53 protein-coding genes (2 of these 53 cut by a window edge) are annotated in these 55277 nt (G+C 68.6%); 34 read left to right on the top strand and 19 right to left on the bottom strand.

What is annotated here, in order from left to right:
* Together AC3A6M_RS12485 and AC3A6M_RS12480 are read left to right on the top strand one after the other, a co-directional pair.
* A protein-coding gene (locus tag AC3A6M_RS12485; protein WP_487853051.1) for an acetyl-CoA C-acyltransferase crosses the window boundary here: on the top strand, window positions 1-484 show its 3' portion. The gene continues 713 nt to the left of window position 1, outside the view; 484 of the gene's 1197 nt are visible here — the last part of the coding sequence; its start codon lies beyond the left edge, outside the window; it ends in the stop codon at window positions 482-484.
* Window positions 485-578: 94 nt separating this feature from the next.
* A complete protein-coding gene (locus tag AC3A6M_RS12480; protein ID WP_487853050.1) occupies window positions 579-1352 on the top strand; it encodes an enoyl-CoA hydratase in 774 nt (257 codons plus the stop codon).
* A 5-nt stretch (window positions 1353-1357) separates the two neighbouring features.
* Here AC3A6M_RS12480 and AC3A6M_RS12475 read toward each other — a convergent pair whose 3' ends face one another.
* Complete coding sequence (locus tag AC3A6M_RS12475; protein ID WP_487853049.1) at window positions 1358-1777, bottom strand: DnaJ-like protein C-terminal domain-containing protein; 420 nt, start codon at window positions 1775-1777, stop codon at window positions 1358-1360.
* Between the two features lie 96 nt (window positions 1778-1873).
* Window positions 1874-2275, bottom strand: coding sequence for a DnaJ-like protein C-terminal domain-containing protein (locus AC3A6M_RS12470; RefSeq protein ID WP_487853048.1), 402 nt, complete (start codon window positions 2273-2275; stop codon window positions 1874-1876).
* 201 nt (window positions 2276-2476) lie between these two features.
* Between AC3A6M_RS12470 and AC3A6M_RS12465 the strand changes: the two genes are divergently transcribed.
* From AC3A6M_RS12465 to AC3A6M_RS12450, 4 genes are all read left to right on the top strand, one after another.
* Window positions 2477-3397 carry a LysR family transcriptional regulator gene (locus AC3A6M_RS12465; protein WP_487853047.1) on the top strand — a complete coding sequence of 307 codons (921 nt, stop codon included), beginning with the start codon at window positions 2477-2479 and terminating at the stop codon, window positions 3395-3397.
* 119 nt (window positions 3398-3516) lie between these two features.
* Entirely contained in the window at window positions 3517-4848 is a 1332-nt protein-coding gene (locus tag AC3A6M_RS12460) for an MFS transporter (RefSeq protein ID WP_487853046.1), read from the top strand.
* A gap of 10 nt (window positions 4849-4858) precedes the next feature.
* Complete coding sequence (locus AC3A6M_RS12455) at window positions 4859-6082, top strand: CaiB/BaiF CoA transferase family protein (protein ID WP_487853045.1); 1224 nt, start codon at window positions 4859-4861, stop codon at window positions 6080-6082.
* On the top strand, window positions 6079-7044 hold the full coding sequence (locus AC3A6M_RS12450) for a hydroxymethylglutaryl-CoA lyase (protein WP_487853044.1): 966 nt from the start codon (window positions 6079-6081) through the stop codon (window positions 7042-7044). Before AC3A6M_RS12455 ends, AC3A6M_RS12450 begins: the two co-directional genes overlap by 4 nt.
* Window positions 7045-7057: 13 nt before the next feature.
* Here the strand turns inward: AC3A6M_RS12450 and AC3A6M_RS12445 are convergent, their stop codons facing one another.
* Window positions 7058-8023 (bottom strand): hypothetical protein, encoded by a 966-nt coding sequence (locus tag AC3A6M_RS12445; protein ID WP_487853043.1) that lies wholly within the window; start codon window positions 8021-8023, stop codon window positions 7058-7060.
* 3 nt (window positions 8024-8026) lie between these two features.
* A complete protein-coding gene (locus AC3A6M_RS12440; RefSeq protein ID WP_487853042.1) occupies window positions 8027-8776 on the bottom strand; it encodes a DUF6345 domain-containing protein in 750 nt (249 codons plus the stop codon).
* A 140-nt stretch (window positions 8777-8916) separates the two neighbouring features.
* Here AC3A6M_RS12440 and modA point away from each other — a divergent pair, with 140 nt between their 5' ends.
* From modA to AC3A6M_RS12400, 8 genes are all read left to right on the top strand, one after another.
* Complete coding sequence (gene modA, locus AC3A6M_RS12435; protein WP_487853041.1) at window positions 8917-9681, top strand: molybdate ABC transporter substrate-binding protein; 765 nt, start codon at window positions 8917-8919, stop codon at window positions 9679-9681.
* A gap of 7 nt (window positions 9682-9688) precedes the next feature.
* Window positions 9689-10363: a molybdate ABC transporter permease subunit gene (modB, locus tag AC3A6M_RS12430; protein WP_487853040.1), complete on the top strand. Its 675-nt coding sequence runs from the start codon at window positions 9689-9691 to the stop codon at window positions 10361-10363.
* Between the two features lie 9 nt (window positions 10364-10372).
* Window positions 10373-11023, top strand: a complete 651-nt coding sequence (locus AC3A6M_RS12425) for an ABC transporter ATP-binding protein (protein WP_487853039.1) — start codon at window positions 10373-10375, stop codon at window positions 11021-11023.
* Window positions 11024-11037: 14 nt separating this feature from the next.
* The gene (locus AC3A6M_RS12420; protein WP_487853038.1) at window positions 11038-11832 is read left to right on the top strand and encodes a TOBE domain-containing protein; all 795 of its coding nucleotides are present in this window, start codon (window positions 11038-11040) and stop codon (window positions 11830-11832) included.
* 57 nt (window positions 11833-11889) lie between these two features.
* Window positions 11890-13425 carry a CYTH and CHAD domain-containing protein gene (locus AC3A6M_RS12415; protein WP_487853037.1) on the top strand — a complete coding sequence of 512 codons (1536 nt, stop codon included), beginning with the start codon at window positions 11890-11892 and terminating at the stop codon, window positions 13423-13425.
* A 182-nt stretch (window positions 13426-13607) separates the two neighbouring features.
* Window positions 13608-14444: an alpha/beta fold hydrolase gene (locus AC3A6M_RS12410; RefSeq protein WP_487853036.1), complete on the top strand. Its 837-nt coding sequence runs from the start codon at window positions 13608-13610 to the stop codon at window positions 14442-14444.
* Between the two features lie 109 nt (window positions 14445-14553).
* Window positions 14554-16227 (top strand): acid phosphatase, encoded by a 1674-nt coding sequence (locus AC3A6M_RS12405; RefSeq protein ID WP_487853035.1) that lies wholly within the window; start codon window positions 14554-14556, stop codon window positions 16225-16227.
* A 169-nt stretch (window positions 16228-16396) separates the two neighbouring features.
* Window positions 16397-17269, top strand: a complete 873-nt coding sequence (locus AC3A6M_RS12400) for a DUF4142 domain-containing protein (protein WP_487853034.1) — start codon at window positions 16397-16399, stop codon at window positions 17267-17269.
* Between the two features lie 175 nt (window positions 17270-17444).
* Here AC3A6M_RS12400 and AC3A6M_RS12395 read toward each other — a convergent pair whose 3' ends face one another.
* The 4 genes from AC3A6M_RS12395 to AC3A6M_RS12380 form a co-directional block, all read right to left on the bottom strand.
* Window positions 17445-19034 (bottom strand): hybrid sensor histidine kinase/response regulator, encoded by a 1590-nt coding sequence (locus tag AC3A6M_RS12395; RefSeq protein WP_487853033.1) that lies wholly within the window; start codon window positions 19032-19034, stop codon window positions 17445-17447.
* 5 nt (window positions 19035-19039) lie between these two features.
* Window positions 19040-19849, bottom strand: a complete 810-nt coding sequence (locus AC3A6M_RS12390) for an alpha/beta fold hydrolase (protein WP_487853032.1) — start codon at window positions 19847-19849, stop codon at window positions 19040-19042.
* Window positions 19850-19974: 125 nt separating this feature from the next.
* On the bottom strand, window positions 19975-20586 hold the full coding sequence (locus AC3A6M_RS12385) for an FMN-binding negative transcriptional regulator (protein ID WP_487853031.1): 612 nt from the start codon (window positions 20584-20586) through the stop codon (window positions 19975-19977).
* Entirely contained in the window at window positions 20586-21047 is a 462-nt protein-coding gene (locus tag AC3A6M_RS12380) for an OsmC family protein (RefSeq protein WP_487853030.1), read from the bottom strand. Before AC3A6M_RS12380 ends, AC3A6M_RS12385 begins: the two co-directional genes overlap by 1 nt.
* A gap of 81 nt (window positions 21048-21128) precedes the next feature.
* On the opposite strand from AC3A6M_RS12380, the gene pdxR reads away from it, so the two are divergent.
* A complete protein-coding gene (pdxR, locus tag AC3A6M_RS12375) occupies window positions 21129-22604 on the top strand; it encodes a MocR-like pyridoxine biosynthesis transcription factor PdxR (RefSeq protein ID WP_487853029.1) in 1476 nt (491 codons plus the stop codon).
* Here pdxR and AC3A6M_RS12370 read toward each other — a convergent pair whose 3' ends face one another.
* Window positions 22605-23456, bottom strand: a complete 852-nt coding sequence (locus AC3A6M_RS12370; protein WP_487853028.1) for a c-type cytochrome — start codon at window positions 23454-23456, stop codon at window positions 22605-22607.
* A gap of 113 nt (window positions 23457-23569) precedes the next feature.
* On the opposite strand from AC3A6M_RS12370, the gene AC3A6M_RS12365 reads away from it, so the two are divergent.
* The 4 genes from AC3A6M_RS12365 to AC3A6M_RS12350 are packed head-to-tail and all read left to right on the top strand — an operon-like array spanning window position 23570 to window position 27748.
* On the top strand, window positions 23570-23968 hold the full coding sequence (locus AC3A6M_RS12365; protein WP_487853027.1) for a c-type cytochrome: 399 nt from the start codon (window positions 23570-23572) through the stop codon (window positions 23966-23968).
* 8 nt (window positions 23969-23976) lie between these two features.
* Window positions 23977-24906, top strand: coding sequence for a cytochrome c oxidase subunit II (locus tag AC3A6M_RS12360; protein ID WP_487853026.1), 930 nt, complete (start codon window positions 23977-23979; stop codon window positions 24904-24906).
* Window positions 24903-27398, top strand: a complete 2496-nt coding sequence (gene ctaD, locus AC3A6M_RS12355; RefSeq protein WP_487853025.1) for a cytochrome c oxidase subunit I — start codon at window positions 24903-24905, stop codon at window positions 27396-27398. The genes AC3A6M_RS12360 and ctaD overlap by 4 nt, the downstream gene beginning before the upstream one ends.
* A gap of 2 nt (window positions 27399-27400) precedes the next feature.
* The gene (locus AC3A6M_RS12350; protein WP_487853024.1) at window positions 27401-27748 is read left to right on the top strand and encodes a hypothetical protein; all 348 of its coding nucleotides are present in this window, start codon (window positions 27401-27403) and stop codon (window positions 27746-27748) included.
* Window positions 27749-27756: 8 nt separating this feature from the next.
* On the opposite strand, the gene AC3A6M_RS12345 is transcribed toward AC3A6M_RS12350, so the two are convergent.
* Window positions 27757-28827 carry a hypothetical protein gene (locus AC3A6M_RS12345; RefSeq protein ID WP_487853023.1) on the bottom strand — a complete coding sequence of 357 codons (1071 nt, stop codon included), beginning with the start codon at window positions 28825-28827 and terminating at the stop codon, window positions 27757-27759.
* 168 nt (window positions 28828-28995) lie between these two features.
* Between AC3A6M_RS12345 and AC3A6M_RS12340 the strand changes: the two genes are divergently transcribed.
* From AC3A6M_RS12340 to AC3A6M_RS12325, 4 genes are all read left to right on the top strand, one after another.
* Complete coding sequence (locus AC3A6M_RS12340) at window positions 28996-29583, top strand: DNA-3-methyladenine glycosylase I (RefSeq protein ID WP_487853022.1); 588 nt, start codon at window positions 28996-28998, stop codon at window positions 29581-29583.
* 2 nt (window positions 29584-29585) lie between these two features.
* On the top strand, window positions 29586-31280 hold the full coding sequence (gene mnmC1 / locus AC3A6M_RS12335) for an FAD-dependent 5-carboxymethylaminomethyl-2-thiouridine(34) oxidoreductase MnmC1 (RefSeq protein ID WP_487853021.1): 1695 nt from the start codon (window positions 29586-29588) through the stop codon (window positions 31278-31280).
* A 72-nt stretch (window positions 31281-31352) separates the two neighbouring features.
* On the top strand, window positions 31353-32081 hold the full coding sequence (locus AC3A6M_RS12330) for a sensor histidine kinase (RefSeq protein WP_487853020.1): 729 nt from the start codon (window positions 31353-31355) through the stop codon (window positions 32079-32081).
* On the top strand, window positions 32078-33742 hold the full coding sequence (locus AC3A6M_RS12325; RefSeq protein ID WP_487853019.1) for a tetratricopeptide repeat protein: 1665 nt from the start codon (window positions 32078-32080) through the stop codon (window positions 33740-33742). Before AC3A6M_RS12330 ends, AC3A6M_RS12325 begins: the two co-directional genes overlap by 4 nt.
* Before the next feature lie 111 nt (window positions 33743-33853).
* Here AC3A6M_RS12325 and AC3A6M_RS12320 read toward each other — a convergent pair whose 3' ends face one another.
* Window positions 33854-34516: a PhaM family polyhydroxyalkanoate granule multifunctional regulatory protein gene (locus AC3A6M_RS12320; RefSeq protein WP_487853018.1), complete on the bottom strand. Its 663-nt coding sequence runs from the start codon at window positions 34514-34516 to the stop codon at window positions 33854-33856.
* 76 nt (window positions 34517-34592) lie between these two features.
* Between AC3A6M_RS12320 and AC3A6M_RS12315 the strand changes: the two genes are divergently transcribed.
* Together AC3A6M_RS12315 and AC3A6M_RS12310 are read left to right on the top strand one after the other, a co-directional pair.
* A complete protein-coding gene (locus AC3A6M_RS12315; protein ID WP_487853017.1) occupies window positions 34593-35738 on the top strand; it encodes a DUF3108 domain-containing protein in 1146 nt (381 codons plus the stop codon).
* Between the two features lies 1 nt (window position 35739).
* Window positions 35740-36510 carry a DUF3108 domain-containing protein gene (locus AC3A6M_RS12310; protein ID WP_487853016.1) on the top strand — a complete coding sequence of 257 codons (771 nt, stop codon included), beginning with the start codon at window positions 35740-35742 and terminating at the stop codon, window positions 36508-36510.
* A 181-nt stretch (window positions 36511-36691) separates the two neighbouring features.
* Here AC3A6M_RS12310 and AC3A6M_RS12305 read toward each other — a convergent pair whose 3' ends face one another.
* Window positions 36692-37132, bottom strand: a complete 441-nt coding sequence (locus AC3A6M_RS12305) for a hypothetical protein (protein ID WP_487853015.1) — start codon at window positions 37130-37132, stop codon at window positions 36692-36694.
* Between the two features lie 252 nt (window positions 37133-37384).
* Between AC3A6M_RS12305 and AC3A6M_RS12300 the strand changes: the two genes are divergently transcribed.
* The 3 genes from AC3A6M_RS12300 to AC3A6M_RS12290 are packed head-to-tail and all read left to right on the top strand — an operon-like array spanning window position 37385 to window position 42340.
* Complete coding sequence (locus AC3A6M_RS12300) at window positions 37385-38770, top strand: hypothetical protein (protein WP_487853014.1); 1386 nt, start codon at window positions 37385-37387, stop codon at window positions 38768-38770.
* On the top strand, window positions 38763-39509 hold the full coding sequence (locus tag AC3A6M_RS12295; RefSeq protein WP_487853013.1) for a hypothetical protein: 747 nt from the start codon (window positions 38763-38765) through the stop codon (window positions 39507-39509). Before AC3A6M_RS12300 ends, AC3A6M_RS12295 begins: the two co-directional genes overlap by 8 nt.
* A gap of 5 nt (window positions 39510-39514) precedes the next feature.
* Entirely contained in the window at window positions 39515-42340 is a 2826-nt protein-coding gene (locus AC3A6M_RS12290) for an ATP-binding protein (protein ID WP_487853012.1), read from the top strand.
* A gap of 72 nt (window positions 42341-42412) precedes the next feature.
* Here the strand turns inward: AC3A6M_RS12290 and AC3A6M_RS12285 are convergent, their stop codons facing one another.
* The 3 genes from AC3A6M_RS12285 to AC3A6M_RS12275 are packed head-to-tail and all read right to left on the bottom strand — an operon-like array spanning window position 42413 to window position 44617.
* The gene (locus tag AC3A6M_RS12285) at window positions 42413-43573 is read right to left on the bottom strand and encodes a threonine aldolase family protein (protein WP_487853011.1); all 1161 of its coding nucleotides are present in this window, start codon (window positions 43571-43573) and stop codon (window positions 42413-42415) included.
* A 22-nt stretch (window positions 43574-43595) separates the two neighbouring features.
* Window positions 43596-44108, bottom strand: coding sequence for a CcdC protein domain-containing protein (locus tag AC3A6M_RS12280; protein ID WP_487853010.1), 513 nt, complete (start codon window positions 44106-44108; stop codon window positions 43596-43598).
* Window positions 44105-44617: a CcdC protein domain-containing protein gene (locus tag AC3A6M_RS12275; protein ID WP_487853009.1), complete on the bottom strand. Its 513-nt coding sequence runs from the start codon at window positions 44615-44617 to the stop codon at window positions 44105-44107. Before AC3A6M_RS12275 ends, AC3A6M_RS12280 begins: the two co-directional genes overlap by 4 nt.
* Before the next feature lie 102 nt (window positions 44618-44719).
* Here AC3A6M_RS12275 and AC3A6M_RS12270 point away from each other — a divergent pair, with 102 nt between their 5' ends.
* Window positions 44720-44890, top strand: coding sequence for a hypothetical protein (locus AC3A6M_RS12270; RefSeq protein ID WP_487853008.1), 171 nt, complete (start codon window positions 44720-44722; stop codon window positions 44888-44890).
* 91 nt (window positions 44891-44981) lie between these two features.
* On the opposite strand, the gene AC3A6M_RS12265 is transcribed toward AC3A6M_RS12270, so the two are convergent.
* Window positions 44982-49442 carry a translocation/assembly module TamB domain-containing protein gene (locus AC3A6M_RS12265; protein ID WP_487853007.1) on the bottom strand — a complete coding sequence of 1487 codons (4461 nt, stop codon included), beginning with the start codon at window positions 49440-49442 and terminating at the stop codon, window positions 44982-44984.
* On the bottom strand, window positions 49442-51343 hold the full coding sequence (locus AC3A6M_RS12260; RefSeq protein WP_487853006.1) for an autotransporter assembly complex protein TamA: 1902 nt from the start codon (window positions 51341-51343) through the stop codon (window positions 49442-49444). Before AC3A6M_RS12260 ends, AC3A6M_RS12265 begins: the two co-directional genes overlap by 1 nt.
* A gap of 151 nt (window positions 51344-51494) precedes the next feature.
* Here AC3A6M_RS12260 and queC point away from each other — a divergent pair, with 151 nt between their 5' ends.
* Both queC and AC3A6M_RS12250 read left to right on the top strand, forming a co-directional pair.
* Window positions 51495-52208, top strand: a complete 714-nt coding sequence (gene queC, locus AC3A6M_RS12255; protein ID WP_487853005.1) for a 7-cyano-7-deazaguanine synthase QueC — start codon at window positions 51495-51497, stop codon at window positions 52206-52208.
* A gap of 18 nt (window positions 52209-52226) precedes the next feature.
* Window positions 52227-52985 carry a metallophosphoesterase family protein gene (locus AC3A6M_RS12250; RefSeq protein ID WP_487853004.1) on the top strand — a complete coding sequence of 253 codons (759 nt, stop codon included), beginning with the start codon at window positions 52227-52229 and terminating at the stop codon, window positions 52983-52985.
* A 100-nt stretch (window positions 52986-53085) separates the two neighbouring features.
* Here the strand turns inward: AC3A6M_RS12250 and AC3A6M_RS12245 are convergent, their stop codons facing one another.
* On the bottom strand, window positions 53086-53655 hold the full coding sequence (locus tag AC3A6M_RS12245; protein ID WP_487853003.1) for an REP-associated tyrosine transposase: 570 nt from the start codon (window positions 53653-53655) through the stop codon (window positions 53086-53088).
* Window positions 53656-53699: 44 nt separating this feature from the next.
* Window positions 53700-54068 carry a hypothetical protein gene (locus AC3A6M_RS12240; protein ID WP_487853002.1) on the bottom strand — a complete coding sequence of 123 codons (369 nt, stop codon included), beginning with the start codon at window positions 54066-54068 and terminating at the stop codon, window positions 53700-53702.
* A 230-nt stretch (window positions 54069-54298) separates the two neighbouring features.
* Here AC3A6M_RS12240 and AC3A6M_RS12235 point away from each other — a divergent pair, with 230 nt between their 5' ends.
* From AC3A6M_RS12235 to AC3A6M_RS12225, 3 genes are all read left to right on the top strand, one after another.
* Complete coding sequence (locus AC3A6M_RS12235) at window positions 54299-54508, top strand: hypothetical protein (RefSeq protein ID WP_487853001.1); 210 nt, start codon at window positions 54299-54301, stop codon at window positions 54506-54508.
* A gap of 95 nt (window positions 54509-54603) precedes the next feature.
* Window positions 54604-55104 (top strand): hypothetical protein, encoded by a 501-nt coding sequence (locus AC3A6M_RS12230; RefSeq protein ID WP_487853000.1) that lies wholly within the window; start codon window positions 54604-54606, stop codon window positions 55102-55104.
* Between the two features lie 99 nt (window positions 55105-55203).
* Window positions 55204-55277, top strand: the 5' portion of a protein-coding gene (locus tag AC3A6M_RS12225; RefSeq protein ID WP_487852999.1) for a GAF domain-containing sensor histidine kinase. It continues 1885 nt past the right edge of the window; the window shows 74 of its 1959 coding nt (coding positions 1-74); it begins with the start codon at window positions 55204-55206; its stop codon lies beyond the right edge, outside the window.

Below are 55277 nucleotides of genomic sequence, written 5' to 3'. Positions count from 1 at the left end.
GCCGGTGTTCGCCGCCAAGGGCAGCGTGACCGCCGCGACCTCGTCGCAGATGTCGGACGGCGCCGGCGCGCTGATCGTCGTCAGCGAGAAGATCCTGAAGGAGCACAACCTGACCCCGCTGGCCAAGTTCTCCTCGTTCGCCGTGCGCGGCGTGCCGCCGGAAATCATGGGCATCGGCCCGAAGGTCGCGATTCCCGCCGCCCTGGCCGCCGCCGGCATCACCCAGGACCAGCTGGACTGGATTGAGCTGAACGAAGCCTTCGCCGCCCAGGCGCTGGCCGTGATCCGCGACCTCGGCCTGGATACGTCGAAGGTCAACCCGATGGGCGGCGCGATCGCCCTCGGCCACCCGCTGGGCGCAACCGGCGCGATCCGCGCCGCCACCGTGGTGCACGCCCTGCGCCGCAACAACCTGAAGTACGGCATGGTGACCATGTGCGTCGGCGCCGGCATGGGCGCCGCGGGTATCATCGAGCGCGTTTAATTTTCAGGTAGCACGCTGACAGAAGGGCGCTGCGGGCAACACCCCAGCGCCCTTTTTATTGCAAACGCTAGGGAACAACAAAGGAGACCCCCGAATGGACATCCAGACCACCACCGCCAACGGCGTACTGACCATCGAATTCAACCGCCCCGAGCGCAAGAACGCCATCACCGGCGCCATGTACACCACCATGGCCGAGGCCTTGCGCAAGGCCGACGCCGACCCGCAGGTGCGCGCCATCCTCATCACCGGCAAGCCGGAGATCTTCACCGCCGGTAACGACCTCGACGACTTCCTCAACAACGTCGGCGAAGGCGCGATGACGGAAACCCGCCCGGTGTTCCAGTTCATGCAGGCGTTGGAAGGCTGCACCAAGCCCGTGATCGCCGCCGTCGCCGGCGCGGCGGTCGGCATCGGCACCACGATGCTGATGCACTGCGACCTGGTCTACGCGGCCGACACCGCGAAATTCTCGATGCCCTTCAGCCAGCTGGGCCTGTGCCCGGAATTCGCCTCGTCGCTGCTGGTCGCGCAGGCCGCCGGCTACACCCGCGCGGCCGAGAAGCTGATGCTGGGCGAAGCCTTCCCGGCCCAGGAAGCCTTCGAGATGGGCATCGTCGCGAAAGTGCTGCCGGCCGCCGAACTGCTGGCCTTCGCCCAGGGCCAGGCCGCCAAGCTGGTGAAGCTGCCGGCCGCCTCGATCCGCACCACCAAGATGCTGATGAAGCGTTCGCGCGCGGCGCTGGTGAAGGACACCATCGCGGCCGAGAACGAGCGCTTCAGCGCGATGCTGGTCGGCGCCGAAGCCAAGGAGGCCTTTACCGCCTTCTTCGAGAAGCGCAAGCCGGACTTCAGCAAGTTCGACTGACAGCTTCAGCGGCGGCAGCTCAGGCGCAGCCTTTCGCCCTGGCGTGCGAAGGCGCGTGCCGGTTCGCTGTCGCCGCAACGGTAGACCACGCGCAGGCGCTTCTTCTGGTTCGGCGCCGGATCACCGCACAACTGGTCGTTGGCGGTGACGAAGCCGCGGTTGCGCTCGAGCTGGTCGCGCACGCTGCGGCGCGCGTTGCAGCTTGCATCGCGCACGCCATACTCGGCTTCCTCGATGTGCAGGCGGCCCCAGGACATCGAACCGTCCGCGACGTCCGGACCGTTGCGGGCGTCGCGCTGGCCTGCTGCGTAACCCTCGTCGTAGCCGCGGCGGTACTCGGCGCTCTGGGCGAATGCGCCGGTGGACGCGGCGGTCAAGGCCAGCACGGCGGCAATGCGGATGATGTGTCGGTGTGCGATGTTCATATTTTCCTCCGTTCTATCGATGACGAATGCTAGCGCGCCGAGCTGGACAGTTCTGTGCGCATTCGTACATACAATATGCCGGCCGGCGCCTTCATCTCAGCGGCGGCAGCGCAGGCGCAGCGTTTCGCCTTCGCGCGCGAACGCCCGCACCGGTTCACTGTCGCCGCAACGGTAGACGATGCGCAGGCGCTTCTGTTCGCCGGGCGCCGGATCGCCGCACAGTTCGTTGTGGGCGACAACGACGCCGGTGCGCTCGATTTCGTCGCGCACGCCCCGGCGTGCATTGCACACCGACCCGCGCACGCCATACTCGGCTTCCTCGATGTGCAGGCGGCCCCAGCGTGACTGGCCGCCGTCGCCGGCGGCGCGCTGGCCCGCTTCGTAACCCGCTTCGTAACCACGGCGATACTCGGCGCTCTGGGCAAATACCGAAGTGGATGCGGCGCCCAGGGCCAGTACGGCGGCGATACGGATGATGGTCCGGTGTGCGATCTTCATTTTTTCCTCCCGATTCAGTCGACAACAAATGCTAGCGCGTTGCCCAGGCCGGCTCCGTGCGCATTCGTACATACAGTATTTCACCTGGGACCGGCAAAAGCTGTCGGCCGGACTGTAAGAGACGTATCAATCGGTAAGCCGAGCCGGGCAGCAAGAAGCCGGCAATTGCCAGCTTCCCTCATCCGGCTGCACAATGGGGCCATGAACCTGCACCGCCTCGACCTCGTCTCCCTTTCCCTGTTCATGCACGTCGTGCGCTCCGGCAGCATCAGCAAGGGCGCGCTGGCGCTCAACCTGGCGGTCGGGGCGGCCAGCAAGCGCATTTCCGACCTCGAGGCGGCGGTCGGCGCCGAGCTGCTGGAGCGGCATTCGCGCGGCATCACGCCCACCGCCGCCGGCGATGCGCTGGCGCGCCATGCCCAGCGCATCCTCGGCGACGTCAACCTGCTGGCGGCCGAGCTGCGCGACCATGCGAAGGGCATCGTCGGCGTGGCGCGGCTGTGGGCGAACACCTCGGCCATCACCCAGTTCCTTCCCGGCGACATCGCCGCCTTTTCGCGCGCCACGCCGGCGATCCGCATCGAGCTGGCGGAGCTGAACAGCGGCGAGATCGTGATGGGCGTGCTGGAGGGCAGGGCGGATATCGGCATCTTCGCGGACCGTACCCCGGCGCTGGGGCTGCAGCTGATGCCCTACCGCGAAGACCGGCTGGTGCTGGTGGTGCCGGCGGGTCACATGCTGGCGCGGCGCCGTAGCCTGCGCTTCGAGGAGGCCGTCGAGTTCGACTTCGTCAGCCTGTCGCACGGCACCTCGCTGGCGCAGCGGCTGCAGATCGAGACCGAGGCCATGGGCCAGCGCCTCAAGCTGCGGATCCAGGTGCGCAGCTTCGACGCGATGTGCCAGATGGTGGCGGCCGGGCTGGGCGTGGCGGTGCTGCCGGCCGATGCCGTGCGGGCGCTGGTGCGTTCGCTGAACCTGCGCCAGATCCCGCTGCAGGACGCATGGGCGCGCCGCCAGCTCCTGATCGGCGTGCGCGACCTGGAAGCCCTGCCGCGCCACGCGCGCATGCTGGTCGAGCACCTGGCCGCATCCCCCCAGCATCCGCCTCAAGCCCGGCGCTGAGCGCTCCAGCTTTCGCGAAACGCGAAAGCCGGGTTCCCGTCTTGGTCATTCCGCACGTCCGGCATGGCGTGCAGAATCGTCCCACAACACCAAAAGACGACACCCATTCCGGAGACACCATGAGTAAAACCCTGTCCGCCACCGCCGGTGCGGCATCCACCGCCGTTCCCGGCGAAGCGCAGATCGTGGCAAAAGTGGCGTGGCGCATCATGCCGCTGATCATGATCTGCTACCTGTTCGCCTTCTTCGACCGCATCAACATCAGCTTCGCCAAGTTCGCGCTGCAGAACAGCCTGTCCCTCTCCGACACCGCCTACGGCCTCGGCGCCGGCCTGTTCTCGGTCGGCTACGTGCTGTTCGAAGTGCCCAGCAACATGATGCTGTACAAGGTCGGCGCGCGCCGCTGGATCGCCCGCATCATGGTCTCGTGGGGCATCGCCACCGCCCTGATGGCGCTGGTGCAGAACGAATGGCAGTTCTACGTGCTGCGCTTCATCATCGGCGCGATGGAAGCCGGCTTCGCGCCCGGCGTCCTGTATTTCCTGACGCTGTGGTTCCCGGGCGCCTACCGTGGCCGCATCACCTCGATGCTGTTCCTGGCGTCGGCCTTCTCCGGCCTGGTCGGGGCGCCGGCCGCCGGCCTGGTGCTGGGCCACCTGGACGGCGCGCTGGGCATGCCCGGCTGGCACTGGCTGTTCCTGGTGGGCGGCCTGCCCTGCATCGCGCTGGGCGCCGTCGTGTTCCTGTCGCTGAAGGACCGGATCGAGGACGCCACCTGGCTGGCGCCGCAGGAGCGCAGCCTGCTGGCCTCGCGCATCGCCGAGCAGCAGCGCCAGATCGGCAGCCACTCGCTGCTGGGCGCGCTCAAGACGCCCGGCTTCCTGACCCTGGGCCTGGTCTACTTCCTGATCCAGGTGAGCTCCTACGGCCTGAACTTCTGGGCGCCGCACATGATCCGCAGCGCCGGCACCACCAATCCGACCACCATCGGCCTGCTGACCGCGGTACCCTATCTGTGCGGCGCGATCGCGATGGTGGCGGTGGGCCGCCTGTCGGACGCCAGCGGCGAGCGCCGCAAGTTCGTGATCGGCCTGGTGGTGCTGGGCGCCGTCGGCTTCTGCTGCGCCGGCCTGTTCGACCACCAGCCGGCCATGCTGCTGGCGGCGCTGGCCGTGATGGGCGCCGGCGTGGTGGCATCGATTCCGGCCTTCTGGGCGCTGCCGCCCAAGCTGGTGAGCGGCGCCGGCGCGGCCGGCGGCATCGCGCTGATCAATACGCTGGGCCAGCTGGGCGGCATCGTCAGTCCGGTGATGGTCGGACGCATCAAGGACGTCACCGGCAGCACCACGCCGGCGCTGTATGCGATCGCGCTGCTCAGCCTGGCGTGCGCGGCGATCCTGGCGTTCGGCATGCCGCAGCAGCTGCGCCAGCGCGAACACACTGACAAATAATGAGGACACCATGAGCGCTTCAAACATGATTCCCGCGATGTTGCCCGACCAGGCCCTGAAGGGCGTGCGCGTGATCGAGATGGGACAACTGATCGCCGGCCCCTTCGCCGGCAAGACGCTGGGCGAATTCGGCGCCGACGTGATCAAGATCGAGGCCCCGGGCGCGGGCGACCCGCTGCGCAACTGGCGCATGATGAAGGACGGCACCTCGGTCTGGTGGCAGGTCCAGTCGCGCAACAAGCGCTCGATCGCGCTCGACCTGCGCAGCAGCGAAGGCCAGGAAATCGCGCGCAAGCTGATCGCGGAAGCCGACGTGCTGGTCGAGAACTTCAGGCCCGGGACCCTGGAAAGCTGGGGCATGGGATGGGAAGCGCTGTCGGCGCTGAATCCGGGCCTGGTCATGCTGCGCATTTCCGGCTACGGCCAGACCGGTCCCTACCGCGACCTGCCGGGCTTTGGCGCGATCGGCGAGGCGATGGGCGGCCTGCGCCACCTGACCGGCGAGCCGGGACGGGTGCCGGTGCGCTGCGGGATCTCGATCGGCGACACTTTGGCCGCCCTGCACGGCACCATCGGCGTCCTGACCGCGCTCTACCACCGCAAGGTCAACGGCGGCCGCGGCCAGGTGATCGACGTGGCCCTGCACGAAGCCGTGTTCAACGTGATGGAAAGTTTGATACCCGAGTACAGCGCGTTCGGCGCGGTGCGCGAGGCCGCGGGCAGCGCGCTGCCGGGCATCGCCCCGTCCAACGCCTACCGCTGCAACGACGGCTATGTGCTGGTAGCCGGCAATGGCGACAGCATCTTCAGGCGCCTGATGGCGGCGATCGGCCGCCCCGACCTGGGCGAAGCGCCGGACCTGGCGAACAACGCCGGCCGCGTCGCGCGGGTGGCCGAGATCGATGCCGCGATCGGCGTCTGGACCGCGACCCGCAGCGTGGCCGAAACCCTCGAGGTACTGAACGAAGCGCGGGTCCCGGCCGGCAAGGTCTACACGGCGAAGGACATCGCCGAGGACCCGCACTACCGGGCGCGCGACATGATCCTGACCCAGCAGACCCGCGACGGCTACGAGGTCGAGGTGCCGGGCATCGTGCCCAAGCTGATGGGCACCCCGGGCGCGGTGCGCTCGCCGGCGCCGGGCCTGGGCGAGGACACCGATGCGGTGCTGCGCGAGATCGGCCTGAGCGAAGAGCAGATCGCGGCGCTGCGCGCGCGCAAGGTGGTCGCATGAGCACGAACTCGAACATGAGCGCATGGAAGGGCGCCGGGCGCCGCATCCACATCCAGGAAGTGGGCCTGCGCGACGGCCTGCAGGCCGAATGCCGCTTCGTGCCGACCGAAGACAAGATCGCGCTGGCCGACCTGCTGTCCGGCGCCGGCCTGGCCAAGATCGAAGCCAGCTCCTTCGTTTCGCCCAAGGCGGTGCCGGTGCTGGCCGATGCGTTCGAGGTCTTCCAGGGCATCGCGCGCCGGCCTGGCGTCGTCTACAGCGCGCTGGTGCCCAACCTGCGCGGTGCCGATCGCGCGGTGGCCGCCGGCGTCGGCGAGATGAACCTGGTGATGTCGGCCAGCGAAAGCCATAACCTGAGTAACCTGCGCATGACGCGCGAGCAATCCTTCGCCGGCCTGAAGGAAGTGGCCGCGCTGGCGCGCCGGCACGGCACGGCGGTGAACGTGTCGCTGTCCTGCAGCTTCGGCTGCCCGATGGAAGGGGAGGTGGCGCAGCAGGTGGTGCTGGACTGGTGCGCGCGCTACGTCGACGAACTGGAAGTGCGGGGCATCACGCTGTGCGACACCACCGGCATGGCGTATCCGACCCAGGTGCGCGAGCTCACCCAAAAGATGCGCGAACGCTGGCCCGGGCTGGAGCTGACCCTGCACTTCCATAACACGCGCGGCATGGGCCTGGCCAATGTGCTGGCCGCGATCGATGCCGGCGCCGACCGCTTCGACGCCTCGCTGGGCGGGATCGGCGGCTGTCCGTATGCGCCCGGGGCCACCGGCAACGTCTGCACCGAGGAAGTCGTGCATGCCCTCGAACTGATGGGCTACGACACGGGCGTCGACCTGGAGCTGCTGCTGCAGGCCGCGCGCCGCCTGCAGGAACTGGTGGGCCACGAGGTGCCCAGCCAGATCGTCAAGGCCGGCCGCCGGCTGGACCTGCATCCGCTGCCGGCCGGCCAGGCGCGCTGACGATCGCCACGCCTCAGCGGTCCGGTTCGAAGCACCTCCCGACATCGGTCCTGCCCCGGGTTACCGGCGCCTCGCTGCCGAACAGGGGAATGTCCAGGTAAGTCCGTTCGGTCGCCGCCACCGCCAGCACATAGGCCTGGCGCACGCGCCGCTGGCGCAGCACGATCTTCGCCACATAGGCCGGGGCCAGCACGCGCTGCGGCTTGCGCTTGCCGAGGTCCAGGTAGCCGAACTGCATGCCGGCCGATTCGACCGCATCGGCCGGGACCTCGCGCTGGCCGAGCAGGGCCGCCAGCTGCGCCAGGAGCCGGCGCGCGCCTGCCTGCGGCTCGATGATGGCTGCGCGCTCCAGCACTTCGCCATTGCCGGGGCGCGTCAGGATCGCCAGCGTGTCGAGCTGGCCGTCGCCGGCCACCTGCACGGCGGCGGAGGCGGCGCCCAGCACCGGGATGCCTTTGATGAACTGGCGGTAGGCCCCGATCGCGCGGAACAGGGTCGCCTCCGACTGCTTGCCGGCGCGGTCGGTGCCGCGTCCCAGGGTGCGGAACAGGTGCTCGAAGCGCAGCTCGGCGCCCATGGCCGTCCCCTGGCCGGCCCATTCGGCCAGGCGCAGCTTGAGGGCGCGTTCCGCTACCTGCCGCAGCAGCGTGTCCTGTCCGGCGCCGCGCGCGAACGGCTTCGATGCCGGCGCCAGCCCGGACACGTAGCGCAGTGCGCCCGAGGCGTGATACAGCACCGCGCGGGCGCCGCCGCTCAGGTGGATGACGGTGTGGTCGTCGCTCTGCTTCCAGCTGCCGCCGTCGTCATTCGGGCAGCCGTCCTGCTCGCGCAGCAGGCCGACGAAGCGGCGGCTGCGCGCCTGCAGCTGGTCGCGCGACAGCTGCGGCAGCAGCAGCACGTCGGCCTGCGCCGGCGGCTGGCCCGCGCCCGGCTCCGTTCCCGTGCCAAGCAGGGCGGCGGTCAAGGTTTGCTCGTTCATGGTTCAGCCCTCCGTCCAGTACCACAGCAGGCAGGCCTGCAGGGCAGGCGCCAGGTCGGGATCCACGATGCCGTGGCCCCACAGGTGATCGCGGTTGATCGTGCTGCGGTCCCAGCGGATGTTGCCGTTGTTCCAGGTGGCCGCATCGCCGACGCAGACCGTGACCGGATGGTTGTCGACCCACCAGTCCGAAACCCCGTCGTGCCAGGCGCGCGAGACCGTGTCGCCGCTGATCAGGTTGTCGCCCACGTCCTCGCCGCATTCGTCGGTGGTGATGCCGTCCCACATCACGTCCCATGCGCCGCAGTAGATGTGCATGCGCGCGAAGATATTCCACAGGCCCGCGATGGTCGGCAGGGCGGCGGTGTCGCAGGAATAGGCCATCACCCATTCGTTGTTCCAGTCCTCGCCCAGCTGCCAGCGCGAGGAGTTGGCGTACCACTCGGTGGCCGGGGTGTCGTACAGCAGCACCGCGTGGCCGGCGTCGTCGTGGTTGCCGTGGGTCTCGATCCAGAACAGGTCGACGTCGTCGGCCCAGTGGCGGTCGTCGCCGCCCTGGTCGCTGTCGCGCAGGTCGGTCTCGAACACGTTCGTATTCGCCCAGTAGAACGCGCGGGTGTGGCCGGCCGAACGCAGCTTGGCGTCGAGGCCGTTACTTCGGTTGAAGGTGTAGGTGAGATCGCCCGCCGTGTCCACGTTCGCGGCGCGCGCGTGGTTGAAGTAGCGGATCGCCTCGACACCGAAACGTGCCATGGTGGTCTCCTTGTATGAGTGGTCATGCGCCTTGCGTACAGTAGCCCCATGCCTGATGGATGAGTCTGCTCTGTGTCAGGGGTGTTCCACGCACCGCTATATATTCGTGTATATTGCGTTCTCGTTCGCAAGACCTGGAGATGCCCGTGCGGATTTCTGTAACGCAAAAACTCGCCGCCGCCACGGCTCTCATGCTGGCGGCCGGCCTGGCCCGGGCCGGGGACCTGCACGTGTCCGCCGCGTCCAGCCTGAGCAATGCCTTCAAGGAAGTGGCCGAGCGTTACGAAGCCCGGCATGCGGGCGCCAGGGTCCTGCTGAACTTCGGCGCTTCCGGCGCCCTGCTGCAGCAGATGGCCAAGGGCGCGCCGGTCGACGTGTTCGCGTCCGCCGATACGGAGACGATGGACCTGGCCGCGAAGCAGGGCCTGGTCGCCGGCGGCGAGCGCCGCGACTTCGCGCGCAACAGCCTGGTCGTGGTCGTGCCGCGCGACAGCAGGATTACCCTGAAGCGCCTGCAGGACCTCGGCCAGCCGGGCGTGCAGAAGGTCGCGATCGGCAACCCGGCCAGCGTTCCCGCCGGGCGCTATACCAAACATGCGCTGGAAAGCGCGAAGCTGTGGCCCGGCATCTCGGCCAAGGCCATCCATACCCAGAACGTGCGCCAGTCGCTCGACTACGTGGCGCGCGGCGAGGTCGATGCGGGTTTCGTCTACGCCAGCGACGCCGCCGTCATGCAGGACCGGGTGAGGGTGGCGTTCGAGGTGCCGCTCGATATCCCGATCCGCTATCCGATCGCGCGCACCGCCGCCGCTCTCGACGCGCAAGAAGCGCAGCGCTTCGTCGATTTCGTGCTGTCCCCGGCGGGGCAGGCGGTGCTGGCCAGATACGGCTTCGGTAAGCCATGAAGCGGCCATGAACACGGACGCGTGGACCGCGCTGGCGCTGTCGCTGAAGGTGGCGGGTTGCGCCACGCTGATCGATCTCGTGCTCGGCGTCGCGGTCGGCTTCGTGCTGGCGCGCCGGCGCTTTCCGGGCCGTGAACTGCTGGACACCCTGCTGACCCTGCCGATGGTGATGCCGCCGACCGTGCTGGGCTACTACCTGCTGGTGCTGATCGGCCGCCATGGCTGGCTCGGCGCCTGGCTGCACGAGCGCTTCGGCATCAACCTGATCTTCACCTGGCAGGGCGCGGTGATCGCCGCCGCCATCGTCATCTTCCCGCTGGTGTTCAAGCCGGCGCGCGCCGCCTTCGAAGCGGTCGACGGCCAGCTGGAGCAGGCCGCGCGGGTGCTGGGCGTGTCCGAGGCCGCGCTGTTCTTCCGCATCACGCTGCCGCTGGCCTGGCGCGGCATCCTGGCCGGCGTCCTGCTCGGCTTCGCCCGCGCGCTGGGCGAGTTCGGCGCGACCCTGATGGTGGCCGGCAGCATTCCGGGCCGCACCCAGACCCTGTCGATCGCCGTCTACGAAGCGGTCCAGGCCGGGCAGGACGACACCGCCAACCTGCTGGTGCTGCTGACCTCCGTGGTCTGCATCACCGTGCTGCTGGGCGCGGGCCGCCTGGCGCCGGGCCGCCTGGCCGGCCGCTGAGGGGAGGCCATGCTGCTCGATCTCGACATCCGCAAGCTGCTGCGTTCCGGCAAACAGGCCTTCCAGCTCGACGTGCGCCTGAGCACGGACAGCCAGCGCATCGTCATCCTCGGGCCGTCCGGTTCCGGCAAGAGCCTGACCCTGAAGGCGATCGCCGGCCTGCTGCGCCCCGACGCCGGCCACATCCGGCTCGACGATCGCATCCTGTTCGATGCGGCCCGCGGCATCGACCTGCCGCCGCAACAAAGGCAGCTGGCCTATGTGTTCCAGGACTATGCGCTGTTCCCGCACCTGACCGTGCGCCAGAACATCGCCTTCCCGCTGGTGGGCGGCTGGCTCAACCCGCGCCGCCGCGACCGGCACGCGCAGGCCGATTACTGGTGCGACGCCTTCCAGCTCGGCCACGTGGCGGACCAGTATCCGGACGAACTGTCGGGCGGGCAGAAGCAGCGCACGGCGCTGGCGCGCGCCCTGGTGACCGAGCCGCGCGCGCTGCTGCTGGACGAGCCGTTCGCCGCGCTCGACCGCGACCTGCGCGCCCTGATGCGCAAGGAACTCAAGGAATTGCAGCAGCGCCTGCAGGTGCCGATGGTGCTGATCACCCACGACCCGGAAGACGCCGAGGTGTTCGGCGACCACGTGCTGGACTTGCGCGCATGAACAAGGAAACGACGATGATCGGACTCGATGGCGAAATCTGGATGACGGTCGGCGGCGAGCATCTCGGCGGCCCCGGGCGGATCGCGCTGCTGGCGAAGATCGCCGAATGCGGCTCGATCACGCAGGCGGCGAAGGCCATCAGGATGAGCTACAAGGCCGCCTGGGACGCCATCGACGCGATGAACAACCTGGCCGGCGAGCCGCTGGTGGAGCGCCTGGCGGGCGGGAAGGGCGGCGGCGGCACCCGCCTGACCGCGCGCGGCGCGCAGCTGGTGGCGAATTTCCGGCTGATCGAACGCGAGCACCGCAACTTCGTCCAGCGGCTGGGAGAGCAGGCGGCCGGCATCGCCGACGATTATTCCCTGGTGAGGAAGATGAGCATGAGAACCAGTGCACGCAATCAGTTTTCCGGAACAGTCACGCGCCTCGTGCGCGGCGCCGTGAACGACGAGATCGCGCTGGCGGTCGCGGGCGGCCACGCCATCGTCGCCATCGTCACGCACGAGAGCGTCGACAACCTCGGCCTGCAGGTCGGGGCGGAAGCCTTCGCCCTGGTCAAATCCTCGTCCATCATCCTGGCAAGCGGTGACGACGGCGCGCGCTATTCCGCGCGCAACCGCCTGGCCGGCACCATCGCCCGCATCGAGCCCGGCGCCGTCAACACCGAAGTCGTGATCGCGCTGCCGGGCGGCGCCTCGGTCGCCGCCATCGTCACCAGGGAAAGCGCCGATGCCATGGGCCTGGCGGTGGGCGGCCAGGTCACGGCGATGTTCAAGGCCTCGAGCGTGATCGTCGGCGTGCCGGCCTGACCGGTGTGCCTGCCGAGCGCCGAACGCGCTACAGTATCGCGGTGCGAAGGAGAGATGATGGAATGCGAAATCAAGCTGGCCCTCGACAGCGCCAGCGTCAGCCAAATCAAGAAGATCCCGTTCCTGCGCCCGCCCGGCGGCGCCAGGCCGGAGGAGCGCGAACACGTCGACCGCTACTTCGACACCGCCGACTTCACGCTGTGGCAGCACGGCTATGCGCTGCGCGTGCGCAGCGAAGGCACGCGCCACGTGCAGACCCTGAAGGGCGGCGGCACCGTCGTCGCCGGCCTGCACCGGCGCCTCGAGCTGGAAGCCGAGGTGGCATCCAGTGAGCCGGACCGCGAACTGTTCGCGCGCCAGCTGGGCGAGGCCCTGCCGGCGCTGGCCAGGCAGCTCGGCAAGCACGAGGCGCCGCTGGAGTCGGTGTTCGTCAACAAGGTCAAGCGCGCCGCCTGGCTGCTGGAGCTGGACGATGGCGTGCAGGTCGAATGCGCCCTCGATACCGGGGAGCTGCAGCGCGGCGACCGCGCGCTCCCGGTACGCGAACTGGAACTCGAAATGAAACAGGGCGAGCCGGCGCGCCTGTACGAGCTGGCGCGCCGGGTGCACGAAGCGGTGCCGGTGCGGATCGAGAACGTCAGCAAGGCCGAACGCGGCTATGCGCTGGCCGGCGCCGTCGCGCCGCGCGCCGCGAAGGCGTCCGCGGTGGCGATCAGGCGCAAGGCCAGCATGGGCCAGGCCCTGGCGGGAATCCTGCATAACTGCCTGGAGCAGATGCAGGCCAACGAACAGGGCGTGCTGTCGGGCGAGGTCGAGAGCCTGCACCAGATGCGCGTCGGGCTGCGCCGCCTGCGCGCGGCGATGGACATGGTGAAGACGCTGACCCAACTGCCGGCGCCGCTGGCGGACGACGTCGAATGGCTGGCCGGAGAGCTGGGCGACGCCCGCAACTGGGATGTCTTCATCGAATCCCTGCTGCCCGGCCTGCCGCTGCCGGAAGAACACCAGCCGGCGCTGGCGCGGGTCGCGGTGGCGGCGCGCGAAGAGGCGGAGCGGCATCGCGCGCGCGTGCGCGCGGCGGTCGCCGGGCCGCGCTACACGGGCCTGATGCTGGGCCTGGGCGCCTGGATTGCGGGAGAGGGCTGGAAGCAGGCCGATTCCCGGCCCAATGGCGCACCGGCGGATGCGCTGGAGCGGAAGGTGGCCAAGGCCGCGCCGCGCCTGGTGCAGCACGCCGCCGCGCGCGTGCGCAAGCGCGCCCGCGGCTTCGACCTGAAACGTCCCGAATGCCTGCACAAGGTGCGCATCGCCGCCAAGAAGGAGCGCTATGCGCGCGAGTTCTTCGAGGCCCTGAGTCACGGCAAGAAGGAAGCGCGCCGCCACGACCTGCTGGCCGGCATGCAGGACGAACTGGGCCTGCTGAACGACAGCGTGGTCGCACGCGATCTGGTCGCCCAGCTGCGCGAGCGGGTGCCGCAGGAGCTTGCGCTGCTCGGCTTCATCGAGGGCGTGCTGGCTGCGCGCGCCGTCGATGCCTTGCCGCGTGCGGGCAAGCATGTGCGCCGCAAGCTGCGGACCAAGGCCGCTTTTTAAGCCACCCTGCTGAATTGGTACCGGTATATTTCCCGACCGCCGGTTCCGGTAGGGCGGCCGTGCCGCCGGGCTCTTTCCCTAGGAGCGAATAGATTGTCTCGCGCGAATGTGACAGGCGTTTGACGGGATCGTGGTCCGGTCATTCATGCATTGCGCAGGAGACTCATGCGAAAGGTCGTCCCATGAAACGCTTGCTGGCTGGTCTGCTGTCCCTGTTCTCCCTCCACGCCGCCGCCGACGCGCCTGCCGAGCAATTCGCGAACGTCGGCGCCAACCGCCTGGCCTTCGAATGCCGCGGCGAAGGCGGCAAGACGGTCGTGCTGATCGCCGGCATGGGGCTGGACGCGCATGCCACCTACAAGAACACCTTCCGCCATTTTTCGGTGCCGGGTTACCAGGTCTGCCTGTACGACCGGGCCGGCGTGGGCAAGAGCACGCCGCAAAGCAGGCCGCGGCCCTTGCGCGCGCTGGCCGATGAACTGGATGGCTTGATCCGCGAGCGCGGCTGGCGCGACGTGGTGCTGGTGGCCCATTCCTTCGGCGGCCTGATTGCCCGCGCCCATGCCCAGGCCCATCCGGATACCGTGAAGGGCGTCGTGTTCGTCGACTGCGTGCACGAATCCTGGTATCCCGCCCTGCAGCGGGCGATGTCGCCGGAAGGCTGGCGCACCATGGACATGATCATCAGCTGGGAGCGGGACAAGAATTCCCATGAGGATTTTACGGAAGCGGTGCAGGCCCTGAGCGCCCATCCGGGCAAGCTGAACGTGCCGGTCACGGTGCTCAGCCGCGGGCTTCCCTACACCAATATCCGGCAGGCGAAGATGAGTTACGACGACGTCGACGCCTTCAATACGACCTGGGACGCGGCCCAGTTCGAACTGGCCAAGGTCTCGAACGACATGCGCCACGTGCGCATGCGCAACACGGCCCACATGTTCGACGAGCAGGATCCCTGGCTGGTGCTGGACGAGATCGGCCTGCTGCTCAAGCGCGTGGAGGCGCGGGCGCGCCCATGAGCCTGCCGATAGTGTGACTGTTGCCATTTGAATCTTTTCCACCTGGAAAAAAACGCCGATAATCAGCGTTTTCGCGGTCGAGTCCGCCGCGTCCGTCCAGGAGACATCTGTGCAAGACAAGCATCACGACCACGCGCTGCCGGAAGCCGGCGAGCCCGCCAATCCTTCGCGCCGCAAGATTTTCCAGGCCGCCGCCGCGGTCGGCCTGTCGACGGCGCTGCCGGCCGCCAGTGAAGCGGCCCCGGCCGCACACAAGACCGCCCGGGCCGCCAAGGGCTCGCTCGACGCCAAGCTCAAGGAGCACGTCAGGAACGTGGTCGTGATCTACCTCGAGAACCGCAGCTTCAACAACCTGTTCGCCGACTTCCCGGGGCTGGCCCAGCCGCTGTCAGGCGTGCCCGCGTCCGCCGCCGCGCAGAAGGACCGCGACGGCACGGTGCTGCCGGAACTGCCGAAGGTCTGGGGCGGCATGGTGCCGGCGCGCCAGAACCTGGGCGGCAAGGACTACCTGATCAAGGAAGACGACATCCAGCACCTGCCGAATGCGCCGTTCAAGCTGAGCGATGCGGAAGGCAAGCCGCTGCCGGAGGGACTCGTCACGCGCGACCTGGTGCACAACTTCTACCATAACCAGATGCAGATCAACGGCGGCAAGAACGACGGCTTCGTCGCCTGGGGCGACAGCGGCGGCCTGGTGATGGGGCACTACGGCGAAACGGCGAAGACCCTGGGCCTGTACCAGATCGCACGCGAGTTCACCCTGTGCGACAGCTTCTTCATGGCGGCCTTCGGCGGCTCCTACCTGAACCACCAGTTCCTGATCAGCGGCCGCACGCCGGAATTCTTCAACGCCGCGGAAACACCCGCAAAGAAAAAGATCGCGGTGCTGGAAGACGGCCCGCAAGGTGTGCGGCTGGCCGTGGCGCCGGACTCGCCGAAGTCCGCGCTGGAGGGCAAGCCGAAGTTCGTCAACAACGGCCCCATCACGCCGGACGGCTATGCGGTCAACACCATGGCCCCGCCTTACCAGCCGAGCTGGGTGCGCCCGGCGCCGGGCGGCGACGCCACCATGGCCGACCCGCAGGATCCGTCGGTGCTGCCGCCGCAGGACTACAAGACGATCGGCGACCTGCTGTCCGAGCGGAAGGTGAGCTGGGCCTGGTACGGCGGCGCCTGGCAGGCGGCGCTGGACGGCCGCGGCGAAGGCTCGCGCCCGAATTTCCAGCACCATCACCAGCCGTTCAACTATTTCAGGCAGTTCGCCCCGGGCACGAAGGCGCGTGAAGAGCATATCCGCGACGGCGGCCTTGGCGACAGCCCGATCTCGAACAAGTTCATCGCCGATGTAGTGGCCGGGCGTCTGCCGGCGGTCAGCTTCTACAAGCCGCAGGGCAACCTGAACCTGCACGCCGGCTATTCGGACATCGAGTCGGGCGACGCCCACGTCGCCAACGTGATCGAGCACCTCAAGAAATCGCCGCAGTGGCACAACATGGTGGTCGTCATCACCTTCGACGAGAACGGCGGCTGGTGGGACCACGTGGCGCCGCCCAAGGGCGACCGCTGGGGCCCGGGTTCGCGCATTCCCGCGATCGTGGTCTCGCCGTTCGCGAAGAAGGGCGCGGTCGACCACAACTTCTACGACACGACGTCGATCCTGCGCTTCATCACCCGCCTGCACGGCCTGCCGCTGCTGGAAGGCCTGGCCGGGCGCAACGCCGCCTTCGAAGCGCGCGGCGCGCGTCCGCCGGGCGACCTGACGGCCACGCTCAGTTTCCGCTGAGCGTTCCTGCTCGCCTGGAAGCGGTCCTGCGGGACCGCTTTTTTTATGGAAAATTTCCTCTTGGCTAACGCGCGCTATACGGGAAAACACGGCGATACACTGGTGCGGCCGTTGTCATTTGAACACGGACTTTACCGCCAAATTCCCATCAGAAAATCAGGAGAGTGACATGCAGAAGAATAAAATGTTGAAAGGGCTGCTGGCCGTGTCGGCAGTGGCTGCCATGTTCAGCGCCGTCGGCGTGCAGGCCCAGACCTCGGTCGGTTCGAGCCCGAGCCAGACCGGCACCAGCAGCACCAATCCCAACCAGGCCGGCAAGACGACCAAGGAAGGGACCATGGACAACACCAACAGCACCGGCATGGAAAACCGCGCCAACCAGGCCGGCAGCAAGGGCATGAGCGGATCGACCGGCGCCACTTCCTCGGGCCAGGCAAGCGGCAGCGCGAGCTCGGCCGGCATGACGGGCAAGACCACCCGCGACGGCACCATGGGCAACACCAACAGCCAGGGCATGGAACACCGCTCCACCGGCGGCAGCGCGGCCGGCCAGGCGACCGCGGCGGGCGCCGCCACCGGCGCCAAGCTGAGCAGCGGCGACCAGAAGATCCTGAAGGACATCGCGATGGCCGACATGGCCGAAATCGAAGGCGGCAAGCTGGCCCAGAGCAAGGGCCAGAGCAGCGAAGTGAAAGCCTTCGGCCAGCAGATGATCGACGACCACACCTCGAACCTGAACGACGTGAAAGCCCTGGCCGACGCCCGCGGCGTCACCCTGCCGACCGAACCGGACGCCAAGCACAAGGCGATGGCCGCCAAGCTCGAGAAGATGAGCGGCGCCGATTTCGACAAGGCCTACATGAAGCAGGCCGGCGTGCAGGACCACAAGACCGTCCACGGCAAGCTGATGACCGCTTCCAAGAAAGCCAAGGACCCGGAAGTGAAGGCGCTGGTCGACAAGACCGAGCCGGTGGTGGCGCAGCACCTGAAGTCGGCGCAGCAGATGCCGGCGCCGAAGGCGGGAACGACTGCGGGCAAGTAAGCAGAATCGTTAGCATATAAAACGTCGCCCCCGCGCAGGCGGGGCCCCAAGTTCTGCGTGCGTTACCGAAACGCTTGCAAACTTGGGTCCCCGCCTTCGCGGGGACGACGTTTCAAAGACGCGGGTACAACGTTTCAAAGGCGCGGGCACGCCGTTATTCCGCGTTTTTCATCCCTCAAACACAGCTCTTCTGCATCAACAATCCCCGCAATCTCTCCACATCGACCGGCTTGGTCAAGTGATGATCGCAGCCCGCTTCGAGCGCGCGCTGGCGGTCCTTGTCCTGGCCCCAGCCGGTGGTGGCGATCAGGGTCAGGCCGGCGCCGCCGGGCATTGCGCGCAGGCGACGGGCCAGTTCGTAGCCGTTCAGGTCGGGCAGGCCGATGTCGAGCAGCACCGCATCGGGGCCGAAGGCCGGCGCGATCGCGAGCGCCGACTGGGCCGTGTGGGCCATCCGCGTGTCGCAGCCGTAGAATTCGAGCGCCAGCGCCAGCGCTTCGGCGGCATCGGGGTTGTCGTCGACCACCAGCACCCGCATCCCGTCGGCGGGCTCCTTCAGTCCGGACCGTGAAGCCTGCCCCGCGGGCGCATCGCCCGCATGCGGCGCCTCCGCCAGCAGCGGCAGGCGCACCGTGAATTCGCTGCCCTGGCCCGGCCCTGCACTGGCCGCCTGGATGCTGCCGCCATGCAGTTCGACGATGCCGCGCACCAGCGCCAGGCCGATCCCGAGCCCGCCCCGGGCCCGTTCCAGGGCCGGCTCCAGCTGCGAGAACATGTTGAACACGTGCTCCAGCGCGCAGGCCGGGATGCCGATCCCGGAATCGCGCATCCGCAGCTCGGCAAAGCCGGCGGCGGCGCCCACGCGCAGTTCGATGATGCCCCCTTCCGGCGTGTACTTGATGGCGTTGGTCAGCAGGTTGACGATCACCTGCGCCAGCCGGGTGGCGTCGCCGTCGACCAGCAGCGGCGCCGCGGCGATGTCCATGCGCAGCGTATGGCGGGCGGCGCGGATGGCCGGCGCCAGGTCCTGCGCCGCCGCCTGCGCGAGCGGCCCCAGGGCGAGCGGGGCGCGGCGCAGCTGCATCCGGCCCTGGGTGATGCGCGAGACTTCCATCAGGTCGTCGACCAGGCGGGTCAGGTCGCGCAGCTGGCGGTCGAAGGCCTGCAGCAGGCGTTCGTCGCTGCCCTGGCGGCCGCCGAGGCGCAGGATGTCGAGCGCGTTGCGCATCGGCGCCAGCGGGTTGCGCAGCTCGTGCGACAGGGTCGCCAGGAATTCGTCCTTGCGGCGGTCGGCCGCCGACAGCTGGGCATTCAGGAACTGCAGCCGGGCTTCGGCGCGCTGGTGCGCTTCCAGCGCCGCCTCGGCGGTCCGGCGCGCCGCCAGCAGCTCGCATTCGTAGGCGTGGCGGTCGACCGACTGGAACAGGGCCCAGTGGTCGACCACCTGGCCGTCCAGGCGTGCGCGCACGATGTTGACCAGCACCGGCAGGTGCTCCTCGCGCCGGTTGCACAGGTCGATCCGGACTTCCGCCACCGCGCCCTGGTCCTGCAGCAGCGGCACGCAGTGGGTGTGATGGAACAGGCGCGCGCCCATCGGCAGCAGGTCGGGCATGCGCAGCCTGCCGACCAGCTCGGTCTCCTCGTAGCCGAGCCAGGCGCGCACGGTGGCGTTGGCGCGCAGGACCAGGCCGTCGGCATCGGTCAGCAGCAGGCCGCAGGCGGCCTGTTCGAACAGGGCGTCGGCGCCGTGCAGGATGGTGTCCACGGCGGTCAGCGCAGGATTTGCGCGAGGAAGGCGTCGATCGCGCGCGAGCTCTCGGTGGGCGCGCTCAGGTGGGGACAGTGGCCGACGTTGTGGATCGTGCGCAGCGTGCTTTCCGGCAGGTGGCGCTGCAGCCAGGCGCCGACCTCGCGCGGCGCGATCAGGTCGTCGCTGCATTGCAGGATCAGGGCCGGCACCGTCGAGCGCGGGACGTCGGCGCGGTGGTCCGACAGGAAGGTCACGCGCGCGAAATGGCGGGCGATGCCCGGGTCGTTGCGGCAGAAGCAGACGGTGAGTTCTTCGCTCAATTGCGGCTGGTTCGGCGCGCCCATGATCATCGGCGCCGCCTTGCGCGCCCAGCCGAAGTGATCGGCCTCCATGGAATCGAGCAGGCCGTCGATGTCCTCGCGGTTGAAACCGCCCACGTAGCCGACGTCTTCGTCGTTGATGTAGCAGGGCGAGGGGCCGACCATGACCTGGGCGGCAAAGCGGTGCGGCGCCTCGATCGCGGCCAGCATGCCGATGGTGGCGCCGACCGAGTGCCCGACCACCACCACGGGACCGGGCGAGACGGCGTCGAGGATCTCGAGCAGGTCGGCGGCGTGGCCGTGCAGGCTGCCGTACCTGGTGCGGTCGTAGGCCGCCAGGTCGGATTGTCCGCAGCCGGTCAGGTCGTAGGTGACGATGCGGAAGCGGTCCGCGTAGGCCGGCGCCAGGGCGCGCCACATGGTCTGGTCGCAGCCGAAACCGTGGATGAACACCATGGTGGCGGCGCCCTTGCCGCCGACATGGATGTGATTGCGCGTCTGTAGAGACATGACTTCCTCCACTTGCCGTGGCGGCAGAAAGGAACTCTGTTGAACGGGAATGCCGGTCGTGTAATAAAAAAGCGTCCCCATTGTGCGCCGCAATTTGCGGCCATGTCCACTAAAAGATTGCAATCTCAGGGGCCGGTTCCGGCGTGTACATATGCGTTCATGCCGGTCGCATCGGCGATGCGCGCGCGCTCGGCCTCGCTGCGGTTCTGGCTTGCCTTCCACTTGCCCTGCAGCCGTTCGACGGCGATCTCGATGCCCACCGTGGCCCGCACCAGTTTGTCGATGTAGTCGCGCGGGGCGGCGTCGACGCTCCAGCCGTGGCCGTGCGCTTCTTCCTGCCGCCGCGTCATCCGGCGCATGTGGGCCAGCAGCCATCCGGCGTCGTCGATCGTGCGCAGGCGCCCGTGCGCGTGCACCACCGCGTAGTTCCAGGTCGGCACCGCGCGGCCTTCGACGGCCTGCAGATCGTAGCGTTCGGGCGAGATGTAGGCGGACGGTCCCTGGAAGATCGCCAGCACCGCCGCGCCGTCCTGGCGCCACAGCGGATTGGCGCGCGCCACGTGGGCGCGCAGGATGCCGTACGGCGCATCGTTTGACGCCGGCGCCAGCTCGAAGGGAATGTGGTCGGCCGCCAGGCCATCGCCGTCCAGGCGCACCAGGGCGCCCAGCGGATGGCGTTCGACCAGGCCATGCAGGACGTCGATACGCTCCTCGGCGAAATGGGAAGGCAGGTACATCAGTCCTGCTCCTCGACCGTGACCGCGCCGCGCAGCGAGCTGGCGATGTAGCAGCGCGCGTGGGCGTCATGGTGCAGGGCGGCCAGCACGGCGGGCGCCGGCCGGGCGCCGGCGAAGGCGATGCGCGGGCGCAGCACGATGCGCACGATCGCCAGGCGGCCGCGGTCATCGAGGTCGAGGTAGCCGGTGGCCTGGTCGCGGTAGCTGTCGACCACCAGGCCGCGCGCCGCCGCCAGCGACAGGAAGAACAGCATATGGCAGCTGCTGGCGGCCGCCACCAGCGCTTCTTCCGGGTCGACGGCGGCGGCATCGGACATCGGCAGCGGCACCGACAGCGGCGAAGACGACGCCGGCACCGACAGGCCGCCGTCGAATTGCCAGGTATGCGCGCGGCTGTAGCGTTGGTCGCCGAAGGGCTGGGCGCCGCGTTCCCAGGCCAGGCTGGCGTCGAATGTTTTCATGACTCCATCATAGGCTCGCCAATGGCTTGCCGAAACAGCCAATAAGAACGAAGATAGGCGTACCAATTTTCCGGCCAGCCCATGCACGTCCACGACATCCTCGCCGCCATGCCGCTCGACCGTGGCGCCGCCGCGCCGCTGTTCCGCCAGCTGTACGCGCGCATGAAGGAGGCCATCCTGGCGGGCGATATCGCCGCGTCCGCGCGCCTGCCCGCCACGCGCGAGCTGGGCCGGCTATTGAACGTGTCGCGCCAGACCGTGCTGGCCGCCTACGAGCAGCTGACCGCCGAGGGCTACCTGGAGGGCGCGGTGGGGAAGGGCACCTTCGTCAGCGCGTCTCTGCCGGCCGCGGCCCGCAGCGTGCGCGGGGATGCAGTCCCGCCGCCGGTGCGCCCGCTGTCCGCGCGCGGCGAGGCGATGGCGGCGGCGATGGCGCGCGTGCGCCACCACGACGGCCCGCTGCGCACCTTCCGCGCCAGCATGCCGGGCCTGGACCTGTTTCCGTTCGAGACCTGGCGCAAGCTCGAGGCGCGCCACTGGCGCCGCCGCGACCTCGCGCTGGGCTACGGCGGCGGCGCCGGCCATCCGCCGCTGCGCGAACTGCTGTGCGCCTACCTGAAGGCCTCGCGCGGGGTGCGTTGCGCGCCGGAGCAGATCATCATCACCGCCGGCTCGCAGCAGGCCCTGTACCTGCTGGCCCAGCTGCTGCTGGCGCCGGGCGACGGGGTATGGCTGGAGTCGCCAGGCTACCAGGGCGCGCTGGCGCCGTTCGCGGTGGCGGGCGCGCGCATCTGCCCGGTGCCGGTCGATGCCGAAGGGATGGATGTCGCCTATGCCGCGGCCCGCTATCCGGACGCACGGCTGGCCTTCGCCACGCCCTCGCACCAGCTGCCGCTGGGCGTGACCATGAGCCTGGCGCGCCGCCTGGAACTGCTGCGCTGGGCCGGGGCGAACCGCGCCTGGATCGTCGAGGACGACTACGACAGCGAATACCGCTACACCGGCCCGCCGCTGGCTTCGCTGCAGGGCCTGGACCGTGCAGGCTGCGTGATCTACGTCGGCACCCTGTCGAAGGTACTGTTCCCGGACCTGCGCCTCGGTTATATCGTGGCGCCCCCGGGCCTGGTCGAGCCGCTGGCGCGCGCCCGGGCCGTGGTCGACCGCCACAGCCCGGTCATGCCGCAGGCGGTGCTGGCCGACTTCATCCAGGAAGGGCATTTCGCGCGCCACATCCGCCGCACCCGCGATGCCTATGGCGAACGGCGCATCGCCCTGCTGGACGCGCTGCAGCGCCGCCTGGCGGGCGTGCTGGCCGCCGGTCCTGCCGACGCCGGCCTGGATTTGTGCGTGGGCGTCACAAATGGACTCGGCGAGCCCGATGCGGCCGCGCGCGCCGCCGCGGCCGGGATCGACCTGCGCACGCTGGCCTATTACACGAATCCCGCCGCCGGCGCCGATTGCGCGATGCCGCCCGGCCTGCTGCTGGGCTTCTCGGCCTTCACGCCGGCGCAGATCCGCGCCGGCGTGGAGCGCCTCGCGCAGGCGCTCGACCCCTGATCATCTGCTGAGCAGGTAGGCGCTGATGTCCAGCGCGTCGCGCTCGCTGACGCCCATCGCCGGCATCGCCGTGCGCGGGTCGATGGCTTGCGGATTGCGGATCCAGCGCACCAGGTTGTCCTGGGTGTTGGGCAGCGACCCGGCGATCAGGCTACGCTTGGCCAATCCGTCCAGCGGGCGCCCGACATAGGCTTCGGAACCGGTGATCCCGGGGACCAGGTGGCAGGAATGGCAGGCGTACTGGGGCAGCACGCGCTTGCCGCGGACCGGATCGCCGCGCGTGGCCGCCGCCGGCTGCGCGCGCGCCTGCTCGCGCTCCGGCGCGGCCGCCGTCATCTCATGGAAAGCGCGCGCATCGAGCCCCGGCATGCGCGTGACGAAGGCCACCACCGCCCAGGTGTCGGCCTCGCTCAGGCGCGCTTCCCAGGCCGGCATGCCGCTCATCTTGATGCCGTGGCGCGTGATCCAGTACAGCTCGCGCGGCCGCCAGCGCGCGCTGGCGTCGACCAGCGGTCCCGGCACCGGCTGCATGCTCATGCCGTGCGGCGCCGGCGCGGCGCCCGGACCGCCATGGCACTGGACGCAGTGTTCGCCGTACAGGGCGGCGCCGCGCAGCACCTGGCCCGGTGCGTCCAGGCGCGGCACCGCGACGTCGCTGGCGTAATGGCGCACCGAATGGCGCATGCCCTGTTCCAGGAGGCTGTACACGGGCTGCAGGTGCTGGGAGGTGGAGCCGATGTTGTACCAGCCGGCGCGAAATACGGTGTATCCGGCAGCCGCGGCGAGGCCCGCCGCGACGAGCAGTGTCAATACGGCGGTCTTGACGACCAGGCGGGTGCGGGCGGAAGGCACGGATTTGGCAAATCGTATCGTGTTAAAAAAATGCTATCGATTCCGGTATTATAAAAGCCGTCTCCCAAAGCGGCCCGATGAGTGAATCCAACCGTGCGAGCTCCGACCCAGTGATGCCGATGCCGTACCATCCCTGCCAACCGTGCGCCTGGCTGCGGCGCGTCGCGGCCGTGCTGTGCCTGGCGCTGCTGGCCGCCTGCGGCGAGGATGGCGCGGCAACCCTGGCGACGGGCGGCGACGCCGCAACCGGCAAGCGCCTGGTGACCCAGTACCAGTGCGGCGCCTGCCATGCGATTCCCGAGGTGCCGGGCGCGGGCGGCGATGCCGGGCCGCCGCTGGAACACTTCGGGCGTCTCAGCTATATCGCGAACGGCATTCCCAACCAGCCGGCCCGGCTCACCGCCTGGCTGATCGATCCGCCGGCCATGAAGCCCGGCACCGCGATGCCGAAGCTGGGCCTGACGGAGCAGGAGGCGCGCCACATGGCCGCCTTCCTGTATACGCTCGAATGAGCACGCGCATGAGCGAACCGCTGCAATCGGTGCTGCACCCGGCCGGCGCCGACGCCGAGGTCATCGGGCAGTTCGCCTGGGTGCTGTTCGGCGCCGGCGCCCTGATCTTCCTGGCCGTGATGGCCCTGCTCGTGCTCAGCCTGCGCCGCCATGCGCAGCCGCTGCGTCCCGGCCTGTGGATCGCCGGCGCCGGCGTGGCCCTTCCGGTGGTCCTGCTCACCATCCTGCTCGGCTGGAGCACCTGGCGCAGCGCCCGGCTGGTGCCGCAAGCCTCCGGCAACGCACTGGCGATCTCCGTGACCGCCAGGATGTGGTGGTGGGAGGTCCGTTATCGCGACCCGGCCAGCGGGCGCGAGATCGCCACCGCCAACGAGATCCGCATCCCGGCCGGGCGCACGGTCTACCTGGGCCTGAATGCGGCCGACGTGATCCACAGCCTGTGGGTGCCGGCGCTGGCGGGCAAGCGCGACATGATCCCGGGCCGCGTCACCGGCCTGACCCTGCGCGCCGAGAAGCCGGGCGTCTACCGCGGCCAGTGCGCCGAGTACTGCGGCGCCCAGCATGCGCACATGGCGCTGCACGTGGTGGCGCTGGCGCCGGCCGAATTCGAGGCCTGGCTGGCCCGGCAGGCCAGGCCCGCGCAGGCGCCCACGGCGGCGCTGCCGGAACGCGGGCGCGCCGTCTTCCTCGAGCAGCGCTGCCAGTCCTGCCACACGATCCGCGGCGTCGCCGCCAGCGGCAACCTGGGGCCGGACCTGACCCACGTCGGCAGCCGCCTGCAGATCGGCGCCGGCCTGCTGCGCAACCACCGCGGCGCGCTGGCCGGCTGGATCGCCGACCCGCAGGCGCTCAAGCCCGGCGTGTTCATGCCGGCCGCCTCCGGCATCGACGGCGAATCGCTGAACGCGCTCGCCGCCTACCTGGAGCAGCTGCGATGAAGGTGCCGCCGAATCCCGCGCCGCGCCCGGACGGCGAACTGGAACTGCTGGAAGAGGTCTGGCGCACGCCGCGCGGCTGGCGCTTCTTCTCGGCGGTGAACAACACCAGCATCGGCCTGCTGTACATCGGCACGGCGCTGCTGTTCTTCGTGCTGGCCGGGGTGCTGGCCCTCCTGATGCGCGTGCAGCTGGCGGTGCCGTCCAACACCTTCCTGGGCGCCGACACCTACAACCAGGTCTTCACCATGCACGGCACGGTGATGATGTTCCTGTTCGCGATTCCGGTGGTCGAGGCGATCGGCGTCTACCTGCTGCCGAACATGCTGGGCGCGCGCGACCTGCCGTTCCCGCGCCTGTCCGCCTACGCCTACTGGGCCTATGCCTTCGGCGGCCTGGCCTTCTTCTGCACCCTGTTCGTGGGCCTGGCGCCGGATGGGGGCTGGTTCATGTACCCGCCGCTGACCGGCATGAAGTACTCGCCGGGACTGAACGCCGACTTCTGGCTGCTGGGGATCGGCTTCATCGAGATCTCGGCCATCGCCGGCGCGATCGAACTGATCGTCGGCATCCTGTTTACGCGCGCGCCGGGCATGACGCTGGGGCGCATGCCGGTATATGCCTGGGCGATGCTGGTGGTGGGCCTGATGATCGTGTTCGCCTTCCCGGCCGTGATCGCCGGCACCGCGCTGCTGGAACTGGAACGCGCCTTCGACTGGCCCTTCTTCGTCGCCGAACGCGGCGGCGATCCGCTGCTGTGGCAGCACCTGTTCTGGTTCTTCGGCCACCCCGAGGTCTACATCATCTTCCTGCCCGCGGCCGGCATGGTCTCGACCATGATCCCGACCATCGCCGGCACCCCGCTGGTCGGACGGCGCGCGATCATCGCGGCGCTGCTGGGCGTCGGGGTGTTCAGCTTCGGCCTGTGGGCCCACCACATGTTCACCGCCGGCCTGGGCGTGCTGGAGATGAGCTTCGTCTCCGCCGCCAGCATGGCGGTGGCGGTGCCGACCGCGATCCAGGTGTTCGGCTGGATCGCCACCCTGTGGAAGGGCAAGGTGCGGTACGACGCGCCGACCCTGTTCCTGCTCGGCTTCATGTTCATCTTCGTGCTGGGCGGCCTGACCGGCGTGATGGTCGCGGTGATCCCCTTCGACTGGCAGGTGCACGACACTTACTTCATCGTCGCCCACTTCCACTACGTGCTGATCGGCGGGATGGTGTTCCCGGTGTTCGCCGCGATCTATTACTGGCTGCCGCTGGTGAACGGCAACCGCATGTCGGAAACGCTGGCGCGCTGGGTGTTCGGGCTGATGTTCGTGGGCTTCAACGTTGCCTTCTTCCCGATGCACATCACCGGCCTGCTGGGCATGCCGCGCCGCGTCTACACCTATGCGCCGGAACTGGGCTGGAACGGCTTGAACATGGTGTCGACCGTCGGCGCCTTCCTGTTCGCGCTGGGGGTGGCGCTATTCGCCGTCGACGTGTTCCGCACCCTGCGCCGGCCGGAACGCGCGGTCGGCAACCCGTGGAACGCCGCCACCCTGGAATGGCTGCCGTCCGAGGACTACGGCAACCGCAGCATCGCGCACGTCGATTCGCACCATCCGCTGTGGGACACGCCGGAACTGGCGCGCGAAGTGGAGGAGGGCATGCACTACCTGCCGCACACGGCCACGGGCCGGCGCGAGACCATCGCCACCAGCCCGGTCGCGGGAATACCGCGCTACCTGCTGGTGCTGCCGGGCGACAGCTGGCTGCCGGTGCTGGCCGCCTTCGGCACCTCCGCCTTCTTCCTGCTGCTGACCGTCAAGCTGTACATGCTGGCCTGGATCAGCGGCGCGGTCGCGGTCGGCGCGGTGCTGGGCTGGATGTGGGGATCGGATTCCCCGCCGCCGCACGAGGCGGTGCAGGTCGGCGCCGAACTGCACCTGCCGGTGGGCGCGACCGGGCTCGCCTCGCACTCCTGGTGGGCCACCATCATCATGCTGGTGGTCGATGCCAGCATCTTCGCCTCCTTCGCCTTCGCCTACATCCACGTCTCGATGCGGCTGCAGGTGTGCCCGCCGCCGGGCGCCAGCCTGCCGCCGCTCGCACCGGCGCTGGCGTCCTGCGGCCTGCTGGCGCTCGGCTCGGTGCTGGTGTGGCTGGCGCGACGGGGGCTCGGCAAGCGGCGCCTGCCCTGGCTGGTGCTGGCGGCGCTCGGCTGCGCGCTGGCGTCGCTGGCGCTCGATCTTGACGGCTGGCGCGCCGGCCTCGACCCGGCCGCCAGCGCCTGGGGCGCGGCGGTCGCGGCGCTGGCCAGCTACCAGGGCCTGCACATCCTCCTGCTGCTGGTGCTGGCGCCCTATCTCGCGCTGCGCGCCTGGCGCGGCCGCCTGGGTCCGCGCAGCCGCGCGACGCTCGACAACATCGCCCTGGTCTGGCACTACACGACGCTGCAGGGGATCGTGGCGGTGGCGGTGGTGCGCTTGATGCCGCTGCTGATGGAGTGAGCATGGACACCCGCTCCCGATCGCACAAGGAAGGGTTCTGGCGCCGCGTGCTGCAGGCCACGCTGCCGCTGCTGGTCTGGATCGCGCACTTCGCCTTCAGCTACGGGCTGGCGGCGGCCCAGTGCACGCCGGGCGGGCTGCGTCCCGGCGGGCCGGACCGCGTGCTGCTGGGCGCGGTGACGGCGGTGGCGCTGGCGGCATGCGCGCTGATGGCCTGGCGCCGGCGCGGCGCGCTGCTGGACCGCGAGGCCGGGCTGGCGGAGCGGGTGGGGGCGGTGCTGGCCGTGCTGGCCCTGGTGGCGATCGGCTGGGCCGGACTGGCCTTGTCGCTCGTCGGCGGCTGCGCCTGACGCGCCGTTCAGCGCGGCCGGCGCGAGCGCAGGCGGCGCTGCAGCAGCAGGGCGGCGGCGGCCACGCCGGTCAGCCACAAGGCGCCCGGTTCGGGCAGCTCGTGGCCCTTGGCCGGGCTGGTGCCGGCGGGGAGGGGATTGGCGCCCGGGCCCGGCGTCGTTGGCGTTGACGGCGGCTTGCCGGAGTCGCCGCCGGTGGGCTTGCCGCCGGAGCCGTCGCCGGTGCCGCCGCCGGGGCCGCCCGCCGCCGTGTCGCTGGTGCTGCCGCTGCTGCTGCCATTGCCGGTCGCCGGTTCGCCGGTCGTCGTCCGCTGGCCCACGTCGCCGGCCGGGCTCCACAGGACGGGGAGCGAGGCCATGTTGCGGTCGCTGGCGAGCAGGCTGTCGAGGCTGACCTGGCCGAAGCCGGCCCGGGCCTGGGTAGCGGCCAGCAGGCCCGCGCCGTTCGGGATGGGCGACAGCACGAAGGGCTGGCCGCCGCCATCCTGTGCGTCGATGCCGAAGGCGACCGTGCGCACTGCGCCGTCGCCGCCATCCTCGACCTGCCCGACCGGGATGTCGAGCTCGCGCTCGTCAAGACCGTTGGCCTCGACCGGCAGCTGGGGCGTGTCGGAAATGCGGTTGCCGCAGCGCGCGCGGATCTCGTTCCGGCCGTCGGACAGCACGCCTTCTCCCTCGGCCAGCATCACCTTCCGCGCGGTCCAGTACACCTGGTCTCCCTTGCGGTACGAGACGTACACGGCGCGTGCCCTGGTGACCGTGCGCAGGCTCGCCTTGTCCAGCGCGAACCCGGCGTAATGCGCGGCCACCACTTCGTCGCTCATGACGGCGCGGGCCAGTTCGATGCGGTCGGTGACGCCGCCGGGCACGATCGAATACGGATAGACGCGGCGCACCGCCGCAGGGGCAGCCTCGGCGGCAACGGGCAGCAGCGCCGGCGCCGGCGCGGCAGCCGCGGTGGCCGCCATGGCAGGCGAGCCCGGGCGATGCGCCTGCTGTTGCATCATGAACGCCGCGCAGCCCGCGACGGCGAGCATGGTCGCCACGGCCATGCGCTTTTGCAGCCGTGCCCGTTTCATGCTTCGCCGAAGATAGGTTCTGCGGATTTCCACGCCGAGAAAAAGCCGAAAGTAGGAGATATCCTACAGGCTATAGCGTTGCACTTGGTAAATCTACATTTTTCCAAGAAATTTTTGTTTCAATGTAGACATTATGAGACACGCAGGATCGAGGTTTATACTGTGAGCATGAACGCCACCCGCTGCACCTGGGCCAATATGGCCAATCCGCGCTACATCGCCTATCACGACCATGAGTGGGGCGTGCCCTGCCATGACGAGACCACGCTGTTCGAGATGCTGAACCTCGAAGGGGCGCAGGCCGGGCTGTCGTGGGAGACGATCCTGAACAAGCGCGACTCCTACCGCGCCGCCTTCGACGGCTGGGATGCGGAAAAGATCGCGCGCTACGACGACGCCAAGGTGGCCGAGCTGCTGGCCAATCCCGGCATCGTGCGCAACCGCCTGAAGGTTGCGGCGGCCATCAACAATGCCCGGGCTTACCTGCGCCTGCGCGAGGAGGGGCTGACGCTGGACCGCTACCTGTGGTCCTTCGTCGGCCACCAGCCGATCGTCAACGACTGGCCGGATGGCGCCCGCCCGGCGCGTACCGAGCTGTCCGACCGGATCTCGAAGGACCTCGGCAAGCGCGGCTTCAAGTTCGTCGGCTCGACCATCGTGTACGCCTACATGCAGGGGATCGGCATGGTGGACGACCACGACCGCGGCTGCCTGTGCCGCCAGCGCACGCAACCGCGGGACGCATACGGGACCTGATCATGGACTACCACGGCGCATGGTGTACCCAGGCGCGCTATACCGTCTTCGACACCGACTATGGCGACGGCGCGGCGTTCAAGGTGCTGGCCGACGTCTGGCGCACCGATCCGCACCGCTCGCCGCACCTGCACGTGATCGCCCTGTGCGCGCACGGACAGCCGGACTGTCCTTTGCCGGGTTTCCATCGCATTCCGCAGGCCGAGCCCGGCCTGACCCTGGACCTGATCAACGCGCCGCTCGAAGATGCCCTCGGCCAGCTGAGCGCGCGCGTCGACATGTTCCGCCTGCACGGACTGGACGATGCCGGCGCCGGCTTCGCGCGTGCGCTGGCGCGCGTGGCCGCGCCCCAGGCCCGGCTGACCGGCCAGGGCCTGACGCCGGACCAGGTGGCGGCGCTGGAGTCCTTCGGCTTCGTCTTCGAACCCTGCCCGGAACCCGATAAACAAAAGGCGCGCTTCGCCAGCCGCAAGCCGCAAAAGCCCGTGCCGCCGGCGCCGGAGCGGCGCGCCATCGTGCTCGGCGCCGGCATCGCCGGTTCCGCGGCCTGCGAGCGCCTGTGTGCACGCGGCTGGGACGTGACCCTGGTCGAACGCCACGAGCGGCCGGCCATGGAGGCGTCCGGCAACCGCGCCGGCATCTTCATGCCGCTGGTCTCGCGCGACGACAACATCCCGACCCGCCTGACCCGCGCCGCCTACCTGTACGCGCTGCGCCACTGGGAGCGCCTGGGCGGCATCGGCCCCGGCCGCGCCATCGAAGGCGAAGCCTGCGGCGTCCTGCAACTGGCGCGCGACCCCGGCCACGCCGAGGTGCAGCGCGCGATCGCGGCGAGCGGCGCGCTGCCCCCCGACTTTGCCGAATGGCTCGAACGGCCGCAGGCCGAAGCCCTGCTGGGCCTGCCCGCGCCGGATGGCGGCTGGCTGTTCCGCCAGGGTGGCTGGGCCCGTCCCGGCAGCGTGTGCGAGGCCATGCTGGCGGCCTGCGGCGGGCGCCTGCAGCAGCGCTTCGGCGTCGGCAGCGTGCGCATCGGCTACCGGGACGAGCACTGGGAGCTCAGCGACGAACAGGGCGTGCTGGTGGCGCGCGCGCCCATCCTGATCCTGGCCAACGGCGCCGGCGCCATGCACGTCCCGCACGCCGCGCCGCTGCCGCTCACGGCGATGCGCGGCCAGGTCAGCCACCTGCCGGCGGAGATGCTGCCGCAGCTGCCGGTGGTGCTGTGCCGCGAAGCCTACCTGACCCCGCCCTCGCACGGCGTGGCCAGCGCCGGCGCCACCTACGACCTCGACGATAATCCCGAGCTGTCGCCCGCCAGCCATGAGGAAAACCTGCAGCGCCTGCGCGGCCTGCTGTCCGACCCGAACGCCGCGCAGGGCGCGCCGCTGCAGGGCAGGGTCGGCTTCCGCTGCATCGCCCCGGACCGCCTGCCGCTGGTGGGCCGCCTGCCGGATTTCGAGGCCGCCGGCGACACCGAGCGCCTGCGCGACGTGCCGCGCCATCCCGGCCTGTACGCGCTGCTGGGCTATGCCTCGCGCGGCCTGATCTGGGCCGGCTGGGCCGCCGAGCTGCTCGCCGCCCAGCTCGAGGGCGAGCCGCTGCCGCTGGAATCCTCGCTGGTCGACGCCCTCGATCCGGCCCGCTTCGTGTTGCGCGCGCGCCGCACCAGCCGCACTCCGCAGGCCGGGGATATTTGATTTCCTGTAAGAAATTTTACCGACTAAAGGTATAATTGGCGTCCGGCAACATTTCACTATTGAAAGGTTGAGATGGACGACCCCCTGGCAGACCTGCAGAACCCCGCGCATACCCACGACCTGTTCCTGTTTCTCGCATCGACCGCGCACGACATGAAGAACTCGATCAGCGTCCTGTCCGGCACGCTGGAGCGCCTGCTGGTCGACGCTTCTCCAAAAACGGAGTCGGCCTATCCGCAGATGGCGCACATGCTGTACCAGACCAAGCGCCTGAACGACAACCTGATGCAGTTGCTGGCCCTGTACAAGCAGGTCGGCAAGCCCGAGTATCCCTTCGACGTCCAGCCGCTCGAGCTGGGCCAGCTGGTCGACCAGGTGGTGGCGATCGGGCGCGTGCTGCTCAAGTCGCGCGGCATCCGGCTCGAACTGGACTATGACCCGCACCTGATCTGGCACTTCGACGAAGACCTGGTCGTCGGCGTACTGTCGCATGCGATCAACAACGCCATCCATTACACCTGCGACACCGTGCGCCTGGCGATCCGCGAGGCCGGCGGCTGGCTCGAGCTGCGCGTCGAGGACAACGGCCCCGGCTACCCGCCGGCCCTGCTGAAGGCAGGCGCGATCGCCACGCGCGAAGTGGCGGGCGGGGTCAACTTCCTGACCAACAGCGCCGGCCTGGGCCTGTATTTTTCCAGCGAAGTCGCGAAGATGCACCGCCACCGCGGCCGCAGCGGCAGCCTGCGCCTGGAGAACGGCGGCGCGTACGGCGGCGGCTGCTTCATCCTGCGCCTGCCATGAGCGTCGCCAGCCCGGCCAGTCCGGCCGCCAGCGCCGCTGCCGGCCCCGTCGCGGCCGACCAGGACGACTGGGCCGGCAAGAACTACCTGATCGTCGACGATTTCGTCGGCGTGCGCCAGCTGCTGCGCGAAAGCCTGAGGAGCCTGGGCGCCAGGAACATCGACCAGGCGTCGAGCGGCGGCGAGGCGATGGGACTGCTCGGGCGCATCCGCTACGACGTGGTGCTGTGCGATTACAACCTCGGCGAGGGCAAGAACGGCCAGCAGGTGCTGGAGGAGGCGCGCGTACGCAACCTGATCAACCCCAGCACCGTGTGGCTGATGGTGTCGGCCGAGAAGAGCGTGGAATCGGTGATGGGCGCCGCCGAGCACCAGCCGGACGCCTACCTGATCAAGCCGATTACCGAAGGCGTGCTGCTGACGCGCCTGAACCGCGTGTGGCACAGGAAGCAGGTATTCCGTACGATCGACCAGGCCTGTGCCGAAAAGGATTACCTGCGCGCGGCCAGGCTGTGCGACGAACAGATCGAGGCCAACCGTGTCCATGAGCTCGACCTGCTGCGCATGAAGGCGCGGCTGATGGAGAAGAGCGGCCAGCCGTCGCGCGCGCGCGAGGTCTACGAGCAGGTGCTGGAACAGCGCGAATACCAGTGGGCGCGCACCGGCCTGGCGAAGATCCGCATGGCCAACGGCGAGTTCGAACAGGCGCGCCAGATCTTCCAGGGCGTGATCGCGGAAAACCGCTACTACATCGACGCCTACGACCAGCTCGCTAGCGCCTACCAGAACATGGGCAGGTTCGAGGAAGCCTGCGCGATCCTGGAGCGCGCCGCGAAGCTGTCGCCGAACTCCGTGCCGCGCCAGCGCAGCCTGGGGCATATCGCGCTGAAGCTGGGGAACGTGCAGATGGCCGAGAAAGCCTTCCGCAAATGCATCGCGATCGGCGAGTACTCGATCATGAAGACGGCCGACGCGTATCTCGGGCTGGCGCGCGTGTGCGGCCAGAAGAACGACCCGAAAGAGGCGCTGCAGCTGCTGGCGGCGGCCCAGCGCGAGTTCGGCGGCGAGCACCCGGACATGGCGCTGCGCGCCAAGATCACCGAGGGCCTGGTCTACCACGAGAGCGGCGACTACCGCCGCGCGCGCAAGGCCGGCGACGAGCTCGAAGACATGCTGAAGCTGAGCGTGGCGCGGCCGGACACCGCCACCTGCCTGGAACTGGCGACCCTGCTGTTCGCGGTGGGCGTGAAGGAGGCGCCGGTCGAGCTGCTGTGCTACGTGATCCGCAACAACCACGACAATCCGCTGCTGCTGGACGAGGTGCAGGCGATCTTCGACAAGGCGCGTTTGACAGAGGAGGGCCAGGACCTGATCCGGGCCTCGAAGAAGCAAGCGTCGGACCTGATGAACCAGGGCGTGCTGCTGTGGAAGACCGGCAAGCTGGCCGAGGCGGTGGAGTGGATGCGCAATGCGCGCCAGGCGCTGCCGAACAACCAGCGCATCCTGTTCAACGCGGCCCAGATCATGGTGTCGCACATGCAGCAGCACGGCCACGATGAGCGCTTGCATGCCGAGGCCCGTGAAGTGCTGCACCACGTCGACCGCCTGCTGCCAGGACAGCAGCGGTTTGCGCAGCTGATCGAGCAGCTGGCGCAGCTGTAGGGTGTGATTGATGCCGGGGGCATCAATCACGGTGCCCACGCGTGACGTTCGCATTACGTTGGCGCCCTGCGTGGGCACGCAAATCAGTCCCCCGGACTGATTTGCCCCACCCTACGTTTTATCGGCTTTCGGTTTTCCGCCACGCGCCCGGCCATTGCCGTTCGGCGCAGCGTCCGGTGCCGGCTCCGCCGCACCGGCTTTCGGCGCCGCGGCTTGCCCGTCGCCCTGCGGATCGGCCTTGGCCGCCCCATCGGCCGGCGTCAAGGCCGTCGCGACTGCTTGCGTGAACTGTTCCTGAAGCATATTCCACCAGGCCAGCGCGGCCGGCATGCCCGCCGCCGCGCCTGCCTGGTCCTGTGCCGGCGTCGCCGTGCCAGGCTGGGCCGTAGCGCCGCCACCGCCGCCGGGCTCCGCTCCCGCCGCCGGCTGGCCGAAGAAGGAGGCGAAGGGCATCCCCGCCATCTTGTCGGCGCTCACGCCCGACTGGCGCATCGCCTCGGCCATCGAGGCGCCCATCGACTTCAGGTTGGCGAGGGTGGCGCGCTGCACTTCCATGGTCTGGATGGTCCCGCGCAGCATGGTGATGTTCATGTTGAGCCAGGACTCGACCGCTTTGAGGTCGGCGATGCGCTTGTCGAGGTCCTCGGCCGAGAGCGGCGGCGCGCTCATGCCCGACATGTTCGTGCCGGGAAGGTTCATCGAACCCCACAGGTTCTTGACGAAGTCCAGCGTATCCGTCATCCCGGGCATGTTCGCTGCAGATGGTTTCATCATGGTGGTGTTCTCCCGTTACAGGTCCCGCTTAGCGTAGCAGATAACCGGGGGCGCTCATAGAAGTTACACTACGCGGATGAGCCTTGCTATCGCTTCGCACCGCCGCCGCCGGAAAATCGTGCTGGGAACGGCCACGGTCCTGCTGCACCTGCTGGTCCTGGACTGGTTCAGCGGCCAGGTCGGGCGGCCGCGCGAGGATGCGCTGCGGCGCCAGGCGCCGCCGGTGACGGCGGAGCTGGTCGAGGTGCGGCCCGACCCGCCGCCGCAAGTACAGGCAGCGCCGCCGCAGCCCGCGCTCGAGGTCCCGCCGCTGCCGCGGTTGCCGCCCGAACCGGTGGAGGTGGCGCAGGACGACAGCGGGGCGCCGCCCGCCGGGGCCGCCGACGGCGCGCCCGCTGAAGCGCCGGCTGCGGCGCAGGTTCCCGATGCTGCCGGGCAGGGGCGCGCCGCCGTCGTCGCCGCCGACGTACAATCGCCCCAGGCCGGGGCACCGGCGCAGCAGGCCGCCGAGCCGGCGCCGGCCAGGCCAGCGCCCGAGGCGCGCCACTACAAGACCGACCTGCCGCCGCCGGCCGAGATGACGCTCGACGTCGCGCGTACCGACGCCAACGGTACGCGCTGGAGCGGCAATACCTCGTTTTCGTGGACGATCACGCCGACGTCGTACCAGATCCGCATCGAAACCGGCATCACGATCGTGTTCGCGAAGGTGAACCTGCTGACCCTGACCAGCGAGGGCGCGGTCGGCGAGGAAGGCTTCATGCCGACCCTGATGACGGAAAAGCGGCGCGGCCGGTCGATGACGGCCACCCACTTCAACCGCAAGGACGGCAGGCTCAGTTTTTCGGCGTCGGCGGCGACCTATCCGCTGGTGTGGGGCGCCCAGGACAAGGCCAGCGTGCCGCTGCAGTTGACGGCGATTGCGCGCGGCGATCCGCAGCAATTGTCGGGAAATATCGACATCCTTGTCGGCGAAGACCGCGATGCCAGCGTTTTCAGCTTTGTGGTGCTGGGCCAGGAAGAACTGGACACGGGCATGGGCAGGATGGCCACTTGGCACCTGGCGCGTCCGCCCAAGCCGGGCTCGTACAACTCGCGCCTGGACGTGTGGCTGGCGCCCAACTACGGCTGGGTTCCGGTACAGATCCGTAACCTGGAAGCGAGCGGGGCGGTGACGACCCAGACCGTGAACAATATCGTGATGAAGAATTCAGGAAGCTGACATGAACAAGATGTGGAAACTGGCCGGTCTTGCCGGTACGGGCATACTGCTGGCGGCGACGATGACGGTGAATGACGCTGGCGCGGCGGACGAGCACCCGGTGCACCAGCGCCCCTTCAACCTGCCGCCCTCGGTCGACCTGCTGTACTCGATCAGCGCGCGCCAGCGCGGCTTCACCCTGAGCGGCGACGCCACCCTGAGCTGGCGCCAGGGCGAGGGCAAGTACACGATCAATACCGATTCGCGCGTGGCCCTGCTGGGCAAGCTGACCGAAAACCGCAGCCAGGGCACGATCGACAGCTACGGCCTGGCCCCGAGCGAGTACTACGACAAGCGCTTCCGCAAGGATCCGGTCACGGCCAGCTTCGACCGCGAGGCCAGGACCATCAGCTTCAGCGACGGCAACAAGAGCTACCCGATCAAGGGCGGCGAGCAGGACCGGGTGTCGATCTCGTGGCAGCTGGTCGGGGTGGCGCGCGCGGCCAGGGACAAGTTCAAGCCGGGCTCGGAATGGGATTTCTTCGTGGTCGGCCCGCGCGACGCCGACCCCTGGACCTTCCACGTGATCGGCCGCGAAAAAGTGCAGGCCGGCGCCGCCATCGGCACGGTCGACACCGTCCACGTGCTGCGCGAACCGCCGCCCGGCTCGAAGGACCAGACCCTCGACATCTGGCTGGCGCCATCGCTGGAGTGGTATCCGGTCAAGCTGCGGTTCGTCGACAATGACCGGGATTATGTCGAGCAGACGCTCGAGAAGGTGACGCGCAAGTAGAAACGGCTGCGTGCGCGTAAACGTCGTCCCCGCGCCTTACCTCGTCGTCCCCGCACCTTACCTCGTCGTTGCCGCGCCTTACCTCGTCGTCCCCGCGAAGGCGGGGATCCAAGTTTGCTTGAGTTGCCGAAACGCATACAAACTTGGGTTCCCGCCTGCGCGGGAACGACGGGTTGGCGATTCAGTCCTGCACCCCCGGATCATCCGGCGAATCGTTCTCCCAGTGCAGCACCATCTCCCGCGGCGCATTCCCCAGCCTGACCGTGCGCTTGAAGGTCTTGCCCTCGGCCGCGGCGCTGATCCGGTAGGTGCCCGGCGGCAGCTTGGCGTAGAACAGCGGACCGGTATTCGCCACGCTCAGCACATTGCCGCCCTTGGCGTCGGCGATGTCGAGCTGGACGTCGGAGCGGTAGGCGCCGGTCTGCTTGGTGGCGAAGGTGAGTTGCAGGTTGTAGTCGGCGCGCAGGGCGCGCATCGCGTTCTGCTCGTCCATCCCGACGCCGCCGCTGATATAGGTGACGCCGTTCTGTTCTTTCGGCTGGCCCGGCGCGGCCTGGGCGGCCGGGGCCAGGCAGACGGCCAGGGCCAGGGCCAGGGCCGCGTTCGCAAGTGCTCGTTGCATGGCATTCCTCCTTCAATCAATATCATCATGGTCATTATCTTGCGGCCGGGAGAGGCGGGGCGCGCGGCTGAGTTCATCATAGGAGGGCGATCCAAAAAATTGCTCCATTAGCAAGTCAAGGCTCTCCTTTAATCCGTTGCTTATTGGTGAGTTCTTATAAGTTGCCGAGTCTTAACTGTTATACTGACGCCCCCGTGCCCGCCGCCACGACCGCAGCGCGCCATAAGCAATTGGCAACTGGTAAGCCTTACGATGATCGACAACCTGGCAGGCGCCACCGCCGCCGACCTCCATTCCCAAGCGCAAGACGAGATCGCCGACGTCCTGGATCCGTTGCAGGCCCATTTCCACGACGGAGTGGCGCCGGACGAGATCGAGCAGGTCTATCACCTCAAGCGCGCCCAGCCCATGCTGCAGGCCTTCACGGCCCTGTTCCACGGCTCGCAGGACGGCGTGATCGTGCGCCTGCTGGTGCTGCGCGAACTGGCGGCAGACACCGACGACTCGGCCTTTTCGCGCGCCGACATCAACCAGAAGTTCGCCTACCTGATCCCGGAAAGCCTGGAGACGGTGCTGGGCCGCCTGCGTTCGCACGGCCTGCTGGCTTGGGACAACCCGGCCGCGGTGTACCGCATCACGCCGCTGGCGCGCAACGTGCTGGCCGCGCTCGACACCCTGCTGGCGCTCGGCCGCCCGGAGGAAGACGAGGCCGAGATGGGCTTCCTGCTGTCGCAGGTGGCCGGCGCCCAGGCCGTCGGCGGCGTGACCGTCGACCAGCTCAAGCACCTGCTGGGCCGCCTGGTCGAACTGCACGAGGAGTTCCGCGACGCGATCGCCTCGGGTTCCGAATTCCGCCTGCGCGCCTCGCAGGCCAAGTGGCACATGGCCTGCGACTGGGTCGAGAAGGGCTCCGAGATCCTGCGCGCGATCACCTCGGACGAACGCGCGGACAGCGCCACGCACAAGGCGGCGCAGGCGATCGGCCGCGCCCAGTCCTCGCTGCTGAACATGCAGGGCATGTTCTCGCGCGCCCTGAACCAGATCGAGCGCCAGCGCGTGCACCTGGGCCAGTCCGGCCTGTCGACCACCGACATCAAGCGCTGGCTGCTGGCGCACGACGACCTGGCCGGCCTGGCCGAAGGCGCGATCGAGCGCCCGGTACTGCCGCTGTTCATCACGCCGGCCGAAATGATCGACGTCGCCGAGACCGAGCTGATGACCGAACGCGTCGTGAGCGCCGGCCCGACCGGCCTGCCGAGCGGCGAAGACGCGCCGACGACCATCAACGACAACCCGGCGATGCAAGCCGAGCTCGACGACTGGATCAAGCGCCTGGCCGACTTTGCCAACCTGGACAACTTCCCGGTGATGCTCGACGGCGCACCGCGGAGCGTGCCGATCCAGGACTCGCTGCTGCCGGCCAGCTTCGCGGTGGCGTCCTACCGCGCCTCGCTGCTGCCGCTGCTGGGCGACCCCGCCGAAGCCAGCCTGCAGGGCCCGACCGCCGAACTGGCGCGCCTGCCGGTGCGCTTCGACTCCGAGGACGAACTGGTGCCGTTGGACGACCCGCACGTGGCGGCGATGTCGCGCGCGACCCTCTCCCTGAATTTAGATTTGGACAGTAAAGAAGATGAATGACGACGCACAGATCCTGATTGCGCGGCTGCTCACGCACCAGACCCTGCGCCGCGACGACAAGATGGTCAAGCGCGCGCTGTCCGACGACACCTTCCGCGCCGAGATCGACAAGCGCCTGCTGGAATCCGGCCTGAAGCTGATCGACAACGTGTACGCCGACCACGTCACGCTGGCCCTGCACCGCAACGTCGAGCCGAAGATCTTCGGCGCCAAGGATGTCTGGCAGAACAATAATTTCGGCCTGACCCGCGACGGCGTGGCCCTGCTGGTGGTGCTGTGGGCGCAGATCATCCTGCCCAAGCGCCAGCGCCAGGAAACCCACCAGGCGATCGACGTCGACCAGTCGGACATGTTCGACAAGGACAACCCGATCCCGCGCGCCGAGGACACCTCGATCGGCATCTCCTATACCGCGCTGCTGGCCGACTTCGGCGACAAGCTGGGCAAGAAGACCCGCATGGACATGAACCTGGGCCTGCTCTCGAAGCTCGGCTTCATCGAACGCCGCGGCGACGTGATCCTGGAAGGCCCGCTGCTCGACCTGCTGATGGACACCGACCTGCTGAAGGAGCGCATCATCAACGGCGCCCTGGCCGACGTGTTCAAGCGCGCGCCGCTGCGGGCGGTGCGGCGCGTGGCCAGCGAGGCGGCCAACGATGCGGGTTCGGCGGAAGCCGCGCCGGCGGACCCGGTCGTCGTCGAAGCGCCCGCTGAAGCAGCCCCCGAATCCCAGGAGTAAAGCGCATGTTCCACATTAAATCTCTCGAGCTGGTCCACTGGGACTACTGGCAGCGGATCAAGAACATCCCGCTCGACGCCAAGATCATCACCATCGCCGGCCAGAACGGCTCCGGCAAGACCACGCTGCTCGACGCGCTGCGCACCCTGTTCGGCCTCGACTGCTCGATGGGCCGCACGTACAAGCACTATGCGCGCCATTCGGGCCAGCAGAGCGCCTGGATCCGCGCGGTGGTCGACAACAAGGCGTCCGGACGCCAGCTGTCGAACCGTCCGTTCCGTCATTCGGGGTTTTTCAGCGACGACGAAGTGACGCTGTTCTGCCAGGTGCAGAAGAACGGCGGCGACTGGAAGCGCCAGTACCTGATGCGGCCGGGGAATATCGAGATCGAGGAAGTGACCGAGGCCAGCGACTGGCTCGGCGTCGAGAACTACCGCAAGCGCCTGGCGTCGGCCGGCCTGTCGCCGGCGATGTCGAAGGTGCTGGCGCTGGAGCAGGGCGAGACCGATAAGCTGTGCGAATACTCGCCGCGCCAGCTGCTGGACCTGGTGTTCCAGGTATTCGGCGACAAGGAGGTGCTGGACGCCTACGACGAAGCCAAGCGCCACCAGCGCGACACCGAATCGGAGCTGAAGCGCTTCGAGGCCGAACTCGAAACCTCGCGCATCAACCTCGAGGGCCTGCGCCTGCGGGTCGCCAACTATCACCAGTGGGAAGACCTGAACAAGGAACGCCAGGCCCTGGTGGAAGAAGTGCTGCCCAGCCTCGAATACCACGAGGCGCGCGAAAAGGCGGCGCAGACCAGCCGCGCCCTGCGCGAAGCGAAGAAGCCGCTGGTGCAGGCCGACAGCCTGCTGGCCGAGAAGCGCCACGCGCTGGCGGCCCAGCAGCGCGCGCTGACCGAAGCCCAGCAGCAGGAAGTCCAGCTGGAGCAGGAAGCCAGCATGCTGGCCGGCCGCCTCACGGAGGTCAACCGCAAGCTCAAGCCCCTGGAAAGCCTGCTCGAACAGAAGGAGCGGCTGCAGAAGCTGGCCGCCGATTCCGGCGCCGACATCGCGGAGGTGAGCGCCCAGCTGGAAGCGAAGGAAGCGCAGCTGGCGAAGAAGAAGACCGAGCGCGAGAACCTGGGCGCCAGGATCGCCGAGGCGATGTCGACCATCTCGGCCCTGCAGGGCAAGAGCTCGATGCCGGAGCCGGAAGCCCAGCGCCAGATGCGCCGCGCCCTGAACGAGGCCGGCATCCCGCACGCGATGCTGTCCGATATCGTCGAAGTGACCGACCCGAAATGGCAGGGCGCCGTCGAGGGCGTGCTGGGCGGCTATGCCTCGGTGGTGCTGCTGGAAAGCGCCAAGGATGCGCCGGCGGCCTACAAGCTCGCTGAAAAAGAACGCTACCGCCACTTCATCGTGCCGGATTGCGTGAGCGCGCCGGTGGTCAAGGACGACACCCTGCTGTCGGTCGTGCGTTTCAGCTCGAAGGCCCCGTCCTGGCTGATCGACCAGCTCGAACGCATCGAGCGCGTCGAATCGGTCGATGCCGGCTTCAAGAGCGATGCCGACGAATGGATCACGCCGGATGCGTATCACCGCGAACGGCGCGGCGGGCGCTCATTATTTGTCGAGCCGTCGCGCTACCGTTTCGGCGCGGCCGGCAAGACCCAGCGCCTGGAAGCGATCCAGAAATCGCTGCCGGCGCTGGAAGCGCAGGAAGACACGCTGACGCTCGCGATCAGCAAGCTCGCGACCGAAGTCTCGGCCCTGCGCGTGCGCATCGCCGGCGTCGACGCGGTCAAGGAACTGAGCGCGCGCCAGGCCGAATTCGAGGAAGCCGTGCGCGCCATCGAGCCGCTCAAGGCCGAGCGCCTGGAAGTCGGCGCGCGCCTGGGCGAGCTGCAGGTGCTGACCAAGAACGCCACCGTCACCCGCACCCGCGCCGACACCGTGTGGCAGAACGCCCGCATGGCCCTGTCGGAAGCGGAAGCCGGCATGCGCCTGAACCACCGCCGCCAGATCGAGCAGCGCAGCGAGCATGCGCGCGCCCTGCTGGAACTGCGCCGCAACTGGCGCCACGTGCCGAAGGCCTGGCGCCAGCCGGAACGCCGCGCGAAACTGGTGGCCGCGCACCAGAACACGCACCAGGTCAAGCTGCGCGTGGGCTCGCTCGACACCTCGCTGGCGCGCAGCGACTGGGAACACGATCCGACCGTGATCGACCAGTACGCGCGCCTGAACGACCAGCTGTCGAACCGCCAGAACGAGACCGAGGAGCGGCGCTACCAGAACAACCGCGCGATCGAGGCCACCGACAATGCGCGCGGCGCCTACATCGAGCGCCTGCGCTACACGATCAAGACCTACTCGAAGAACATCAGGGAGCTCGGCGAGCTGGCCAACATCGAAGTCACGGTCGACCCGGTGCGCCTGGAGAACGACGACCTGCAGCTGGCCCAGGCCGGCCTGCACGTGCGCTTCAAGTTCGACGGCAAGGGCCAGATCGGCATGAACGACGGCGAGGCGTCCGGCGGCCAGCAGGTGATGAAGTCGCTGGTTCTCCTCATTGGCCTGCTCAAGTCGGAAGAGGGCTCGGGCGGCTTCGTGTTCATCGACGAACCCTTCGCCCACCTGGACATCCGCAACATCCAGCTGGTCGGCGAGTTCCTGAAGAACACCGACGCCCAGTACCTGATGACGACGCCGCTGACCCACAACACGGACGTCTACGACCCGTCGGACCTGACCCTCATCACCAGCAAGAAGAAGAAGGACGTGCAGTGGGCGCAGCCGATCTTCGTGCTGCAGCGGAGGCAGGCGGGCGAGGCGAAGGCGGCGTAAGCCGGCCCGGACCGGCGCCGCCCTGCTGATCGACGGCGGCTTCGCGGCCTGAGCGCGGCCTGGCTTGCCGGGTCAGCCCGCCAGCGCCCTGGCCAGGTAATCCGTGTCGCGGCGCAGGATCGACTCGTTGAAGCCGAGCTGCACCTTTCCTTCATTGAGCTTGCTGAGCCGGACGTTCGCCTTCCGCAGGCGTTCGTCCAGCCCCGCCAGGCGCTCCGGGCCGATCTCCAGCATGGCCAGGTTGCTGCCGTTGTCGATGCGCTTCACCCTGAATCCCGGCGTGCGCTCCAGCGCCGCCAGCAGGCGCTCGCCGGCCGCGCGCACGCGCGCGTAGCGCTCCTCGGCGCCGTCCAGCGCGTCGAGCGCCGGCAGGGCGGCCTGCCAGCCGTGGTAGATGGTGCCGCCGAACAGGTGGCGCAGCTCGCGCGCCCTTGCCATCAGCGGCCCGGGGCCGGACAGCACGCCGCCGAACGGCGCGCCCAGGTATTTGTAGAGCGAGACGTAGACCGTGTCGAAGTGAGCGCAATAGTCCTTCACGCGAAAGCCTTCCATGCCGCTCATGAGCAGCAGGCGGGCGCCGTCCAGGTGCAGCGGGATCTGCCTGGCGCGCGCCAGCCGTGCGATGTCGGCCACCAGCGCCGGCGTCAGGGTCGCGCCCTGGGCCCGGCGCACCGGGCTTTCCAGCGCGATCGCGCCGACCTTGATCGGATACGGGCCAAGCTCGGCGCGCTCGATCGCGGCGCCGAGTTCCTCCAGCGTGGGCGCCGCCTTGCCGGGCGCCAGCGGCACCAGGTTGATGCCGCTGAGGGTGGTGACGGTGTTCGACTCGTCGCGGTAGACGTGGCTTTCCTGCTGCACCAGCGCGTGCCGGTGTTCTCCGCACAGCAGGCGCAGGGCGATGTGGTTGGCCAGGGTGCCGGTCGGCATGAAGACCGTGTCTTCCTTGCCGAGCAGCGCCGAAAACCTTGCTTCCAGTTCCGCGACCGCACCCCCTAGCAGGTAGCCGTCGCCCGGCTTCGCATGCTTGTCGAGCAGCGCCTGCAGGCGCGCCGGTTCGCCGGCCAGGTTGCGCGGCAGCGCGTCGCCGGCCAGCACGACCAGGGTGTCGCTGTCGGTGGCGGCGGGAGAGGACGGCGGCGCGGCGCCGTACTGCGCATGGGCGCTGCCGCCCGCCGCCAGGCCCAGTGAAGCGATCGGTACGGCTCCGAGGAAACTGCGGCGGTTCAGCGTCATGACCTCTCCCTGGTGGGTGGTTTTACATCTTTTCGACTTCTTTGCGCAGGCGCTGGCGCCAGCGCATCAGGCTGGCCGAGAAGGTGGCGAAATAGGCGCCGGTCAGGCCGACGCAGAACATCGTCGCCAGGCTGTCCGAAAAGCGCGGGTTCGGCCGGTTGCTGCCCTGGTTCATGTAGATCTCGATGCCCAGGTAGATCACGCGGGCCACCAGCAGCATCGCCACCAGGATGCCCATGCGCATGGGCGGAGTGAAGAAATAGCCTTCGCTGGTGTTTTCGAAGCGCGTCTTGCGCAGGCCGTAGGTGCCGAGGCCGATGCCGGCGATCGCGCCGGCCGCCAGCGCCGCCAGCGACAGGGGCTGGTCGGCCAGTTCCGCGACGGGGACCAGCACCATCGCGCCAAACACCAGCAGGCCGGTGTAATGGCGCGACATGATCGAGCGCTGGCGCGCCATCTGGGTCTTCAGGCGCTGGTAGATGCGCCAGACCAGTACGGGAACGAGGGCGATGAGGGCAAGGGTGGTGAGGCTCATTGGGCAATCGAAGCGGCGGCGGTGCGCTTGCGCCAGGCAAGCAGGCCGACCGCAAAAGTCATGTAGTAACCGGCAAGGATGCCGAAGATGAAGAGGGTCAGGGGGCTGGTCACGAACTCGTGGTGCGCAAGCTGGCCCTGCGCCGCATACAGCTGGTACGCGCGGTAAGCCATGCGGCCGAGGAACAGCAGGGCGACCAGCATGCCGATCGGCGCGTTCGGCGTGAAATAGTACTCGTCGCCGACTTGTTCGAATTTCGTGCGGCTGGTGGCGATGCGCGCCAGGACCAGGCCCAGCGGCAGGCCTGCGCCGAGGCCAGCCAGCGCGACCGGCGCCGTCTGCAGGCTCAGCACCGCCAGCACCAGGACCAGCAGCGGGAAGAAGACCAGGGTCGTGCGGTGGCGCCACACTTTCGAGCGCTGGCGGGTCGTCAAACGCTTGATGCGGCTGTACACACGCCACAGGACAAACGGAGCGAGGACGGCGGCAACGACGGGAGTGGGCAGCATGGCGATTTCCTTGGTGTCGAATCCGCCATTGTAATCCAGCCGGGCGTCGGCAAACTGCCCTGCGTGCTAATGTTTTGGTTCCGCAAGCAGGAGAAAACCACCATGATGCCAGCCTCAATCGAAGCCCACCGCGCCCCCGATCCGGCGCCCATCGAAGAGCCGCCCAAGGAGCCCTTCGACTCGCCCGACCCGCACCAGCCCCCGATCCGCACGCCGATGAACGACGAGCCGGATACCGATCCGAACCCGAGCGTGGGGCGTACCGTCCACTGATGTGTTTTTGCGCAAACCGGGGTCAGACTCCGATTTTTGGAAATGTCTCGTTGGCAGTTTCCAAAATCGGGAGTCTGACCCCGGTTTGTTGTTAGTCAAACGCCCAGGAGTACAGCACATCGAGCGCGGTGTTGGTGCCGGTCTGCAGCGCCAGGGTGATGCGCGGCGTGAGCTTGTAGCGCAGGCGCACGACGCTGGTGGCGGTCGCCGCGCCCTGTTCGAAGCTCAGGTACAGGCGCGACGAAATCCGCTTGCCGACCGTGACCACGGTGTTGGCCAGGCCGGGTTCCTGCCCCGCGCCCTGGCGCACGCCGAATTCGTCGACGCCGAGGGCGTTCGCCAGCTTGCTCTGGACGCCGCCGGTGCCGCCCTTGCCGCCCAGCAGGGCACCGGCGGCCGCGCTCAGGACGTCGGCCTCGTTGCCGCTCGTGCTTTCCATGCCGTGGCCCAGCACCAGCCAGGACAGCTTGTCGCTGTCCGACACGTTCGGCGTCGACACCAGCTTCGCGGTCGGCGACAGCGCCGTGCCGCGCACCTGCACCCCGGCTTCGACGTTGGTCTCGCTGAGCTGCTCGCCCTCCGGACGCTTGCGCACGGCCAGGATGTCGAGCGACGGGTTGTCGTACGGGCCGCTGAAGGTGACCACGCCGCGTTCGATCGCCAGGCGCTGGCCGTAGGCCGCGTAGGTGCCGCTGACGGTGCTCAGGGTACCGTTGATGCGCGGCGCGCCGTCGCCGACCTTGCGCAGGTGGACGGTGCCGGTGAGGTAGGTGTCGGCGCCCATGCCGCGCAGGTGGAAATCGTCGCCCAGGTCGGCCGTCAGGTCGATCGTCAGCGGCGCCGCGGCCGTTTTCTTCGCCGGACCTTCCTTCGGATTGCCGCGGCCGAGCACGATCACGTCGTCGGACAGGGTGGGGCGGTCCTGCGGCGCGAATTCGACCAGGGCGCGGTCGGCCTTGAAGTTGCCCTCGACGGTGAAGCGGCGCGGGTCGCGCACCACGCTGGCCTCGCCGCTGACGATCACGGTGCGGTCCGGGCGCGACAGCACTTCGAGCTTGTCGGCCACCAGCTTCAGGTTCATGGCGGCCTCGCCATCGGCAAAGCGCACGTTGCCGTCGATGAGGGCGCGGCCGCTGTTGCCCTCGAACGCGAAGCGCTGCAGCTGCAGGGTGTCGCCGGCCAAGGTCGAGCGCAGCTGGCCGTTGCGCAGGCGGACGCCCTGGTCCGGCCAGCGCACGGCGAGGCGGTCGCCGTTCACGGTGCCGTTCAGGGTCGGCGCGCCGACCGTGCCGGTGCCGGTGACGGCCAGGTTCAGGGCGCCGTCCACTTCCAGGCCCGGCTGGCCGATCAGCGGCGAGACCCAGGCCAGCGAGCCGAGGTTCGCGCTGGCGGTCAGGCGCAGCGGGCTGTCGTTGTCGAGGCGGCCGTGGATCATCTGCGCGGTGGCGTCGACCCTGGCGGTGCCGATCCGGCTGCCGTCGACCGCCAGCTGGGCGCGCAGCGCGCCGCCGTTCACATCGGCGCGCAGGTCGAGCTGGCGCAGGCCGAGCACGACCGGGGCGACGTCGCCGGCGATCAGGTCTCCCTTTTCGCGGAACACGTGGACGCTGCCGTCCAGCGCAGGCGCCGCGCCGGCGGCGGCGGGCGCGCGCATGTCGAGCGCCCAGTCGGCGCCCAGCGTCATGTCGCCGCGCAGGTTCTGGCGGATCGCGTCGGATGCCTGGGCCAGGTAGCTGACCGGCACCCCGCTGGCGCTGCCGCGGCTGGTCCAGCGCACACCGTTCTTGGTTAGCGACTGCACCGTGACCGAACCGGCCGGCAGGCGGATGGTGGCGTTGTCGAAGGCGATCTGCTCCGGGCTGGCCAGGCCCTTGACGCCCGCGCCGGGCGCGCCCGCAATGCGCAGCGGCGCCGGCGCCGCCAGCGTGAAGGCATAGCGGCCGCGGTTCTGCAGCGTGTTCAGGGTGCCGCTCCAGGCATCCTTCGCATAGCCGCCGCTGACCCTCACATTGGCATCGAAGGTATCGCCGCGCGCCGCGGCGGAAATGGTGTGCGCGCCGCGCGTGCCGCTCGATTGCAGGCGCGCGGTGGCGATGCGCATTTCCTTCCCCGGTGCGCCGCCGGCGTAGTCCTGAATTTGCACGTCGAGCGCCAGCGGATCGGCGGCGCCGCGGCCGGACCCGAGGTTCGCGGTGGCGTGCACCGACTTCAGGTTCTGCGCCAGCAGCCGCAGGTTCTGGCCATCCAGCGTGGCCGTCAACGAGGGCGTGTCCATCGTGCCCGACAGGGTGCCGGCGCCGCGCAGCACGCCGCTGTAGTCGGGGCCGAGCGCGGCCAGTTGCGGCGCGTCGATGCGCCACTGCAGCGTGTCGGCGCCGCTGCCGAAGGCGCCGCGCGCGGCCACCACGTTGGCGCCCAGGTGCAGGTCGACGTCGGCGTTCGAGATGTGGCGCTTGTCGGCGCTCAGCTTCGCGACGCCCCACAGCGGCGAGTTCGACAGCGTCGAATCCCGCAGCGTGAGGTTGACCGAGCCGGCCATGTTGGCGCCGCTGCGGCCGCTGGCGTCGAAGGCGCCGTTGATGCTGCCGGCGAAGGGCGAGCCGAAGGCGGCCGGGTTCAGCTTCTGCATCGTGCCGCTGGCCCTGGCCTCGACCACCCTGGCATCCCTGGCGCCGGACAGCCAGGCTTCGCCGCTGGCGTGCAGCGTGCCGTTGTCGCGCTTGCGCTCCTTCGCCACCCAGCCCAGGTTGCGCGCGTCGACCTCGAAGGTGGTGCGCGGCGCGTCCATGGTGCCGCTGATGACGCCATTCGCCGCCAGTGCGCCATACAGATCGTTGCGGACGGCCGCCAGCTCGCGGCCGTCGACGCGCCAGGCCAGCGTCTCGCCCGGCTTGCCGAAGGCGCCGCGCAGGTCGATCGTGTTCTGGCCCAGCGCCAGGTTGGCGTTCACGTCGTGCACGTGGACGCCGCCCGGGGCGCCGGCGTCGGCATCGAGCTTGCCGCGCCCGGACAGCGGCTGGCCGAACAGGCGGCTGGGGCGCAGCGCGAAGTCGGCCGCGACCTGCCATTGCGGGGCCAGGCTGCCTGCCGCGTTGATCTCGGCATTGATGTCGGCCTTGGGGAAGTCGCCGAAGGCCGCCGGATCGAGGCGGCTGGCCACCGCGTTGACCTTGAACGGCTTCCTGTCGAGCAGGCTGGCGGTGCCCGTCACGCGGACGCTTCCCTGGCCGGCCGAGACGCGCGCCTCGCGCACGGTCAGCACGTTTTTCTGCAGGGCGGCTTCGGCCACCAGGCGCATGCCGGCATCGACCAGGTTCACGTTCAGGGTCTGCGTGTCCTGGGTGTTCGCCACCGCCAGGTCGCCGGCGATGGCGGTCTTCTTCATGCTGCCATGGATCTGCTTGAGGTCGAGGCGGTCGGTGTGCAGCGCAAAGCGCGCGGTGCCGATGCCTTTCTCGTCAGGCCCGCGCTCGACGCTGCCGCTGCCCGTGAAGCGGCCGGCGCCGCCCAGGTCGAGCAGCACGTCGCCGATCTTCATGGACGAGAGGTTGCCGCCCAGCTGGCCGCGCATCGCCCTCAGCGGCAGGCGCTGCTGGTCGAGGGTGCCTTGCGGGCCGTCGTTGGTGAGGTTCACGGAACCGCTGATGTTGCGGTTCGGGTCGAGCCGCGCCGCCACCGCCAGGTTCAGGTCGGCCGTCGGCAGCGAAGGATTGAAAAAGCCCGGGTCGATGTTCTTCGCGTTCAGCGTGAAGGCCTGCAGCGGGATCTCGGCGAAGGGAGAGAGCACGAGGTTGGCCGTGCCCTCGGCGCGCGCGGCCTGGCCGCTGGCGTCGATGACCGTCTTCTGCAGGTCGCCGCCCGCATGCAGTTTCAGCTGCGGATGGAGGCCGCCCGGCGGCGGCTGCGCGCCCGGCGCCTGGCTCAGGCTGGCGTCGGCATTCAGCTTGTAGGGCAGGGTGTTGGCGATGGTACCGCTGGCCGCCAGCTGGCCCCAGGGCGTATTCGCCTTCACGTAATCGAGCTTCCAGCGTTCCCTGTCGCCGTGCAGGCCAACGCGGAGGTCGTCGATCGGCGTTTCCGCGCCCTTGTTAACGAATACGACTTTTGCCACGCGCGCATCGTCCACCGCGATCTTGAAGGGCGGCGCCAGGCGGGTCGGCATCGTGCTCGGCTCCGTGCTTTCCTTGAGCGTCTCCATGCGCAGCGACTTCGCATACAGCTTGTCGATCTCGACGCCGCGCGACAGGTACTGCCAGGGTTTCCAGTCGATGTCGATGTCGTCCGCCGTCATCACCTGGGTCTCGGTGCGGAACACCACGTGGCCGATGTGCATGTGGCCGTACAGCGAGCCGGTGACGCCGGTCAGGGTGAGCTTGCCGCCGCTGGCGCCGGCGACGCGCTGGGCGATCATCTGCAGCGTGGTCTCGCGGCCGCCGTACCAGACCGCGCCGCCGATGACGACGGCGGTGACGGCCACGCCGATCGCGACCCGGCGCGGCCAGCGCCGCGCCCGCTGCGGTTCCTGCTCGGGGGTGTGTGCGTCGTCGCTCATCAGAAGGTGAATCCAAGTGAGAAGTGCAGGCGGACCTTGTGCACCGCCTTGCCGTAGGCGACGTCGACCGCGATCGGGCCGACCGGGCTGCGCCAGCGCGCGCCCACGCCGTAGCCGACCTTCGGCTTCAGGTCGCTGAAATTGTCGGCGGCATTGCCGGCATCGACGAACACGGCGGCGCCCCAGGGCGGCTTGAACCAGTAATCGTACTCCGCGCTGCCGGTCACCAGGTAGCGGCCGCCCGTGATCGCGCTGCCGACCGGGATGCCGAGCTGCTGGTAGCCGTAGCCGCGCACCGACTGGTCGCCGCCGGCGCGGAACAGGAAGGTCGACGGCACCTTGTCCTTGTCCTTCGAGCCCACCGCGCCGAATTCGCCGCGCACGATCAGGGTGCCGGACGGCCCCAGCGGCTGGAAGCGGATCGCGCGGATGTAGGCGCGCACGAAGGGTTCGTCGGTCAGGATCGGCAGCGGCGCCGCGCCCAGCTGCAGGTTGGCGATGTAGCCCTTGGTCGGCAGCACCAGGCTGTCGAGCTGGCGCCGGGTGATCGAGAAGGTCAGCGGCAGCGCCTTGGTGCGCCTGGTCGGCTGGTCGTCGATGGTGAGCTGCTCGGTCAGCGCCTCCAGCCGCAGGCTGCGTTCCAGCGTCGGCGAGCCCCAGGCGCGGGTGGCGTGGATGCTGGTGGTGCGGGTGATCTGGTCGCGCACGTCCTCGCGGTCATAGGCGGCGCCGACGCTGTTGCTGTAGCCGTTGGAGGTGGTCGGCCAGAAGAAATCGGCGCGTGCCTGCTGGTGCTTCTGCTCGTACAGCACATTGCTCTTCATGCGCTTGCCGAACACGTTCAGGTCGTCGTAGTTGGCCTGGGCGCGGGCCCCGGTATTGGTCGAGAAGCCGACGCCGACCGACACGTTCTTGCGCTTGTTCTCGGTGACGCGCACCAGCACCGGCATGGTGACCGGGCCGGACGGGGCTTCGGGCCTGGCGCCCTGGCCCTGGTTCAGTTCACTGACCTGTTCCTGCAGGGCCGAGGACATGTCGAGGCTGACTTCCACGCTGCTGAAGTAGCCGGTGTCCTGCAGGCGTCCCTGCAGGGCCTGCATGGCGGCCTCGCTGTACTCGTCGCCCGGGTGGATCTGGTTCAGGTTGTTGATGATCGAGGGCGAATAGCGCTTCAGGCCTTCGATGCGCAGGGCGCCGAAGTGCACGTCCGGCCCGCTGTCGATGACGACCTTGAGCAGGGCGCGGTGGCTGTCCGGATCGACGGTGGCGCTGGAATCGATCAGCTGGGCGCGCGGGAAGCGCGACTGCCCGATCTGGCGCACGATGCCGCGCTTGGCCGCTTCCCAGTCGGCGGTGCGGAAGCGCGAACCCACCGGCAGGGTCCAGCGGTTGCGCAGGGCGGCCGCGTCGAACGGGGCGCTGTCCTTGTCGAAGGGGACGAAGCCGCGCAGCTCGATATCGACGTCGCCGACCGTCACCGGCTCGCCCGGATCGACGATCACGCGCGCGACCGGGGTGCCGCCGGAGGTATCCAGCCCGCTCGAGACCTTGGGCGAGTAATAGCCCTCGGTGGCGACCAGGGTCTTGACCTCCTCGGGCGCGGTGCGCACCAGGCGCTGCAGCTGTTCGATGTCGACGCGCGGATTGCCGCGCCAGCGCATCAGGTCGAGATTGCTTTCCAGGAGTTCGCGCAGCTTGCGCGGCGCCTCGATCCGCACCTCATAGCGGACGGCGCGCTGTTCGGGCGCTTCCACCGGAATCGGCGCGGCCGGTTCGCGCTCCTGCTCCTGCAATTCCTTTTGCGTCTGGCCCGTGGTGGTGGTCGGCGCCGGCACCTGTTCCTGTGGCTGCGCCTGCCCTGCAGCGCCCACGGAGACGCACAGCGCGTTCACGGTCAGCACGATTTGTGCCAAAATTCGTGGTCGCGCCGGCGCAAGGTTCTCCATCTGACGGGGTCGTGCGGGCAATTGTCTCTCCATTCTCTACTCTGCCGGCCACATCTTAACGGATTGTCAAAAGTGACGGCGGACGCTTTAACTCAGGAATATCACCATGCACCAAGCTGATTCCGCGCTCGTCCTGTTCAGCGGCGGCCAAGACTCCACCACCTGCCTGGCCTGGGCCCTGCAGCGCTACGCGCGCGTCGAGACGATCGGTTTCGACTACGGCCAGCGCCACGCGATCGAGCTGGACGTGCGCCCGACGGTGCTGTCGAAAATGCGTGCTCTGTCGCCCGAATGGGACCGCCGCCTGGGCGAGGATCACATGATCGACCTGTCGCTGATCTCGAAGATCTCGGATACGGCGCTGACCAGCAATGTCGAGATCCAGATGCAGGAGAACGGCTTGCCGAACACCTTCGTGCCGGGCCGGAACCTGCTGTTCATGACGGTGGCGGCGACGGTCGCTTACCGCCGCGGCCTGAACGTGCTGGTGGGCGGCATGTGCGAGACCGACTTCTCCGGCTACCCGGACTGCCGCGACGACACCATGAAGGCGCTGCAGGTCGCCCTCAACCTGGGCATGGCCACGCGCCTGAAGGTCGAGACGCCGCTGATGTGGATCGACAAGAAGCAGACCTGGGAGCTGGCCGAGCAGTGCGGCGGCCAGGCCCTGGTCGACCTGATCCGCTTCGACACCCACACCTGCTACCTGGGCGAGCGCGGCGCCGCGCACGACTGGGGCCATGGCTGCGGCACCTGCCCGGCCTGCGCGCTGCGCGCGCGCGGTTATGCGCAGTACGCTGCGGAGCGCCGCGGCGCCTGATGTGTTGAAGCCGATCCGATGCGCCTGGCGCTCCTGACCGACCTGCATGCGAACCGCGAAGCCGTCGAGGCCTGCCTGGCGCACGCCGAAGGCCAGCGGGTCGACCAGTACGCCTTCACGGGCGACTTCGTCGGCTATGGCGCCGATCCGGCCTGGGTGGTGCGCACGGTGATGGACTACGTGGCGCGCGGTGCGGTGGCGGTGCAGGGCAACCACGATTATTCGGTGACCCGTCCCGCAAGCCGGGAGGCCGGATCCCCGCAGATGCATGCCGAGGCGAGGGAAGTGATCGAGTGGACCCGCGGCCAGCTCGACCCGGAGCAGCTGGCCTTCCTGGCCGACCTGCCGCTGACGCAGAAGCATGGCAACGCGTATTTCGTGCACGCCAGCGCCTGGGAGCCGGTCCGCTGGGAGTACGTCACCGGCATCGAGGAAGCCGAGCGTTCTCTGAAGGCCAGCCGCAGCCGCATCGTGTTCTCGGGCCACGTGCACGCGCCGGCTTTGTATCGCCGTGCTGACGACGGCCGCATGGGCCGCCATGTCCCGCAGGCCGGCCAGCGCATCGGCCTGCAGCCGCAGCACCAGTACCTCGTGCTGCCCGGCGCCGTCGGCCAGCCGCGCGACCAGAACAACGCGGCCTGCTATGCGGTGTTCGACGACGAGGCCAGGGACATCACCTACTTCCGGGTGCCCTACGACCACGGTGCGGCGGCGCGCAAGGTGATCGCAGCGGGTTTGCCGATCGTGTTTGCGATGCGGCTTGTCGAAGGGATTTGAACCGCGCCTCTGAACTCGTAGGGTGGGCACCACGTGCCCACGCGGAAGCCAACGTTTGCAAACGTCACGCGTGGGCACGGGTGCCCACCCTACGCGCCGGTCATTCGCGATCCAGGTCCACGATATTCTCACCGCCCCAATCCTTCAGATACAGGCCATTTCGTACATAACGGTGAAAGGTCGAATACGGCCAGTCAATTACTCGGGCTACGTGCCCATGCTTTACTGGATTGAAATGGAGGTAATCGGCATGGCGCTCGAAATCCAGCTCGTCCCGAATCTGATGCTCCCAGAACCGACGCTGCCAGACCGTCGACTCGCGATGCTTGCATGAGGACGTAGTACGCGAGGCAGGACCAAGTGTTATCTCTGAAGAGAAGTGCGATACCGAACGCTTGATCAGCGACCAGCGTGTCGAGAAATCGCAGTCTCCTTCAGGTAAGGTCCAGATGCAATGTAGATGATCGGGTAGCAGTACCCAGGCATCGATCGAAAAGGGACGTGCTATACGCAGGTTTTCGATGGCAATCCGGAGTGATCGGCGTACGACATCGGTGCAAAGGATTGGACGCCGGTGATATGAAACGACCGTGAAGAAAAAGATGTTCCGGTGCGAGTGCGGCGATAGTAGCTCATGGTCCGGCGATCGTATCGCCGGATCCGTATTCAATGACGAGGCAGATCAACCGTACGCGTGGGCACGGGGTGCCCACCCTACACCGGTACCGAACGGTGCTTGCGCGAGCGGCTCACCATGTACCAGATCAGGGCCAGCGGCAGCAGCAGGGGCAGCAGCAGCGGCGAGACCGCCAGCGCCAGCACCACGGCGCCGATGCCCAGCCCGCCGATCAGGATAATGCCGACGCCGGCAAACACCACCGCCAGCACCGCGCCCACCACCAGCATGATCAGGCCGGCCAGCAGCGTGCCGCCGCCCGCGAACAGCATCGCCAGCAGGGCGCCGAGCGGGCCGCCGATCTCGTCGCCGTCGACGTTGACGACCATGTCGCCGCTGTAGAAGAACACGTTCCACAGGAGCAGTGCGAACAGAAACAGGATGACGAAAGCGGCGGTCTTTTTCATGATGGTCCTCGTGATGATTGCTGTTTAAGAGTTCATGTCCTTGTCGGCATGGTTCCAATGTATAGCGATCGTGAAGCCGTCTCCATCGGCATGCGACAGGCTGCAATTTCCGGGGGCCGGGCGTGCCGCGGCAGCCGACGAACGGTGGCGGAAGTTGGCCAGAATCAAGCCTTGCAATGCCGGGCATGCGGCCTATACTGACAGCCTGCTCTGTCGCAGGAGGGAATCTTATGCACGTTACCGAGGACCATCCAACCCGGGCGCAGCCTGTCTGGGCCGACAGGGGTGGCCACACGAATCCGCCATCGGCGCCACCGGCCATTCCACCCATCATCATTACCCCGTTCAACAAGCAGATTCCGAATCCGGCGATCGATCCGCGCACCCAGCCGCCGGGGCCGCCCATCTTGCCGCCACGCAGGCCCGCCTTGCGCATGTAAACCTGCTGTATTGACGAATGCAATCGTGCTTGTCCGAAGCGCCGGAATTTCCTATGATCTGTCCTTTGGGCGCTGTGCCCGATTGGATGGATCACATGAACGACGAAGCACCAGACCAGCACGACGACGACGCGCCCGTACAGGAGGCGCGCCTGTGGCAGGACAACGGCTGGACCGCGCGCGTCATCAAGAACGAGGATGACGAGGGCTGGGCGGTCGCCATGTACAAGGATGGCGAAGCCGAGCCGGCCCTGGTCGGCCCGTGGACGATGGGCCGCGACAAGAAGAACCCGAAGCCGCTGGACGTGAACGCCTTCAATACGCTGGTCAAGACCGCGTACGAAGTGCTGCGCCGCCACGAGCAGCAGCTGCACGCGCAACTGCACAAGAGCACCGTGGTCTCCACGGCGGAAGGCGAGCTGAAGGTGACGCTCGACATCGTGCCGGACGAGGACAATCCCTACGCCCTCCTGACCGCCATCGACGAGATGGGCGAGCAGCTGGCCCAGGTGCGGGTCGGTGCCGGCTTCAAGCTGTCGCCGGCGTCCGCGCTGGCCTGGGTCGAGAACGATTTCCGGGCGCCGCGCCGCGACTGACCGAAATAAGCCGCCTCATTTAAGCGACACTTTCCTCCCAGCACGGTCTTGAGCTGCTAATATTTCCCTGACGCACTATTTCGTGTTTTAGGGGGATGAATGAAAGACCGTCTTGCACGCCTCGAAGCGGTACAGGCCATGCTGCTCGAAATCGGGCAGCTGTCCGCCAGCTG

It is taken from the genome of Telluria sp. Soil_C_11 (genome assembly GCF_057657395.1).
This window is presented reverse-complemented; position numbering and strand designations above follow the sequence as displayed.

Excerpts from the sequence above, each read along its gene's own strand:
- AC3A6M_RS12325 (WP_487853019.1), top strand. The coding sequence starts at position 32,078 with ATGAGCGTCGCCAGCCCGGCCAGTCCGGCCGCCAGCGCCGCTGCCGGC.
- AC3A6M_RS12235 (WP_487853001.1), top strand. The coding sequence starts at position 54,299 with ATGCACGTTACCGAGGACCATCCAACCCGGGCGCAGCCTGTCTGGGCC.
- AC3A6M_RS12415 (WP_487853037.1), top strand. The coding sequence starts at position 11,890 with ATGGAATGCGAAATCAAGCTGGCCCTCGACAGCGCCAGCGTCAGCCAA.
- AC3A6M_RS12310 (WP_487853016.1), top strand. The coding sequence starts at position 35,740 with ATGAACAAGATGTGGAAACTGGCCGGTCTTGCCGGTACGGGCATACTG.
- AC3A6M_RS12455 (WP_487853045.1), top strand. The coding sequence starts at position 4,859 with ATGAGCGCTTCAAACATGATTCCCGCGATGTTGCCCGACCAGGCCCTG.
- AC3A6M_RS12280 (WP_487853010.1), bottom strand. The coding sequence starts at position 44,108 with ATGAGCCTCACCACCCTTGCCCTCATCGCCCTCGTTCCCGTACTGGTC.
- AC3A6M_RS12275 (WP_487853009.1), bottom strand. The coding sequence starts at position 44,617 with ATGCTGCCCACTCCCGTCGTTGCCGCCGTCCTCGCTCCGTTTGTCCTG.
- mnmC1 (WP_487853021.1), top strand. The coding sequence starts at position 29,586 with ATGGACTACCACGGCGCATGGTGTACCCAGGCGCGCTATACCGTCTTC.
- AC3A6M_RS12480 (WP_487853050.1), top strand. The coding sequence starts at position 579 with ATGGACATCCAGACCACCACCGCCAACGGCGTACTGACCATCGAATTC.
- AC3A6M_RS12385 (WP_487853031.1), bottom strand. The coding sequence starts at position 20,586 with ATGTACCTGCCTTCCCATTTCGCCGAGGAGCGTATCGACGTCCTGCAT.
- AC3A6M_RS12380 (WP_487853030.1), bottom strand. The coding sequence starts at position 21,047 with ATGAAAACATTCGACGCCAGCCTGGCCTGGGAACGCGGCGCCCAGCCC.
- AC3A6M_RS12445 (WP_487853043.1), bottom strand. The coding sequence starts at position 8,023 with ATGAACGAGCAAACCTTGACCGCCGCCCTGCTTGGCACGGGAACGGAG.
- AC3A6M_RS12240 (WP_487853002.1), bottom strand. The coding sequence starts at position 54,068 with ATGAAAAAGACCGCCGCTTTCGTCATCCTGTTTCTGTTCGCACTGCTC.
- AC3A6M_RS12265 (WP_487853007.1), bottom strand. The coding sequence starts at position 49,442 with ATGAGCGACGACGCACACACCCCCGAGCAGGAACCGCAGCGGGCGCGG.
- AC3A6M_RS12250 (WP_487853004.1), top strand. The coding sequence starts at position 52,227 with ATGCGCCTGGCGCTCCTGACCGACCTGCATGCGAACCGCGAAGCCGTC.
- AC3A6M_RS12465 (WP_487853047.1), top strand. The coding sequence starts at position 2,477 with ATGAACCTGCACCGCCTCGACCTCGTCTCCCTTTCCCTGTTCATGCAC.
- AC3A6M_RS12295 (WP_487853013.1), top strand. The coding sequence starts at position 38,763 with ATGAATGACGACGCACAGATCCTGATTGCGCGGCTGCTCACGCACCAG.
- AC3A6M_RS12350 (WP_487853024.1), top strand. The coding sequence starts at position 27,401 with ATGGACACCCGCTCCCGATCGCACAAGGAAGGGTTCTGGCGCCGCGTG.
- AC3A6M_RS12460 (WP_487853046.1), top strand. The coding sequence starts at position 3,517 with ATGAGTAAAACCCTGTCCGCCACCGCCGGTGCGGCATCCACCGCCGTT.
- AC3A6M_RS12345 (WP_487853023.1), bottom strand. The coding sequence starts at position 28,827 with ATGAAACGGGCACGGCTGCAAAAGCGCATGGCCGTGGCGACCATGCTC.
- modB (WP_487853040.1), top strand. The coding sequence starts at position 9,689 with ATGAACACGGACGCGTGGACCGCGCTGGCGCTGTCGCTGAAGGTGGCG.
- AC3A6M_RS12330 (WP_487853020.1), top strand. The coding sequence starts at position 31,353 with ATGGACGACCCCCTGGCAGACCTGCAGAACCCCGCGCATACCCACGAC.
- AC3A6M_RS12425 (WP_487853039.1), top strand. The coding sequence starts at position 10,373 with ATGCTGCTCGATCTCGACATCCGCAAGCTGCTGCGTTCCGGCAAACAG.
- AC3A6M_RS12475 (WP_487853049.1), bottom strand. The coding sequence starts at position 1,777 with ATGAACATCGCACACCGACACATCATCCGCATTGCCGCCGTGCTGGCC.
- AC3A6M_RS12270 (WP_487853008.1), top strand. The coding sequence starts at position 44,720 with ATGATGCCAGCCTCAATCGAAGCCCACCGCGCCCCCGATCCGGCGCCC.
- AC3A6M_RS12285 (WP_487853011.1), bottom strand. The coding sequence starts at position 43,573 with ATGACGCTGAACCGCCGCAGTTTCCTCGGAGCCGTACCGATCGCTTCA.
- AC3A6M_RS12400 (WP_487853034.1), top strand. The coding sequence starts at position 16,397 with ATGCAGAAGAATAAAATGTTGAAAGGGCTGCTGGCCGTGTCGGCAGTG.
- AC3A6M_RS12390 (WP_487853032.1), bottom strand. The coding sequence starts at position 19,849 with ATGTCTCTACAGACGCGCAATCACATCCATGTCGGCGGCAAGGGCGCC.
- queC (WP_487853005.1), top strand. The coding sequence starts at position 51,495 with ATGCACCAAGCTGATTCCGCGCTCGTCCTGTTCAGCGGCGGCCAAGAC.
- pdxR (WP_487853029.1), top strand. The coding sequence starts at position 21,129 with ATGCACGTCCACGACATCCTCGCCGCCATGCCGCTCGACCGTGGCGCC.
- AC3A6M_RS12320 (WP_487853018.1), bottom strand. The coding sequence starts at position 34,516 with ATGATGAAACCATCTGCAGCGAACATGCCCGGGATGACGGATACGCTG.
- AC3A6M_RS12410 (WP_487853036.1), top strand. The coding sequence starts at position 13,608 with ATGAAACGCTTGCTGGCTGGTCTGCTGTCCCTGTTCTCCCTCCACGCC.
- AC3A6M_RS12230 (WP_487853000.1), top strand. The coding sequence starts at position 54,604 with ATGAACGACGAAGCACCAGACCAGCACGACGACGACGCGCCCGTACAG.
- AC3A6M_RS12300 (WP_487853014.1), top strand. The coding sequence starts at position 37,385 with ATGATCGACAACCTGGCAGGCGCCACCGCCGCCGACCTCCATTCCCAA.
- ctaD (WP_487853025.1), top strand. The coding sequence starts at position 24,903 with ATGAAGGTGCCGCCGAATCCCGCGCCGCGCCCGGACGGCGAACTGGAA.
- AC3A6M_RS12470 (WP_487853048.1), bottom strand. The coding sequence starts at position 2,275 with ATGAAGATCGCACACCGGACCATCATCCGTATCGCCGCCGTACTGGCC.
- AC3A6M_RS12420 (WP_487853038.1), top strand. The coding sequence starts at position 11,038 with ATGATCGGACTCGATGGCGAAATCTGGATGACGGTCGGCGGCGAGCAT.
- AC3A6M_RS12360 (WP_487853026.1), top strand. The coding sequence starts at position 23,977 with ATGAGCGAACCGCTGCAATCGGTGCTGCACCCGGCCGGCGCCGACGCC.
- AC3A6M_RS12440 (WP_487853042.1), bottom strand. The coding sequence starts at position 8,776 with ATGGCACGTTTCGGTGTCGAGGCGATCCGCTACTTCAACCACGCGCGC.
- AC3A6M_RS12290 (WP_487853012.1), top strand. The coding sequence starts at position 39,515 with ATGTTCCACATTAAATCTCTCGAGCTGGTCCACTGGGACTACTGGCAG.
- AC3A6M_RS12450 (WP_487853044.1), top strand. The coding sequence starts at position 6,079 with ATGAGCACGAACTCGAACATGAGCGCATGGAAGGGCGCCGGGCGCCGC.
- AC3A6M_RS12365 (WP_487853027.1), top strand. The coding sequence starts at position 23,570 with ATGCCGATGCCGTACCATCCCTGCCAACCGTGCGCCTGGCTGCGGCGC.
- AC3A6M_RS12305 (WP_487853015.1), bottom strand. The coding sequence starts at position 37,132 with ATGCAACGAGCACTTGCGAACGCGGCCCTGGCCCTGGCCCTGGCCGTC.
- AC3A6M_RS12315 (WP_487853017.1), top strand. The coding sequence starts at position 34,593 with ATGAGCCTTGCTATCGCTTCGCACCGCCGCCGCCGGAAAATCGTGCTG.
- AC3A6M_RS12340 (WP_487853022.1), top strand. The coding sequence starts at position 28,996 with ATGAACGCCACCCGCTGCACCTGGGCCAATATGGCCAATCCGCGCTAC.
- modA (WP_487853041.1), top strand. The coding sequence starts at position 8,917 with ATGCCCGTGCGGATTTCTGTAACGCAAAAACTCGCCGCCGCCACGGCT.